The organism is Paenibacillus antri (assembly GCF_005765165.1).
Lineage (GTDB): Bacteria > Bacillota > Bacilli > Paenibacillales > YIM-B00363 > Paenibacillus_AE > Paenibacillus_AE antri.
Map to the genome: position 1 here is coordinate 57672 of NZ_VCIW01000008.1, position 57671 is coordinate 115342.

Annotated in this window: 42 protein-coding genes and 1 pseudogene (2 of these 43 cut by a window edge); 9 read left to right on the forward strand and 34 right to left on the reverse strand. The window is 59.5% G+C overall.

Going from position 1 to position 57671, the window contains the following annotated elements; genetic code table 11:
• On the reverse strand, window positions 1-430 hold the 5' portion of the coding sequence (locus tag FE782_RS13810; protein WP_158299395.1) for a serine hydrolase domain-containing protein. 1073 nt of this gene lie to the left of the window's left edge; the window shows 430 of its 1503 coding nt (coding positions 1-430); the start codon lies at window positions 428-430; its stop codon lies off the left edge, out of view.
• Between the two features lie 196 nt (window positions 431-626).
• On the opposite strand from FE782_RS13810, the gene FE782_RS13815 reads away from it, so the two are divergent.
• Both FE782_RS13815 and FE782_RS13820 read left to right on the forward strand, forming a co-directional pair.
• Window positions 627-1772 (forward strand): sensor histidine kinase, encoded by a 1146-nt coding sequence (locus tag FE782_RS13815; protein WP_138194752.1) that lies wholly within the window; start codon window positions 627-629, stop codon window positions 1770-1772.
• A 23-nt stretch (window positions 1773-1795) separates the two neighbouring features.
• Window positions 1796-2428, forward strand: a complete 633-nt coding sequence (locus FE782_RS13820) for a response regulator (protein WP_228264182.1) — start codon at window positions 1796-1798, stop codon at window positions 2426-2428.
• A 3-nt stretch (window positions 2429-2431) separates the two neighbouring features.
• Here FE782_RS13820 and FE782_RS13825 read toward each other — a convergent pair whose 3' ends face one another.
• Window positions 2432-2752 (reverse strand): GNAT family N-acetyltransferase, encoded by a 321-nt coding sequence (locus FE782_RS13825; RefSeq protein WP_138194756.1) that lies wholly within the window; start codon window positions 2750-2752, stop codon window positions 2432-2434.
• A gap of 102 nt (window positions 2753-2854) precedes the next feature.
• Between FE782_RS13825 and FE782_RS13830 the strand changes: the two genes are divergently transcribed.
• Window positions 2855-3118 (forward strand): hypothetical protein, encoded by a 264-nt coding sequence (locus FE782_RS13830; RefSeq protein ID WP_138194758.1) that lies wholly within the window; start codon window positions 2855-2857, stop codon window positions 3116-3118.
• Window positions 3119-3161: 43 nt separating this feature from the next.
• Here the strand turns inward: FE782_RS13830 and FE782_RS13835 are convergent, their stop codons facing one another.
• From FE782_RS13835 to FE782_RS13860, 6 genes are all read right to left on the reverse strand, one after another.
• On the reverse strand, window positions 3162-3971 hold the full coding sequence (locus tag FE782_RS13835; RefSeq protein ID WP_138194759.1) for a DUF8832 domain-containing protein: 810 nt from the start codon (window positions 3969-3971) through the stop codon (window positions 3162-3164).
• Window positions 3964-6450 (reverse strand): FtsX-like permease family protein, encoded by a 2487-nt coding sequence (locus FE782_RS13840; RefSeq protein WP_138194761.1) that lies wholly within the window; start codon window positions 6448-6450, stop codon window positions 3964-3966. Before FE782_RS13840 ends, FE782_RS13835 begins: the two co-directional genes overlap by 8 nt.
• Window positions 6447-7139: an ABC transporter ATP-binding protein gene (locus FE782_RS13845; RefSeq protein ID WP_138194763.1), complete on the reverse strand. Its 693-nt coding sequence runs from the start codon at window positions 7137-7139 to the stop codon at window positions 6447-6449. The genes FE782_RS13840 and FE782_RS13845 overlap by 4 nt, the downstream gene beginning before the upstream one ends.
• 544 nt (window positions 7140-7683) lie before the next feature.
• On the reverse strand, window positions 7684-8808 hold the full coding sequence (locus FE782_RS13850; protein ID WP_138194765.1) for a glycoside hydrolase family 88 protein: 1125 nt from the start codon (window positions 8806-8808) through the stop codon (window positions 7684-7686).
• Between the two features lie 25 nt (window positions 8809-8833).
• Window positions 8834-13522 carry a discoidin domain-containing protein gene (locus FE782_RS13855; protein WP_138194767.1) on the reverse strand — a complete coding sequence of 1563 codons (4689 nt, stop codon included), beginning with the start codon at window positions 13520-13522 and terminating at the stop codon, window positions 8834-8836.
• 110 nt (window positions 13523-13632) lie between these two features.
• Window positions 13633-15936, reverse strand: a complete 2304-nt coding sequence (locus FE782_RS13860) for an AraC family transcriptional regulator (RefSeq protein WP_138194769.1) — start codon at window positions 15934-15936, stop codon at window positions 13633-13635.
• A gap of 281 nt (window positions 15937-16217) precedes the next feature.
• Here FE782_RS13860 and FE782_RS13865 point away from each other — a divergent pair, with 281 nt between their 5' ends.
• The 3 genes from FE782_RS13865 to FE782_RS13875 are packed head-to-tail and all read left to right on the forward strand — an operon-like array spanning window position 16218 to window position 19783.
• Window positions 16218-17873, forward strand: a complete 1656-nt coding sequence (locus FE782_RS13865; RefSeq protein WP_338016892.1) for a type 2 periplasmic-binding domain-containing protein — start codon at window positions 16218-16220, stop codon at window positions 17871-17873.
• A gap of 51 nt (window positions 17874-17924) precedes the next feature.
• On the forward strand, window positions 17925-18887 hold the full coding sequence (locus FE782_RS13870; RefSeq protein ID WP_138194771.1) for an ABC transporter permease: 963 nt from the start codon (window positions 17925-17927) through the stop codon (window positions 18885-18887).
• 14 nt (window positions 18888-18901) lie between these two features.
• Complete coding sequence (locus FE782_RS13875; RefSeq protein ID WP_138194773.1) at window positions 18902-19783, forward strand: carbohydrate ABC transporter permease; 882 nt, start codon at window positions 18902-18904, stop codon at window positions 19781-19783.
• Here FE782_RS13875 and FE782_RS13880 read toward each other — a convergent pair.
• The 15 genes from FE782_RS13880 to FE782_RS13950 form a co-directional block, all read right to left on the reverse strand.
• Window positions 19773-20315, reverse strand: coding sequence for a histidine phosphatase family protein (locus tag FE782_RS13880; RefSeq protein ID WP_138194775.1), 543 nt, complete (start codon window positions 20313-20315; stop codon window positions 19773-19775). The two genes, FE782_RS13875 and FE782_RS13880, sit on opposite strands and share 11 nt — an antisense overlap.
• Window positions 20312-20962, reverse strand: a complete 651-nt coding sequence (locus FE782_RS13885) for a response regulator transcription factor (protein WP_138194777.1) — start codon at window positions 20960-20962, stop codon at window positions 20312-20314. The genes FE782_RS13880 and FE782_RS13885 overlap by 4 nt, the downstream gene beginning before the upstream one ends.
• Before the next feature lie 21 nt (window positions 20963-20983).
• The gene (locus FE782_RS13890; RefSeq protein ID WP_138194780.1) at window positions 20984-23362 is read right to left on the reverse strand and encodes a sensor histidine kinase; all 2379 of its coding nucleotides are present in this window, start codon (window positions 23360-23362) and stop codon (window positions 20984-20986) included.
• Between the two features lie 297 nt (window positions 23363-23659).
• Window positions 23660-24511 (reverse strand): FAD-dependent oxidoreductase, encoded by an 852-nt coding sequence (locus FE782_RS13895; RefSeq protein ID WP_138194782.1) that lies wholly within the window; start codon window positions 24509-24511, stop codon window positions 23660-23662.
• Window positions 24501-25937 carry an NAD(P)/FAD-dependent oxidoreductase gene (locus FE782_RS13900; protein ID WP_138194784.1) on the reverse strand — a complete coding sequence of 479 codons (1437 nt, stop codon included), beginning with the start codon at window positions 25935-25937 and terminating at the stop codon, window positions 24501-24503. The genes FE782_RS13895 and FE782_RS13900 overlap by 11 nt, the downstream gene beginning before the upstream one ends.
• 25 nt (window positions 25938-25962) lie before the next feature.
• The gene (locus FE782_RS13905) at window positions 25963-27474 is read right to left on the reverse strand and encodes a M81 family metallopeptidase (protein WP_138194786.1); all 1512 of its coding nucleotides are present in this window, start codon (window positions 27472-27474) and stop codon (window positions 25963-25965) included.
• On the reverse strand, window positions 27471-27938 hold the full coding sequence (locus FE782_RS13910) for an SRPBCC family protein (protein WP_138194788.1): 468 nt from the start codon (window positions 27936-27938) through the stop codon (window positions 27471-27473). The genes FE782_RS13905 and FE782_RS13910 overlap by 4 nt, the downstream gene beginning before the upstream one ends.
• Window positions 27935-28990 carry a Gfo/Idh/MocA family protein gene (locus tag FE782_RS13915; RefSeq protein WP_138194790.1) on the reverse strand — a complete coding sequence of 352 codons (1056 nt, stop codon included), beginning with the start codon at window positions 28988-28990 and terminating at the stop codon, window positions 27935-27937. Before FE782_RS13915 ends, FE782_RS13910 begins: the two co-directional genes overlap by 4 nt.
• A gap of 13 nt (window positions 28991-29003) precedes the next feature.
• Complete coding sequence (locus tag FE782_RS13920; protein ID WP_138194792.1) at window positions 29004-29861, reverse strand: sugar phosphate isomerase/epimerase family protein; 858 nt, start codon at window positions 29859-29861, stop codon at window positions 29004-29006.
• 98 nt (window positions 29862-29959) lie between these two features.
• Window positions 29960-33451: a DUF4855 domain-containing protein gene (locus FE782_RS13925; protein WP_138194794.1), complete on the reverse strand. Its 3492-nt coding sequence runs from the start codon at window positions 33449-33451 to the stop codon at window positions 29960-29962.
• Between the two features lie 68 nt (window positions 33452-33519).
• Window positions 33520-35163 carry an extracellular solute-binding protein gene (locus FE782_RS13930; protein ID WP_138194796.1) on the reverse strand — a complete coding sequence of 548 codons (1644 nt, stop codon included), beginning with the start codon at window positions 35161-35163 and terminating at the stop codon, window positions 33520-33522.
• 65 nt (window positions 35164-35228) lie between these two features.
• On the reverse strand, window positions 35229-36098 hold the full coding sequence (locus FE782_RS13935) for a carbohydrate ABC transporter permease (protein WP_138194798.1): 870 nt from the start codon (window positions 36096-36098) through the stop codon (window positions 35229-35231).
• A gap of 18 nt (window positions 36099-36116) precedes the next feature.
• A complete protein-coding gene (locus FE782_RS13940) occupies window positions 36117-37025 on the reverse strand; it encodes an ABC transporter permease (protein ID WP_138194800.1) in 909 nt (302 codons plus the stop codon).
• A gap of 170 nt (window positions 37026-37195) precedes the next feature.
• Window positions 37196-39472: an AraC family transcriptional regulator gene (locus FE782_RS13945; protein WP_138194801.1), complete on the reverse strand. Its 2277-nt coding sequence runs from the start codon at window positions 39470-39472 to the stop codon at window positions 37196-37198.
• Window positions 39465-40286, reverse strand: coding sequence for a DeoR/GlpR family DNA-binding transcription regulator (locus FE782_RS13950; protein ID WP_138194802.1), 822 nt, complete (start codon window positions 40284-40286; stop codon window positions 39465-39467). Before FE782_RS13950 ends, FE782_RS13945 begins: the two co-directional genes overlap by 8 nt.
• Before the next feature lie 137 nt (window positions 40287-40423).
• Here FE782_RS13950 and FE782_RS13955 point away from each other — a divergent pair, with 137 nt between their 5' ends.
• The gene (locus FE782_RS13955) at window positions 40424-41389 is read left to right on the forward strand and encodes a metallophosphoesterase family protein (protein WP_138194803.1); all 966 of its coding nucleotides are present in this window, start codon (window positions 40424-40426) and stop codon (window positions 41387-41389) included.
• 17 nt (window positions 41390-41406) lie between these two features.
• On the forward strand, window positions 41407-42219 hold the full coding sequence (locus tag FE782_RS13960) for a metallophosphoesterase family protein (protein WP_138194804.1): 813 nt from the start codon (window positions 41407-41409) through the stop codon (window positions 42217-42219).
• Window positions 42220-42271: 52 nt separating this feature from the next.
• On the opposite strand, the gene FE782_RS13965 is transcribed toward FE782_RS13960, so the two are convergent.
• From FE782_RS13965 to FE782_RS14005, 9 genes and pseudogenes are all read right to left on the reverse strand, one after another.
• Window positions 42272-43090: a CPBP family intramembrane glutamic endopeptidase gene (locus FE782_RS13965; RefSeq protein WP_138194805.1), complete on the reverse strand. Its 819-nt coding sequence runs from the start codon at window positions 43088-43090 to the stop codon at window positions 42272-42274.
• A 3-nt stretch (window positions 43091-43093) separates the two neighbouring features.
• Window positions 43094-44890, reverse strand: coding sequence for an ABC transporter ATP-binding protein (locus tag FE782_RS13970; RefSeq protein ID WP_138194806.1), 1797 nt, complete (start codon window positions 44888-44890; stop codon window positions 43094-43096).
• Between the two features lie 3 nt (window positions 44891-44893).
• A complete protein-coding gene (locus FE782_RS13975) occupies window positions 44894-45127 on the reverse strand; it encodes a hypothetical protein (protein WP_138194808.1) in 234 nt (77 codons plus the stop codon).
• A gap of 422 nt (window positions 45128-45549) precedes the next feature.
• Complete coding sequence (locus FE782_RS13980) at window positions 45550-46248, reverse strand: DUF2306 domain-containing protein (RefSeq protein ID WP_138194810.1); 699 nt, start codon at window positions 46246-46248, stop codon at window positions 45550-45552.
• Between the two features lie 56 nt (window positions 46249-46304).
• The gene (locus FE782_RS13985) at window positions 46305-46562 is read right to left on the reverse strand and encodes a metal-sensing transcriptional repressor (protein ID WP_138194812.1); all 258 of its coding nucleotides are present in this window, start codon (window positions 46560-46562) and stop codon (window positions 46305-46307) included.
• A complete protein-coding gene (locus FE782_RS33455) occupies window positions 46563-47414 on the reverse strand; it encodes a DUF8832 domain-containing protein (RefSeq protein WP_500690495.1) in 852 nt (283 codons plus the stop codon). It abuts the gene before it with no gap.
• A 36-nt stretch (window positions 47415-47450) separates the two neighbouring features.
• A pseudogene (locus tag FE782_RS13990) lies at window positions 47451-49848 on the reverse strand (heavy metal translocating P-type ATPase); the annotation flags it as partial.
• Between the two features lie 565 nt (window positions 49849-50413).
• Window positions 50414-50779, reverse strand: coding sequence for a VOC family protein (locus FE782_RS14000; RefSeq protein WP_138194815.1), 366 nt, complete (start codon window positions 50777-50779; stop codon window positions 50414-50416).
• Window positions 50780-50955: 176 nt separating this feature from the next.
• Window positions 50956-51450, reverse strand: coding sequence for an effector binding domain-containing protein (locus FE782_RS14005; RefSeq protein WP_138194817.1), 495 nt, complete (start codon window positions 51448-51450; stop codon window positions 50956-50958).
• A 241-nt stretch (window positions 51451-51691) separates the two neighbouring features.
• Here FE782_RS14005 and FE782_RS14010 point away from each other — a divergent pair, with 241 nt between their 5' ends.
• Window positions 51692-52156 (forward strand): GyrI-like domain-containing protein, encoded by a 465-nt coding sequence (locus FE782_RS14010; RefSeq protein WP_138194819.1) that lies wholly within the window; start codon window positions 51692-51694, stop codon window positions 52154-52156.
• Window positions 52157-52495: 339 nt separating this feature from the next.
• Here the strand turns inward: FE782_RS14010 and FE782_RS14015 are convergent, their stop codons facing one another.
• Window positions 52496-52930, reverse strand: coding sequence for a VOC family protein (locus FE782_RS14015; RefSeq protein ID WP_138194821.1), 435 nt, complete (start codon window positions 52928-52930; stop codon window positions 52496-52498).
• Window positions 52931-53530: 600 nt separating this feature from the next.
• Window positions 53531-57671 carry the 3' portion of an S-layer homology domain-containing protein gene (locus FE782_RS14020; RefSeq protein WP_158299396.1) on the reverse strand. 2534 nt of this gene lie beyond the right edge of the window, so 4141 of the gene's 6675 nt are visible here — the last part of the coding sequence; its start codon lies beyond the right edge, outside the window; the stop codon is at window positions 53531-53533.

Genomic DNA, 57671 nt, shown 5'->3' on the forward strand with positions numbered 1-57671 from the left:
CGCCCGCGGAATGCGTCAGCAGCTGCCGCACGGTCACCTTCGACGACGCTTCTTCGTCCGCGTATCGAAACCAGGGCAGGTAGTCCTTAACCGGCGCGTCCAAATCGATGCGCCCCTCCTCCGCCAGCTGCAGGACGACCGCCGCCGTCATCGGCTTCGTTACGGAAGCGACCGCGTACACCGTATCCGGGCCCGCTTCGGTCCGCGATGCCAAATCCGCGAAGCCGATCCCTTGCGCCTGAACGATGCGCCCCCGGTCGACGATCGCATAAGCGCCTCCCGGAATTCCCGCGATGTCGAACTGCGCTCTCGCGTATGCGTCGATGCGGTCGAGCGGGAGCTTCGTTCCCGCTTCGTTCGCCGCCGCGGCCGGTCCGGCCGCGATGCAGAACATTACACAGGCCGCGATGACGCTACAAATCCATTTCATCTTCGTTTCCCTCGCTTTTCTTCGTTCCCTCTCCGCAAACCAATGTACCGAATAAAAGTCATGTCTCCCTAGTGACTTTCGGTTAAAAGAAGTCATGGCGCATGGTATACTATCCTATTGAATGATTTACTAGAGATTGGAAGAGCGCCTCTTGGAACTTATAGGTAAAATCAAAACGCATGGAATTACCTCCCTCATGGTCGCCATTCGCAGCGCATGGTTTCTCTTCGGGGTATACGACATTCAGCAGCACCCCGAGCGATTCCTGACGCACCAACCGCCCGTCCTCTTCGCGGCGGGCGTCGTGTGGCTCGCCGTGTTCTGGTACACCGTCGCCTATGTCGTGCCGCTGATCGCATACCTGCGGAAGGGCGAGCCCCACCTGGTTCCCCTGTGCCTGGAATTGATCTGCAGCGGCGGGTTATTTTTATTTCTGTCGCAGGACTGGGCGGGCGGGATGGCCTTCTACAACTTCCCGGCGTTCATCGTCGGATTTCTGAGCGTCGGCCGAACGCCGTTCTGGTCGGCGCCTCTGACCGTCGCGGTCCTTCCCCTGCTGTCGGGCGCCCTCTGGGGGCATTCCTTCGCCGTCATCGCCGACCGGATGATCGATCTGGCGGTCGTCTTCGCGATCGGGTTCAGCTTCTGCAAGCTTCTCCTGACGCTGCGCCGCATCCGGGACATGATGAGCGTCATCCAACAGCAAAATCAGACATTGGAGCTGAACGCGAAGCAAATCGAGAGGCTGACGATCGCGGAGGAGCGAAACCGGCTGTCCCGCGAGCTGCACGACACCGTCGGGCATGCGTTCACCGCCGTCATCGCGGGGATGGACGCCGTTCGGTATTTGATCGACGTCTCCCCGACGGAAGCGAAGAACCACCTGGCGGAGCTGCGCCGCTTCGCGAGCAAGGGGCTGGAAGACGTCCGATCGCATATTCACCAGATGGCTCCGGCAGAGCTGAAACAGCCTCTCTGCTTGACGTTAAGGGAGATGTCCGGACAGTTCGCCGAGCATACGTCCGTGAAAATCAACTTCGGCGCGAGCGGCCGGGAAGTGCCTCTGTCGGAACAAGTCCGGGTGACGCTCATTCGGCTGCTGCAAGAAGCCATGACGAATGCGGTCCGACACGGCCATGCGTCGGAGGTGGAGGTGGCGCTGCGTTTTCTGGAGGGGGAAGTCGTGCTGAAGGTGGAAGATAACGGGGTCGGGGCGAAGAAGCTCGTGAAGGGGTTCGGGATCAACTCGATGACGGAGCGGCTCGCCAGCGTGAACGGGACGTTATCCATTGAATCCAGCCCGCTCCGGGGCACGGTGGTCGAGGGGAAAATCGCGATATAGAAGGAGGACTTTCGTTGGAAAAGGTGACCGTCATGATCGTCGAGGATCAGGAAATCATTCGAAAAAGCTTAGGCATCGTCCTAAACCTCCAACCCGATCTCGAGGTCGTCGCGATGGCGGCGAACGGCGAGGAGGCGGTCGCGTTCGCGGCCCGATTCGTCCCGTCCGTCATTCTGATGGACATCCAGATGCCGGTCATGGACGGCGTGCGCGCGACGGAGCTGATTAAGAAGGCGCAGCCCGACGCCAAGGTCATCATGCTGACGACGTTCCAAGATGCGGAGGTGGTGTCCGATGCGCTGCAGGCGGGAGCCGAGGGTTACATTCTGAAGGCGATCGACCCGATCGACCTGGCATCGGCGATCCGGCTCGTCAGCCGCGGCGAAACGATGATTTCCCGGGAAGTCGCCAAAGCGCTCTTCGCCCGTTCGCTCGCGGCGCCGGCCGCTCCCAAGGAATCGGAGTACGGATTAACGGAGCGAGAGATGCAGGTGTTGACCTGTATCTCCCACGGACTTCCAAACCGCGGCATCGCGGAGAAGCTCTTCCTCTCGGAAGGCACCGTAAAAAATTATATTTCCAGCATCTATTCGAAGCTGAACGTACCGAACCGTGCATCGGCTCTGAAGAAAGCGTCGGAGGAGAAGCTGTTATGAAGCTCATCCCCCCGCCAGTTCCTTCTCGTAGACGACGATCGTACCGTCGGGGTTAAGTCCGGTTTTCCGAAACCCCTTCCGCGTCCAGAAGGCGTGCGCGGGGTCGTTGTCCGTCAACACCCCGATTTTGTACGAACGCACGCCGCGCTCTTGCAGCCGTTGTTCGAAATCCGCGAGCGCCCTGCTCCCATATCCTTCGCCGTGAAGCTCCCCGCGAATCTGCAGCAGCCCCAGCCAGGTTCGGCCGTCGCGCGGGTTCGTCATCAAGTCGGCGATCGCCTTCTCCTCTTCGATCCGCTCTTCGGACGACGGAAACCACTCCATCTGCTTTTGCTCCTTTAAATTTCCATATGCAGGAAACCCATCTCATGCACGGACGTATACTTACATCATAACTCCGACTCGCTTCGGGAATGGAGGGATCGAATGTATTTTTTATTTTGGACGCTCGTGTTGGTCGTAGGGATTTATTTTCTGTTCCAGAACCGAGACCATCAGGAAGAATGGTTAGTATTGAAACTTCTAGGATATTACATCTTGGGAAGCTTCTACTTGAACCTGAACGGCCTCGTGCTTCCGCTCGGCTTCGCGGTCAGCTTGTTCCTGAAGCCAAGGGAAAACCGGGGCGTGAAACGAGGCGCCGCCGTCTTCGGTCTCGTCATGATGATCATCGGGTTAATCCTCCGTTGAACAAACGGGGGCGAAGCCGTCTCCGGCTCGCCCCCGTTCCGCGTTACGAACGCTTCTCGACGTTCACGACATAGTCGACCGTGAACACCTCGCCGCGATGCTGGAACTGTCCCCAAATCTTATAGATCCCCGCCTTCGGGAACGTCGTCTCGAACTTCGCCTCCGGCCCGGTCCCCTGATCCGCTTCGGCGTGAACGTGCACGTATCGTTCGCCGTCCTCCGACAGCACGACGACATGTCCGATCGCGCCGAGATACGGCTCCAAGTCGGAGATCGGCTCGCCGGATGCCTCGTCCGCGATCGCGAACGTCAGCGTCGCCTCCTCGTCCTCGACCAACCCTTCCGCCGCGAGCGAGACTCGTTTCCCCGCGACGACCGAGTTCAAGCTCTCGCTGGGAACGACGGCTTGCGGCGCGGCCGGCGCGCCGCCGACCTCCGCCCATGTCAGCTTCGTCATCGCATCGCCGTCGGTCGGCTTGAAGTCGGCGATGAGCCGGTACGCTCCTCCCGCCGGGAAGACGTTCGAAATTTCGAAGACGCCTTCTCCCTTATACTCCGGATGAATGTGATTGAAGTACGATAAGTCCTTGCTCACGACGATCAGGTGCAGCAGCTTCTCGTGGTTCAGGTCGAACGCCTCGACGGGCTTCCCTTCCTTCGTCGCAAGCTCGAGCCGAATCGACGCGTCTTCTCCCGCATCCCCTTCTACGGCCCAAGCCGCTTCCACGGAATCCGCCATCAATCGATCGCTCGCCACGGCCACTTCCTCGGTTTCCCAAGACGTCTGGGCGCCGCCGCAGCCGGTCAGCGCAAGCGAGATCGCCGCCGTAATAACCATTCCTAATTTATTCATATCGCAATGCCTCGCTTAACGGAGTTTTCGCGGCGCGGGACGCCGGGGTGAAGCTGGACAGCAGACTGACGAGCAATCCGAACGCGCAAACCGCGGACAGAATCGCCCAGGAGATGCCGAATCGGTACGTCAACGTGTTGATGGACATGAACGTCGACGTCATGTAGATGAGCAGGATGCCGAACGCGCAGCCGATGACGGTCGCGGCGAGACCGATGCCGAACCCTTCCAGCATGACCATGCGGATCAGCTGGCCTCGCGTCACGCCGACGGCGCGCATCATGCCGAGCTCCCGCACGCGCTCCATAATGTTCATCAGCATCGTATTCGTAATGCCGATGCCCGAGATGACGATCGAGAGAACGATCAGGAAGTTGACGACGCTGAACGATCCCGTGTACGTCGCGCCGACGACCGACACCCAGTCCTCCGGGCCGAACATCGATTCGATGCGGGCGCCGAAGCGGTCGAACACATTTTCCCGAAGCTGCAGCGGAGAGATCCGATCGTCCTTCAGCACGAGCGCGTTCCGTTCGTACTTCAATCCGAAATGGCCGCGGAACGCTCCGTCTCCCATGAACGCGCCGAACCCGTTGTTCTTCATCGTCTCGACGGCGCCGACGACCGTGAACGGACGCGGCCCCGCCAGCGTATCGAGCGTAATCGTCTCCCCGATCTCGCCGCCCCATACCTCAAGCGCGACGCGGTCCATGAGCAGCTCGTCGTCGCCCAATCTTCCGATCCACGCGCTCTGCGCTTCCCCGCCCGCCGTAAACAGCGGGAACCGGTCGATCCACTCCGCCCCGACGCCGTACACGGGCAGGTTGCGCTTCTTTCCGTTCAGCTCCCAGACCGCGAGATGCAGCGGGTACGTCTGCGCGTCCGCGACGCCTTCCGTCGCCCGCAGTTCGTCGAGGTCGGTCGGCTCGATATGATGCAGCATCACGTCCAGGTTGCCGCCGTAGGAAGCGTGGATGACTCGTTCATACGTCTGAATTAGAGCGGAATTGAGCGAGCTCATCAACAGCACCATCGCGATGCCGAGGCACAGGACGACCGACGTCATCGAGGTGCGGCCGAGGTTGCGCTCGAGATTGCGGGACGCCACGACGCCGCCGAAGCCGAACAGCGCCCGGTACGCCGGCTTCAACAGCGCGGCGAACGCCTTGAACAGGAACGGGAATACGAGCGCGACGCCGAGCAGCAGCGGCACGACCAGCAGCAGATGCTTGATGAACAATGCGGAGACGATCAAGAGCGCGCCGACCGCGCCCCGCCAACGCGGCAGCTTCGAGCTCGATGCGGCGGTTTCCTTCAACGCCGCGATCACGCTCACCTTGCCGGCCTGCCGAATCGGAGCCAGCGACGCCGCGATCGGCACGACGATCCCCGCCGCGATCGAGACGACCAGCCCCTTCGCAAGCTCCATGCCGCTATCGTCGTATACCCCGAAGATCATGAAGATGACGGACTTCAACAGCAGCGCCAGCCCATACCCGATGATCGCCCCTACGGCCGTCCCCGCCGCCGACAGCAGCAGCACCTCGTACAATACGAACCTGCGGAGCTGCCCGGGCGTATATCCGATCGTCTTCAGCGCGGCGAACTCGTTCTTGCGCTCTTGAATACTAACGTACAAGCTGTTGAAAATGACGAACGCGCTCAGCGCGATCCCGAGACACCCGGCGATATACAGCGCCAGGAAGAACGTATCCGCGTCTTTGAACTGCGCTTCCATATTGAGGAGGACCGGCTGCAGGTAGACGCTGTCGTCCTTCTTGACCAGCTCGTCGAACCGCGCCTCCGCCTGCGCCGCGTCCGTCCCGGGCAGCAGCTTGATCTGCACGCTCTCGATCTCGCCGGTTCGCTCGAACCATTCCTGGACGAGATGGAGCGGCACGGCCACCGTCCAAGGATGATACTTCGCCATCATCCAGCTCGACGGACCCATCAAATCTGCCGTATACCGCACGATCGCGTCGATGCGGACCTGCTGAACGCCCGCATCCGTCTCGATCGCGATCGGGTCGCCCACCTTCGCGTTCCAGACGCCGGCCGTCCGGTCGGTAATGACCGCGCCGTCCCCGGTCAGCGTGCCTTCGACGACCTTGTATCCGGTCAGCGGCGTATCCAGTCGGCTGTAGCCTTTCAGATCGACGCGTTTTTGGATCGCGGCGATGTCTTCGTTTTCCAAGACGAGGTTGGTCGCCTGTTTCATCGTCGCGATCGAGACCGCGCCTTCGATATGCTGGACGTCGTGCAGCACGTCGCCGGAGAAGTACGGTTCGGTTCCGTTGATCGAGAAGTCCGCCTTGCCGAACGCCGCCTTCATATAGAGCGGGAACGCCTTCTTCGCGGTGTCGACCGAGGCGATGACGCCGAACGTCGAAGCGACCCCGATGACGATCGAGACGACCGTAAGCAGCGTGCGGAGCTTCCGGCGCATCAAATTGCGCCATGCGATCTGCCAGAGATTCACTTGCGACCCGCTCCTTCCATGGCGTCTTCCACGACCGCCCCGTCTCGAAGCGTAATGATGCGGTCCGCCGTCTCCGCCGCGTGACGATCGTGGGTCACCATGACGACGGTAATGCCTTCTTCCTTATTCAGCCGCGACAGCAGCTTCAAGATGTCTTCCCCGTTCTGTCGATCGAGGTTACCGGTCGGTTCGTCCGCCAAGATGAGCGCCGGCTTCATCGCGAGCGCTCTGGCGATCGCCACGCGCTGCTGCTGGCCGCCGCTGAGCTGGGACGGGTAGCTTGACGCCTTCCCTTCCAGATTCACCTCGCGGATGAGCCGGGCGACCGTCCGGTCGATCTCCGCCTTCGGCGCCCGATTCGCGGCGAGCGCGAGCGCGATGTTCTCCGCGACCGTCATCATCGGGAGCAGCTGGTAGTTCTGGAACACGAAGCCGACCTTCGTCCGGCGGAACAGCGTCCGCCCTTTCTCGTCCAGCCGCTCCAGCCGAACCCCGTCGATTTCGACGCTGCCGGACGTCGGCAGGTCGAGCCCGCCGAGAATTTGCAGCAGCGTGCTCTTCCCCGAACCGCTCGGCCCCATGACGGCGATGAACTCCCCTTTCCCGATCGTTACGTCCGTCTCTCGCAGCGCCGTGAAGTTGCCGGCTTCGAGCGCGAACTCCTTGGATACTTTTTCTACGCGAATCATTGCTTTGTCTTCCTCCTCTTGATCGGTTCATCCGATACGCTTTCGTCTGAACTCATCATAAACCCGGAGGAGGCCGCCGAACGCGCAAACGATGCGACGGCGCCCGCAACAATTTGCGGCCCGCGCGCAAAAACTATCCGAATCCCGCCGCAACCGCCGCGCAATCGTCCATCATCCGTGCGTGTACGGCGTGAGTCATACGCTTGTAGCGGTAACAACTCACCTGCAAAAAGTCGCTCGCTTCGGTATGCCCCACGCCTGTCCAGCTATAAAGCAACATATCACTAATCCTGCACTCGCAGCCGCCATGCACTCCCTTGTAATTCTCGGGATTGCACGAAAATTGCAGAGGCACCTCCGGATCCCTATCATCCTTGCTATCTAAATGCCGTACGACCGGCATCGGTGTCTCGACTTCCATTTGGTCGTCAGCTGAGCGAAGGTCAATCCAGGAGAAGGAGCGCGGGAACAAGCGCAATTCCACCTCTTACCTTTTGATTTGGTTAAAAAAAAGCTGCCCCGCGCTTCGCGGGACAGCTCCTATTCACCTCTCGTACCAATAGCCGGGGATGCCTTTCGTCAGCCGAAGCAGCGCTTCGAGATAATAATAGTCGCCCCAGATCATATAATCGTCCGGGCCTAAGCCGCCGCGAACATGATAGGAGCCGTGCTTGATCAAGCCCTCTTCCTCCGGCTCGCCGATGGTGGCGTAGTTTTCAACCAACGACTTCATCGACCGCTCGACGGCTTCGTTCAGCCAACCGCGATCCGCATCCGCCTCGCCCAGGTGGGCGAGAATTTCAAGCATGCCGCAAGCCGCGATGGCGGACGCCGAGCTGTCGCGCGGGGTGCCCGGCTCGACCGGCGCGTCGAAATCCCAATACGCGACGAAGTCCTCCGGCAGACGGTCGACGAAATACCGCGCCGCCCGCTTGGCCGTCTCCAAATACGCGGGATCGCCCGTGTACCGGTACGACAGCGCGAAGCCGTAAATCGCCCAAGCTTGCCCGCGGGTCCACGTGGAGCCGTCGTGGAAGCCTTGGTGCGTCCCGCCGCGAATCGGCTTCCCGTCCGCCGGGTCGAAATAGAACGTATGGTACGAGGAATCGTCCCCCCGCATCAAGTAGCGCCGGCTCTTCTCCGCGTGAAGGACGGCACGCTTCCGATACCGATCGTCGTTCGTCTGCGCGTGCGCCCAGTACAGCAGCGGCAGGTTCATCATGCAATCGACGATGATGCGGCCGCCGTTCTGCGGGTCTCCTTCCGGCCCCCACGCCTGAATATATTGCCCGGCTTCCCGCCAACGGGTCATCAGATGCTCGGCCGCGTCGAGCGCTAGCCGGCGGCCCGATTCGTGGCGTTCTACGATCCAGGACGCCAACGCCGAAGGGAGGTACAGAAAGCCGATGTCGTGATGATCCAGATTTCGCTTCGCCGCAAGCCGCTCTCGATAGTCCTCCACGTGGCGCAAGCCGGTTTCCTTAAACGCAGGATCGCCCGTGTATTCGTAACAAAGCCAGATCATCCCGGTATAGAAGCCCTCGATCCAATCGCGGTTGATCCCCCAATCGTACCGTCGCTCCGTCGTAATGTGCGGGAACTGCATCGGGAAGGCCTCGATGTTCCGTCTCGTCTTCTGAATCGCGTCCTCAATGGCGCGCTGCCACATAGTAAATTTCCTCCTTCGCGATGCCTTACGGATTCGGTGTCCTTACTTCGATCGTCATCGTGCGGGTCAGGCCGGATTCATGGTCCGTCACCGTCAATTCGGCGGTTCCCGGCTTCTTCCCTAGCGCCTTGCCTTCCTTAACGGATAACACGGTCTCGTCGCTGCTCGCGAACGTCGCGTTCTCCGCAATCGTCTGCCGCCCGTCGGCGTACCGCAGCAACGCGGATAGCGCGTGCCGCTCGCCCGGCTTCCACACCTCCGGGACGTCGGCGCGAACCGAGATCGGCGTCGGCCGGAAGATGCCCGCCTCCGTGATGTTGTTCCACCGGCTCGTCGAGTTGCCGTATCCGGTAATCCGCACGTAGCGAGCCTCCGTACCGGCGAAATGAAACACTTCGGGCTCCGCCGTTACGCCCGAGCTGACCCCGTCGGCGTACGCGACGTTCCACTGGACGCCGTCAAGCGAGGTCGATATGGAAAAGTACGCCTTGCGGACGTCGCCGCTGAAGAAAGCGATCGAGACGGCTCCGACTTCCCGAACCTCTCCGAGGTCGTATTGAATCCAATGCTCGCCTTCGGACGTCCAACGCGTGGACAGATCGCCGTCCAACGTCTTCTCTGGCGTGTAGCCCAGGTTCGCTTGCGGCGTGGAGCTGGCCGTCGCGCCGACGACCGGCCATCGATTAACGTCCGGCGGGTCGCCGACGATCGGACCGCGCACGAACGCCACCGTATATCGGTTCTTCGACGCAGGATCGGCCGGATCCGTGACGTACACGAACGTCCGTCCCGGCAGCTCGGTCGCTTCGACGACGGTCAGATCGGAAGCGGATGCCGCTTCGACGCGAGGGACGACCGTCTCCTCGAACGGGAACACGACCTCGTAATACGTTCGCCGCGGATCGAAGCCCTCGATCGGAACGCCGTCCACGGCGATCGAGCTCGCCGTCGGCGGCGCCGGCCGTACCGGCAGCTCGCCGTCCGGAATCGACCACGCATCCAGCGGCGTAAACCCGGGCGCCTGCTGCGGCAGCGCGTCTTCTTCGTAGAGCGGCGCCATCCAGACGGACAAATTCGCTTGGCTGGCGTTCGTCAGATGAACGGCCAGCTTCCGAACGTCGCGATTGGCCGTCTGTCCTTCCGGGTTCGGCGTTCCGGGCAGCGGCTCGGCTTTCATCTCCGAGAAGACCGCACCCGCGGGAGCCTCTATCATTTTCACATAGAGCTTCTTATCGTTCTTCGTCAGAATCGCGGCCCGGCCGCCTTCGACAATCGAAATCGAAGCCCCCGTGTGCATGAACCAGTAGATGTCCGAAGGCGCCTTCAGCCGGATCTCGTCCTGCACGATCAGCTGCGAGCGGTCCGCGGTCAGCATCATGCCCCGCTTGAAGGACAAGGCGTCGTTCGGGTACCGTTCCGTCAAATCCAAGATGCCGTATGCGCCGCGCGGCTTGGACTCGCTGCGCACGAGCGGGGCCGGAGCGTCGTAATCCTGCATGTGAACCGGGTTGCTCAGCGGATTGATGACGACGGTGTTATGGCCTTGCGCGCCCTTCCGATAATACGTCCATCGCGTTCCTTCCGCATATTGCCAGAAGCCCGGCAAATTGTAGTTTTCATTGCCGAGATCGAGCGCCCACCGTTCGCCGAGCGCGTCGAACACGAACGTCCCGGCGTCTAGGTCGTTGTGGCTGAGCATCGTCTCGTTCAAGCCCCTCATGGCGGCGTACGCGGCGTTCGGGTCGTTCCAGCCGCTGCGCATGGCGATCGCTTCGATGCCGCTGAACGTCCGATCCGGCGAAGAAGGCCAGACGTCGAACATGCCGGGCTTGTAGAACAACAGGTACAACGGCGAGTACAAGCCTTGATCCCGATACAACTCGCCCGCGAGCGACGCGTATTCGGGTTTCCCGTAGAAGTCGGCTAACCACAGCGACTGCGGATACGTCTCGATAATGTCACCGTCGCCGAAGTTGAACGTCCCTTTCGGCCCTCGTAAATGCACGGGGTACGCGCCGAACGCTTCCATGCCTTCCAGCTCGCTTAGTCCGTAGTCCGTGCCGAGCGACGAATGCATCGCCGACATGAAGAGGAACAGCGGCATCGTCCCGTACTGGAAGTAGCTCGGCCCTTCCGGCCACGAGCCGTCTTCCGTCAAGTGGCGCAGCACGATCTGAAGCTTGCGATAGACACCTTGCAGCGCTTCGTTCGCTTCCGCCCGGATCTGCGCTTCGTCTTCGTTCAACAAGGCCAGCGCCAATACGCCGTAGCTGCCGTTATTGACGAGGTTAATATTGTTGGTTTCCGTTATGTTGAATTGTCCCCGGTACCAACCGAGCGCATGGCTGAAGATGTGCTCGCTGACGGTCTCTTCCACGACCCGGCGCTGCTCCGGCGTCATCTCGTGATAAAGCCAATCGTAGGCCAGACCGGTCGTATAGGCGATGTACGTCAGCGACAGCATGCTGTTCGTCCGACCCGGCCAAGCGCTCTCCGGGATCGTGGCCATATACTGCAGATGCTCGATCGCCCTGTCCGCGTATTTCTTGTCCCCGGTCAGCTGGAACATCAAGGCGGTGTTTAATAATTGGTTCGTATTAAAGCCGTTGTCCTCCGCCTCGAGGAATGGCGTGGTATCCTGCGTAAGCCGCTCGAACCATTCGGTCATATACGGGTCCGTCCCGATCAAGCCGCGCGCATACGCGAAGTCCTCGGCGTCGGCGACGACGCGCGGGTGGACGTTGCCCAAGGCGGCGTCGTTCAAGTCGGCCGCGAAGTCGGCCGCCTCCGGAACGACGAACACCTTCGCCATCGCCTCCGTCGACATCCCGTTCGCGGCGGTCGCCGCGACCCGGAACGTATCGTACCCGGTAAAGCCCGGCGCCGGCGTATAAACGAAGGTTCCGTCCGGTTGAACGGTAAGCTCGCCCCGGGTCTCCGATGACGCTCCGGATTTCGTCCAGACCACGGCGTCCGCCGACGGACGAATCACCTTCCCGAGCTTGCCGGTCAAGGTCGCGCCCTTCGGCGTCGAATACCACTGCAAATCCAACGTCGGCGGCGCAAGGATCGGCTCGACCGCGATCGTCGCTTTCCCGAATTTCGGACCTCCGCCGCCCGCAACCCCGCCGACCATAAATACGAATTCGTCGGGACCGGCGTAATTGCGCGTCGGATAATACCGGAAGCCGCCGTCCGGCTCGACCGTCACCGTGCCGTGCCGGGGATCGATCGCCTTCTCGAACACGATCGGCGCGCCGCTAACGTCCTCCGCCGTCAGTCTCCCCGCCAGCTCCCCGTTCTCGAGCACCGTCCCCGAATAGGGCTGTACGATCAGCGAAGGGGACGGATCGACCGTCACGACCGCGTTCCGGGTTTCGTTCGTCTCGAGCGCCGTCGCGGAGACGATCGAATACCCTGCCGCGCGCGCGGTGACGAGACCGTTCGCATCCACGGAGACGGCCGCCGGATCGGACGAGCTCCAGCGCACGTTCCGATTCGTGGCGTTCTCCGGCGTAACCGTCGCCGAGAGCTGCGCCGCGCCGCCTGCGACGAGCTCGACATAGTCGGGCGTTAGCGTAAAGCTCTCGACCGGGATATGCTCCTGGATGGAGAAATCGTCGAACCACACGGTCCCCGTGGAATTTTCGAGGAACGCCTCCACCTTCGTGACCGGGGCGGAAGGGTTATCCGTGTTTTCCGGCAGACCGACGACCCGGCTGAAATACGTCCAGTCCGTCGAGCCGCGGATGTGGTTCGCCAGCTCGACGTTCACGCTTTGCCCGCCGTCCCGCTTATATTGGAAACGCACGTAGGCCGTATTGGAGACGTTCTCCGTCTTCACCCAGCCGCTGATCAAGTACGGCTGGCCGATCTTCATCGTGCGAATCTCCTGCACGACGGCGCCGCGGCTGGCGGTCGGCGGCGCGCCGTCGATTCGAACCGATCTCGTGCCGCTCCGGTACGTCTCCGTATCGACGGCGAACGCCGGATTGCCGCTCGCCTTCCAGGCGGTTGCATGAGCGGGACCGACCCCGTCCGTCCATCCGGTTGAAGCCTGCACCGTCTCGAAGCCGCCGTTCGGCAGCAGATTTCCGTTCGGCGCTTCATCCGGCAGCACCTCGAACAGCTTCAGATCGTCGAACCAGGCGGAGCCGGCAGTATTCTCCAAGAAGCCTTCGAAACTCAGCTTGACGGCGCCCGCGGGAACCGTAAATTCCTTCCGGATCGACGTCCAATCGTTCGTTCCGCGAAGCGTCGTCGTATAGTTCAGAGCGCCGATCCTAGAGCCGGCGCCGTTCAAAAATTGGAATCGGCCGTAAGCCTGTCCGTTCTCGGTCAACCCTTCGGTCTTCAGCCAAAATTGAAGAACGAACGGTTTTCCTGCCTGCTCGGGAGCCAAATTCACGACTTGCTTCGCCGAGCCGCGGCTGACGACGTCGGCGCCGATCCGGAACGATCTCGTCCCTTCCTTGTAGACCGAGTCGGTCACGCTGAACGCGGGCGCTCCCGAATACCGGATCGCCTCCCAGCCCGGCGCGTTCCCGTTCTCGTCCGCGGTCTCGAAGCCGCCGTTCGTAAATAAATTCCCTCCCTCCGCCGCTTGCGCGTACGTTGGCATGCCTATAGCCGCCGACAGGCTCGGGATCGCCAAGCAAATCGACAGCCACAAAGCTACTCGCTTTCTCAAGGCTCGTAACGATGTTACGTTCATCCGTCCATCCTCCCTCTCGCGTGAATGTGCTTTCGACACCCACACTATAAAGGAAAAGGAAGCGGACGGAACACTATCTATCCTTATCCTCGGCTATCCGTTGCCAAGGTTTACGCGTTTTTGCTTTCGGACCCGCGGATCATCTCCCGATATTTTCCCGGCGTAATGCCTTCCAGCTTCTTAAATACGCGAATGAAGCCGATATCGTTCGCGTACCCGATGTGCTGCGCGATTTGCATCATCGTTAGATTCGTCTCGGCCAGCAGCTTCTTCGCCACCTGCATTCGGCTGTCCACGATGTATTCGTTCAGATTCACCCGGTTTTGCTTCTTGAAGAAGCCTGAGATGTATTGCGGCGCCATGCCGAAGTGATCCGCGATCGAAGTTAAGCTGAGATTGTTGTCCAAGACGCGCTCGCCGATGTACCGCTTGATCCGTTCGTTCAGCAGATCGCCCTGATCGGTCCGCGCGCCGTTGACGTTGCTGCAGATCAATCGGCAGAGCTCCTTCGTCTTCTGCAGCATCTCCTGCACCGAGGTGTTGTCCATGATATAACGGATCGGATCGATGCCCTGCAGCAGCTCCTTGCCGTCCAGCTTCAGGGCGTTCAAAACCTTAATCACGGTGCTGAGCAAGTCGATCGCCAGAAACTTGCCCATCTCCGACGTCAGCTCGCCGGACACGACGTTCAGCTCGTACAGTTCGTCCAACAATCGTTCCGCTTGCTCGGACTCCCCGCCCTTCAAGAAGTTCGCGAGCCGAATTTCGGCCTCCAACGGGTATTGATAGTAGCCGTCCTTGATATCTTTGGTTTGGTCGTAATAGATAATGGAGCCTACGCCGTGAATAATCCGGTAGTCGAGCGCGCTTAACGCTTCGCGATACCCCCGTTCGAAGCCTTGAATCCCCGGATGAATCGAGCTGGAGGCGATCGAGATTTGCATCCGGAACCGTTCGGCCGTAATCTCCTTCAGATCCGAGATCATCGTATCTCGGAGACGCTTCGCCTCTTCCTCCGAATCCGCTAAATTCAACAGCAGCGCCAACTGATTGCGCTCCGTCTCCACGACGTACCCGTTCCCGTCGATCAAGCCGCTGCTAAGATTGACGAGCACGAATCGGACGAGCGCCCACTCTTCTTCGCTGTCCTCCCTCCGGAACTCGCTAGAATCGTCGCAGGTAACGAGGACGACGCAGTTCAGCTGATGGGGAAGATGCAGCCCCATGAAATCTATCGAGCTTTGTTCGATTTGGCTCGGCTCCGTCTGCCCGTTCAGCAGCCGGGTGAGGAAATGCGCGCGAACGACGGGCGCATGATCCGCGAGCCGATGCATCATCTCTTCCCGCTCCGCCAGGTTGCGCGCGATCGACGATTTAATGAATTCGTATTCATTGGATTCCGGCGGGGACCGCTCGGCGTTCCCGTTCAACAACGCGCTGACCATATCCCGAATCGGACCGTAGCTGCGGTAAGCCATCCAGTAAGCCGCCGCGGTGCCGATCAGCAGCACGACGATCAACATCGTAACGACCCAGTTCGTAATCTCGTTAATACGCTGCAGCACGACATCCTTCGGAATGAGCGAAATATATTGCCAACCGTTCACCCCGCGGGTGTACGATAGCATCATGTCTTGGCCGTTATGCTGGAACGAGAGGTAACCGGACGCAGGCGCGCCGGTCGGAAGACCGTCCGGCGGCGCGCTCCGCCCCGCGGTCGATAAGATGACCCGCCCGGATTCGTCCACGATATACATGGACGCGCTGTTGGCCCATTCGATTTGCTTCAACAGCGCGAAGATGTGCTGTTCCTCGATCAGCATCACCAGCGTGGCCCTGACATTGTTGATTTCACCGAGCGGCAGCGTCGTCGCGGTAGCGATTACATTTCTAGAGGACATCGTGCTCGATTCCGCGGACTCGGAAGGCCAGAACGTCTTGAAGTGGTATCCCGTGAGCAGCTTCTCCTTCACTTCTTCCGCCGTGTAGCCGCCATAGGGGGAAATCTTATTGAAGTACGTTTGGGTATCGGTCTTGAGCGTCGGGGAGAGGATCATGTCCCGGTTTCGGTAATGGATGTAAAACTCGCCGATCAAACCGGTGCCGAAACGAAGGGTTTTCAACGCCGCGACCGCTTCGGAATACTCCAAATACCGCTCGCCGTCGTTCAAATTCCACAGCGCTTGCAGCTTCGGGTGCGACGCGATTTGGATCGTCAGCCGGTCGATATCCTGCATCTGGCCGTCGACGACTTGCCTGACCTGCTCCAGCATCGCCAGATTGGAACGGTTCGCGTTCTCCACCATCGTTCCCTTAATGTTCGAGTAAAGAAACACGGAGATGGTCACCGGGATCAATAAAATGAGAAGGTAAGATAACCACAATGTCCAGAAGACGTTCTTCCGTCGTCTCATCCCACTGCCCCCTCATCTTGCTTTTCGTTCATGCTACCATAACTTGAATCCTCGCTCAACGCACTTCCCGCTTAGGAACGCCCGGAAATCGGGGCTTTCGACGAAAAGATAGTTGATGTGAAAATCGGATTGTTCGAAAATGAAGATCGGACAGTGCCGCCGCGGAACAGGCTATGGGCACGCCTCTCCCCCGCTACTATACTCAAGAGGCGGACGCGGAAAGAACGGTTCGCCGCGAATCAAAAAAAACGATCATTTATTATTGGGAGGGTCTGCGGAACATGGGTATGAACAATTGGAAGACGCTGTCGCGCACGTCGGTCGGCATCATGATTACTGCTTTGCTTGTCGTCGGCTGCAACACCTCGAGCACCGCGCCGGAGGAGCCGGCCGACGGGAACGCGGGAACCGGCGCCGCGGAACAGACGAACGAGAAAGCGCCCGAAGCGGCCGAAGAAGTCGGTTACCCGGATGAAATTACTTACTGGGTACAATTGAACGCCAACGTCGCCGCGACGATGAAGGATTACGGCGAGATCGCCGCCTACAAGAAGGTCGCCGAATTAACGGGCACCAAGGTTACGTTCCAACACCCGCCGGTCGGCCAAGAGAAGGATCAGTTTAACTTGATGATCGCCTCCGGCGAGCTGCCGGACGTCATCGAATATCCTTGGGCGGCCGCTCCGAAGGGAGCCGACAGCTTAATTAAGGAAGGACGCATTCTTCGCCTGAACGAGCTGATCGCCGAACATGCGCCGAACCTGACGAAGATATTGGACGAAAATCCGGACTACCGGAAGATGGTGACGACGGACGAGGGCAATATTTACGTCATGCCGTTCATCATGGGCGATCCGTCCTTGTCGGTCGTCCACGGCCCGATCGTTCGGGAGGATTGGCTGAAGAAGCTCGGTCTGGAGCAGCCGACGACGATCGCGGAATGGGAAGCGATGCTGACCGCGTTCCGGGACGGCGACCCGAACGGCAACGGCCAGAAGGACGAAATCCCGTTCTTGTTCAATATCAACGACATCGACTTAGACCATCTGTTCGTAGGCGCTTGGGGAATTACGCAGGATTTCTACCAAGAGAACGGCACGGTGAAATACGGCCCGATTCAGCCGGAATTCAAAGAGTACCTGGCGACCTTGGCGAAGTGGTATAAGGACGGTCTGATCGATCCCGACTTCGCGACGACGGACGGCAAGCTGAAGGACGCGAAGGTGACGGGCAATCAGTTGGGCGCCTTCACCGGTTATCCGGGCAGCAGCATCGGCCGCTACATCGATCTCATGAAGGAGAACCCGGAATTTTCCTTGGTCGGTCCGGTGTATCCGGCGTTGGAAGAGGGCGGTTACGCGATGGGCAACTATTCGTATCCGTTCTCCGGCATCGGCGCGGCGGTATCGGCTACGGCGGATAACCCGGAGCAAATCGTGAAGTGGCTCGATTATAAATACAGCGAGGAAGGCCATTTCCTGTTCAACTTCGGCATCGAAGGCGAAAGCTACACGATGGTCGACGGATACCCGACATATACGGACGTGATTTTGAAAAATCCGGACGGACTCCCGATCACGCAAGCGATGGCGAAATATTTCACGGCGAACTGGAGCGGCCCGTTCATTCAGGACAAACGGTACATGGAGCAATACTACCAGTTGGATCAACAGAAGCAAGCGAACCAGAACTGGTCCCAAGCCGATCATTCGAAGCATCTGCCGCCGCTTACGCTGACGGCCGACGAAAGCTCGAAGACGGCTTCCATCATGAACGACGTCAAGACGTACCGCGACGAGATGATCAACCGGTTCATTATGGGCGCGGAGCCGATCGACAACTTCGACAAATTCGTCTCGACGATCGAAAACATGGGCATTCAGGAAGCGATCGCCGCGCGCCAAGCCGCGCTCGAACGCTATAACGCGCGTAAGTAATTCTCATTTTCCCGTTCCGAATCTCTCACCCCAACACAGGAGGGATCTCCCATGTCCTTGATGCCGAGAAGAAAATCAGGTCCCCCTGTGACGGGGGTCGATAAGAACGCGTTCTCGTACCGCGCGTTCCGCGACCTGAAATTGAACAAGTACATCTACGTCATGTTGGTTCCGGTCATCGCGTATTATGTCGTGTTCCTTTACGGCCCGATGTACGGCTTGCAGATCGCATTCAAAGATTACTCGGCCGGAGCGGGCATGTGGAACAGCCCCTGGGTCGGCTTCAAACATTTCGAAAGCTTCTTCGAAAGCTATTACTTCTGGCGTCTGCTGCGGAATACGGTGCTGCTGAGCCTCTACGAGCTCGTCTTCGCCTTCCCCGCGTCCATAATTCTTGCGCTGCTTCTGAACGAGCTGCGCAGCAACCGGTTTAAGCGAACGGTGCAGACGGTGACGTATATGCCCCATTTCATCTCCATCGTCGTCATCTCCGGCATGCTGGTCGACTTCTTGTCGCGCGACGGCTTGATCAATAACGTCATCGCCATGTTCGGCTTCGAACGAACGGCCTTCCTGGGCGAAGCCGGATGGTTCCGGTCGATCTATATTTCCTCGAACATTTGGCAGAGCGTCGGCTGGGGGTCCATCATTTACTTGTCCGCCATGTCGAGCATCGATCCTTCTCTCTACGAAGCCGCGCGGGTGGACGGAGCGAACCGGTGGAAGCAGACGCTTCACGTGACGATTCCCGGCATCATGCCGACGATCGTCATCCTGCTCATCCTGCAGATCGGAAGCTTCATGACGGTCGGAACGGAGAAAATCCTTCTCCTCTACAATCCGACGACGTACGAAACCGCCGACGTCATCGGGACGTTCCTGTACCGGAAGGGGATCTTGGAGGCGGATTACAGCTACAGCGCGGCGGTCGGCTTGTTTAACTCGGTCATCAACTTCGCGTTACTGGTTCTGGCCAATGCCGCCAGCAAAAAATCCGGAAACAATCTGTGGTAAAGGAGCAGGCGACCATGACGTTAAAAAGAAGCTTCGGCGAACGGCTATTCGACGTCGGCAATGTTTTGGCCCTGTCTCTGCTGACGTTAGCGACGGCATATCCGTTCCTGTACGTGTTGTTCGCGTCCGTAAGCGACGCCCAGGCGGTCGTGCAAACGCGCGGGCTGTTGTTATATCCGAAGGGATTCAGCTTGGAAGCGTACAAGCTCGTATTCATGAATCCATCGATTCTGACGGGCTACGCGAACACCTTGTTCATCGTCGTCGTCGGCACCGCCTTGAACCTCGCCATGACCGCCCTTGGGGCGTACGCGCTGTCCCGGCAGAACGTTATGTGGAGAAATCCGATTATGTTCGGGATCGTCTTTACGATGTTCTTTAACGGAGGGTTGATCCCGACGTTCCTGCTCGTGAACGACATCGGCCTGCTGGATTCCCGATGGGCATTGATTTTGCCGGTGGCGATGAGCGCCTACAACTTGGTCATCATGCGGACGGCGTTCCAAGGCGTTCCCGTCAGCCTCGAGGAATCCGCCAAGCTGGACGGGGCCAATGACTTCACCGTGTTGTTCCGCATCTTCATCCCGTTGTCCATGCCGGTCATCGCCGTCATGATTTTGTTTTACGGCGTCGCTCATTGGAACTCTTGGTTTAACGCGATGATCTACATTCGCACGAGGGAACTGTACCCGCTCCAACTGATCTTAAGGGAAATTCTCATCACCAACAGCACGGATTCGATGATGACCGCCGTCGGCGGCGGCGACCGCATGCCGGTCGGGGAGACGATCAAGTACGCGACGATCATCGTGTCGACGATTCCGGTGTTATGCTTGTACCCGTTCTTGCAGAAGTATTTCGTCAAGGGCGTTATGATCGGCGCGATCAAAGGGTAAACACATAGAGCTCGCCGTTCCGGGGGTAGGCGAAGCGCGGACCTTGAAAGCCGCGCTTCGCCAGCTCCTTTTTCATTCGGAGCATCAACGCGCCGTGACTGACGATCAGCACGCTCCGCTCGGGACGGTTCGCCACCTCGTCCAGAACGGTCTGTACGCGGCGTTCGGCGGACGCCATCTCCTCCCTTGCGGCGCTGTCGAGCTTCCACGTCAGCCGAGCCCAGACCGCCCACCACAAGAAAGGCAGCCGCAGCCGCTGGCCCGATATGGCCGGCAGCGCAATTTCCCGCAGCTCGGCGCGCGTCTCGATGCGCTCCGGCGCCGGGAAGAGCAGCTCCGCCGTGCGGACCGCCCGCGGCTGGTCGCTCGAGACGCACCGCTCCCACGCGATGCCGCCGAGCTCCGTCCGTCCCGGAACGATCGGCGCCTCGTCGTACGCGGCGAACCAAGCCGCCGCTTCGTCGCCGGACACGAGCCGCTTGCTAGGGTATGGCAGATCGACGGGGTAATGCCGCACCAGCCCGACGATCACGAGTAAAGGTCCTCCGTCGGCAGGATGCCGAGCTGCTTCGCCTTCTTAATGACCTCTACGCGGGAAGTCGCGTGCAGCTTCTGGAACAGCTCGGTCAAGCTGTACTCGAGCGACCGCTGGCTGATCATGAGCGTCTTCGATATTTCCTTGTTGCTCTTCCCCTTCGCCAGCTCGCGGAGCAGCTTATCCTCCTCTTGGGTAATCGTCGTCTCCTCGCGCCCCGGCTCGCTCGATACGACGATTTCCTGCCGGCGCAGCTGCTTGAGCAATGCCATCGGCACGATCGCTTCCTTCCGCGCGGCGCACCGTATGGCCTGAATAAGCTGCTCCCGCGTCGACGTCTTCGCAATGAAGCCGGAGACGCCCGATTCCATCAACAGATTGAAGTGCGGCGCGATTTCGAAGCCCGAATATATGAGAATGACGGCGTCCGGCACGTACTCGAGCAGCTTGCGCGTCAGATCGGCTCCATTCATATTCGGCATGTACAAGTCGAGCAGCATCACGTCGAATTTCTTTAACCGGACCAGATCGGGCACGCAGTAGACGTCCGTCTCGATCGTAACGTTCATGTCCGGCTCGGATTCGATCAGCATCTTCGTCCCCTCGACCACCGAACGATGATCGTCCACCAACAAGATTTCCATAGCTCTAACCCCTTCGTGCGTTTATGATTTCGGAAACCGGATATCGACGTGGAACCCTTCCCGCGGGGCGGACCGGAACGCGACCCGGCCCCCGAGGCTCAGCACCCGCTTTTCGATGCCGGCAAGGCCCATATGCTGGAACGAATCCTCGTACGACGTCCATTCCATGCCCACGCCGTCGTCCGCGTACGCGAAGACCAGCCCGTCTTCCCCTTCCGTCAACGAGATGCCGATCTTCGTCGCTCGGGAGTGCTTGTTCGCGTTGTTCAGCAGCTCCTGCACGATGCGATAGACGCCCAGAATGTGCTCTTCCCCGTAGCTTACCGCGGACGCTTCGGCCGCCGTAAATTCGATTTCGTAATTCGCGAACATGCGCGTATATTCGAAGAGGCTCTTCAGCGATTCGACCAACCCCATTTTCAATAGAAAAGGAGGCCGCAATTCGTTGCACGTAATCCGAATCTGGTGAATGGCGTCCAGCAGCCCTTCCTCGATGCGCATCAACTCCCGCATCGCCTCCGGCTCGAACGTTCGGAGCGACCGGAGCGACTCGAGCTTGCGGTACCAGATGATTAAATCCTGCAGTACCGAATCGTGCAGATCGCTGGACAACGTGGCCCGTTCTTTCTCCGACAGCTTGAACAACAGCCGCAGCATCCATCGGGGCGCCTCGCGATCCAGCGCCAGCTCTTCCATCCGCTTCATGAGATCCTCGATCAAGTGCAGGTTGTCATACAGAATCGTAACGTAGCGGACGGCCGTCTCCAACCACTCCCGCTCGATCGGCAGCAGCTCGTGACCGAGACCGATGCGGAGGTAAACCGGATGGCGCTTCTCGCCGATTCGAATCCAGACGTCTTCCGACGTCGTGCGGGAAGCTTCCTCCCCGCTCGGAACTTCCTCGATCGTCGCGCGAGCCGCGTTCAGCACGTCGCGGACCTCATCGATCAGCCGCCGTTCCAAGTCGGACACCTTCATGACGTTCGCGAGATCGTTGGAGAAGCGGTTCAGGCTTTGTTGAAGCGCCTTGTATCGTTTCTCGCTTTCGACGAGCTCGCGCTCCTCCCGCTTCCGCTTGGTGATGTCCTTCGCGATGCCGTGGATGCCGTTCAGGCTTCCGTGGAGGAGGATCGGCACGAACGTGATCTGAACGATCCGCTGCCCGTCCTTCCCCGGAGCCAACCGGCACTCGATGTCTCTCGGCCGCCCTTCTTGCCTGACGCGCTGAAGCGCGTCGTAGACGTCCGCATGGTCCTCGTCGTAGACGACGCCGAGGAAACAGCGGTTCGCGAGACGAGATTTCTCGATTCCGGTAATCGCCTCGAACGCCGGATTGGCGTTCACGAGATAATAGCCGTCGAGCTCGATGGAGAAGACGCCGTCGAGATTGTTTTCGAACAACGACTTGTATCGCTGCCTGCTCTCTTCGAGCGCAAGCTCGGACCGCTTCTGCTCCGTAATGTCCACCACGATGCTGTCCAGCCGCACCGTCTCGCCATGCCGATCCAGCACCGGCGTTACGATCATGCGCGCCCACCGCGTCTCGCCTTCCACATGAATGAACCGAATCGGAATGTCGGCGGGGATCCCCCGATCCAGCTTCGGCTTCAACACGCGAATCATGTGCTCGTTGTCGTCGGGATGAATATGATCGTGCATCCGCATGGGCCGGTTCATGACTTCTTCCCTCGGCAGTCCGCACAGCTTCTCCATGCTCTTGGACATGAACGTATGTCTCGTGAAGTCGCGGTCCGTCGACCAGACGCCGGCGCCGACGTTTTCCAAAATGTTGTCCAGCTGCCGCTCGGCTTCCTTCCGTTCCGACACGTCCCGCACGACCGCGACGACGTACCGGACTTCGCCCTCCCGATCGAGCACCGGCTTAACGCGGGCTTCCGCATAGACGATGCCGCCGTTGGCGCGCATGACGCGATACTCCGTCTCGGCCTCCGTCTTCGACTCCAACACGCTGCGGAAGACGCCGTTCACCTGCTCCCGATCGTCCTTGTGAATGATGTCGAACGCGCCGATCCCTTCGTATTGCTCGATGTTATACCCGCTGAGCGTCTCGAACGACGGGGAGACGTAACGGACGTACGCCTCTCGGTCGACGAGCACGATCGTATCCGACGTATGCTCCGCGACGATGCGGTACACCTCCGCTCGCGGGTCCGCCTCCGGCTTCGCGTACACCGCGTAAGCGATCGTTCGGCCGTCGTCCCGAGCGACGGGCACGCGATTCCTTGCCGCGGCGAGCCGCCCGGACTGCGCCGCGAGCTCTTCGTACGCCGGGTTCCCCCAAAGCACGCGTCCTTCTAAGTCTTCTATGTAAACCGGCTCCGGCACATGCGTCAACCATTGCCGGGCGCCTCGCAAGACATCCTCGTAGATTGCCGTCATTGTTCTTCTCCTCGTCCTCTCTCCGCCATAGCTTCATTATATAAGAAAGCGCCTCCGCTTACCGCGCAAAAAAACGGGGCATCTCCGCAATTTATTAACGCGAAAAATTCCTCCCCGCTTACCGACCGGTCGCCGTTGCCGACACGCTTCCGAATAGGGAATATGAATTTTCTCTATTTCGCTCGAAAGCGCCGCTTCTGACCGTTACTGCCGCGAATAAGGAACTTTCCTGTTCCCTAACGTAAAGAAGACCCTATTCCGCCCGAAGGCAGCCAGGGTCTTCCATAATTCCGCAACTCAATCGTCCCAGCTCAGCAGCGACGCCAAAGCTCGTCGCGCCTGCTCCGCGGAGCTCCGGTGCTCGTCGTCTCCGGCCGAGGAGCAGCTTCCCGCCGCCGAGACGCGGTACGCGTTCGTCCGCCCCGCCTCGTCGACGACGACGGCATGGTTCTCGTCCCGTTCGATGTCCGAGCCCTTCAAATAGAATGTACACGGGATGCGGCCTTCGGCGTAAACGAAAGCGTCGCACGGCCACAGCCGTTCTTCCCCCGATGCGACGTGCCTCGCGAGCACTCCGTCGACTCGCTCGCGGCCTTGAACGCCGGCGATGTCCCATAGGGCTGGATCGAGCCGTTCGACCGACACGCCGCGCTCCTTCAGCCGCCGCTCCGCGCCGTCGACGACGCGGCCTCGGCCGGCAAGGAGCACGCGCCTGCCAGGGACGTACCCCCGGTCCAGCAAGCCCACGCTCATCGTGGGCGTCATTACCCCGGCCGGTCGGCTCCCCGGAATGCGCCGGGCTTCGCGCGGCTTCTCGAACGCTCCCGAGCAGAGCAGCACCCGCTCCGCCTCTACGTCCTCATGACCCGCGGGGCCCTGCAAGCCGATGAGATGCGTCCCCCGGTCTTCGTCGAAGAACAGGCTCGTCGCCGCGGCGCGAAACCGGAACTCGTAGGGCAGCTCCGCCGCCCGCCGCATCAGCTCCGCTTCTTCGGCGAAGCTCGGCCCCGCGAACAAGCCTCGCAGCAAGCCGCCCATGCGATCCTCGTATTCGGTCGCCAACACCCGCTCGAGCCCGCTCGCCTTCGCAAGAAGCGCCGCGGCCGCTCCGGAGATGCCGGCCCCGACAATCGCGAGCTCAACCTTCATGGAGCGTCCCTCCTTCGGAACCGCAATCGAACGCCAGGTAGGAGCCCTGCAGCCCCTTGAGCGGCGGCTGCCCGGCGCGGACGGCCGTATGTTCCGCGACGAGGTCCATAATTTTCGGAATGCAGCCGTTGCCTTGGCATTCGCCGAGCAGCGCCCCCGTGCGGCGCTTCACGGCGTCTATGGTAGCCGCGGCGACCGGACGGCAGAGCGCGTTCGCGATCTCGCCTCGCGTGATCGAGCGGCACAGGCAGACGATCTCTCCCGCCTCCGTCGTATTGTCCTCGCCGAACAGCTCCGGCATGTCCGTCCGAAGCTCCGCCTCCGGCTTCGACTCGAGCGCTAGGCCCGCCCGCTCGAGCTGCGCGGACACCAACTCCGCGATGCCCGGGGAGGCGGATACGCCCGTAGAACGAATGCCCGCCGCATGCACCAGACGGGCGTCGACCGCCGACGGGCGAATGACGAAGTCTCCTTCGCTGCAGACGGCGCGAACGCCGGCGAATTGGCGTACGCTGGCGTAGCTTCGAGCCGACGGAACGAGCTTCTCGCAGCCGGCGAGGACGGCTTCCATGCCTTCCGCCGTCGTGGAGCGATCCCACTTCTCCTCCTGGTCTTCCGCGGTCGGTCCAAGCAGGTAGCCCCCGAATACGACGGGCGACAGCAAGATGCCCTTCGACGTCTTCGTCGGCACCGGCAAAACGATCTGGCTGACCGGCACCGCCTCTTCCGTTAATACGAATTGCCCCTTCCGCGGCGTTAAGGCGAAGCTGTCGTCGCCGATCATCCCTGCGATCTCGTCGGCCCATAAGCCGGCTGCGTTCACCGCGTAGCGGGTCGCGACCTCGCGGCCGTTCTCCAGCGCGATAAGCAGCGCATCGTCGTTCGCTTCGATTCGTGCCACCCCCGAACCGAGCGACACCTCGGCGCCGTTCATCGCGGCGATCTCGGCGAACGACCGAGTCGCCCCAAACGGATCGATCAGCGCTTCCCCCGGGATCGACAACCCCCCGATCGCGCGCGGCGTAACGGCAGGGTTCCGCTCCAGCAGCTCCTCTCGACCGATCCACTCGCAAGCGACGCCGTTCGCCGCCGCCGACGGCAAATACGTCTCCTCGATGATACTCCGCTCCTCGTCGGAGACGGCGACCATGACGGCTCCGCATTCGACGTATGGAATCTTGAGACGTTCGATCAGCTTCGGCCACAGGCCGCGCGACAGTCGCAGACATTCGGCCTCCACCGTACCCGGCTTGGCGTCGAAGCCGGTATGCACGATGCCGCTGTTCGCCTTGCTCGCGCCTTCGCAGACGTCCGGCTGCTTCTCGATCAGCAGCAGCTTCAGCCGGTATTCGGACAGCTTGCGCAGGATGGAGGCTCCCACGATGCCGCCGCCGATCACGACTACGTCGTAAACGTCGTCTCTCATATGCATCTCTCCCCCTCCCGATGATTTACCGTCCCCGCCGCGCATGAACGATCTCGTGCACACGATACCCGTCGAGCTCGGAGAGCGGATACGTCTCCTTCGGCAGCCGCCGGAACGGCAGCGACCGCAGGTCGACGGCGGCCGCTCCCGGCGTGTCGGCGTCATAAATCAGCTCCGTCATCCGCGAATATGCAGCCTTATACGAGCCGCAAGCTTTGACCACGACCAGCTCCTGCAGCGTCGGCTCGATGCCGAACGCCCGAAACAGCCCTGGGTCCCCGTTCCCCGCCGTCTGACGGCAAACCAGGATGCTGATGTTCCCGACCTGCAGCACGGCGGAGGGACCGATGCGCTGCACCGTTCCGCGTCCGGCCGGCCCTTCCTGCACGAAGACGCCGTCGTGCAACGATTTCACATACGCCTCGACCTGCAGGGGCGGATTCATCTCGGGATATCTCGAGCCCCCGACCGTGAAGTCGGCCGTTCGACCGACGCCGAGCGCGAACGCGCGGTCCGCGGCCGGCGAATCGTTCACGGCGATCGCCGTTCGAAGCGTCGAGCCGCGCGCAAGCAGCCGGCGAACGACGGCGACGCTGTCGCCGGTCGCCCCCGCGTTCGACGAATCGGCGGCGTCGACGAGCACGACGGGTTTCCCGCTCCGGTTCCGCTCGGCGCGCTCGATCACGTCGTCGACGGACAGCAGGTCGGGCCGGAAGCTCTTGCGCAGGTCGAACAAGCGCTGCCCCAGTTCCAGCGCATAGGATTCCGCTCGCTTCGGATCCCGATCGATCGCGAGAACGGCCGATGCGCCGTCTCCCACATCTAACCAAGGCTGCATCTGGTAGATGGAGAAATCCGCCAGCTTCCCGGACCGCTCCAACGCTTCCCCGTACCGGATTAACTCGGCGAAAGGGCCGCTCATCGTCGAGTACCCGCTCGCCGGAACGATCATCGGCACCTTCGCTTTCACCATCCGGGGTTTGACGCCGTCCGTCAGACAAGCGAGTCCCAGCTTCGCGGCGCGGTACCCGGTTTCGTAATGGTCCTGATGCGGGTACGTACGGTAGCCGCAGATGATGTCCGCATGCTCCATCATACGGTCCGTGATGTTGGCATGCAGATCGGTCGATACGGCGATGATCGCCGATGGTCCCGCCGCGCCTCGGATCGCCTCCAAGATGTACCCGGAGCAATCTTCCTCCGACGTCGTTTGCGTCGCTCCGTGAAGCGAGACGAACACGCCGTCGACGGGACCGTTAGCCATAACAATGCTTCTAGACTTCTCCAGAAAATGCTCCGCGACCCCATGCTCCACCGGCCCGCCGCTCGAGGCGAACATGGAGCAGCCGGGAATCGCCGTCGCCCCCGACTCGTCGATCGCTCGCAGCATGCCGGCCAAGGCGCACGGCTTATCCCCGTAGAACGCCCGAACGGCTTCCCCCTCGTACATCCCGCTTCGTTCGAAAAACTCGATCCCGCTGGGCAGCGGATTAAAGCTATTGGATTCCTGATGGAATTCGACGAGTACGATCTTCACTCCGCCGTCCCTCCCGGCGCTTCCGCGAACAACCGCTGCACGTTCCTCGCGAATTCCCGGGACGACTCCGTAACCGTGCCCTTCATCATGACGTCGCCGAGCGACGCGAGCCGGCCGGACATCTGCAGATCCATGTCGTACTCGACCTCCGTCTCCGCCTCCGCGCGTTCCTGCAGCCGCACCTTCAGCTTCGTTCGGAACAACCCCGCCAGCTTCGTCGGTTTGCCCGTCATCTCCACGGTCAGCTCTTCGCCCTCGGCAAAGCCCTTGAGCCGGCCGTTCGCCTTGAAGGCGATCGTCATGAATTTCGTCTTCACTTCCATATCCGCTTCGTACTCCGTGTCGCTGAGCGCCGTCATGTCCCTGCAGCCCGGCACGCAGCCCGCCAGCTTCTCGACGTTCATGAACACGTCCCACACCGCCGACTTCGGCGCGGGAATCGTGAAAGAATCGGCGATCTTCATGCGAGTCTCACCAGATCGTCCGTATCGGAGGAGACGCGTATGGCTTCCAGCATCTTCACGACCTCGTAGCCTTGGCTCGCGTCGCAGAGCGGCCGTTCCCGCTCCCGCACGCAGCGAACGAACGCATCGACCTCCGCTTGGTACAGGTCGGCCGCGGGAACCTTCAGCGCGTATTCCACCGGAATGCGGTTCGTCTCTTTGAAAACGGTCAGCGGGTCGAGGCTCGCCCCGCCCTTCGTGCCGAACAGCTCCACCTTCAACGCGTCGTCTTGGCTGCCGTTCACCGCCCAGCTCGCTTCGATCGTAAGCGCGGCGCCGTTGTCGAAGGTGATGAACGCCGTTCCCATATCCTCCACGTCATACACAGGCCCGACCTTGTTCACGTCGGAATGAGCTTCGTAGAAGGAGGCGTATTTCGTATCGTACGGCGCCACCTTCCGGAATTGCTTGCCGAGCACCTGCTTCGGCGCCGGCGCACCCATCATCCACCACGCGAGGTCGAGCGCATGCACGCCGATGTCCATCATCGGACCGCCGCCGGAGTAGAGACGCTGCGTGAACCAGCCGAGCGGCGCGCCGCGTCGGCGCAGGATCTTCGCCTTGGCGTAGTAAATCTCCCCCAGCTCCCCGCCGGCGGCCAACCCTTGCAGCGCCTGCGCGTCCGCGCGATAGCGGTGGCTCATGCCGACCATGACGACATTGCGCGACGCCGCCGCCGCTTCCTTCAGCTGCAGCGCCTCTTCGAGACTGACGGCCATCGGCTTCTCCACCAATACGTCGATGCCGTATTTCAACGCGGACAGCGCGAGCGACACGTGGGTGTCGTTAAACGTGCAGATGCTGACGGCGTCCACCCCCGCTTCCCGATACATGCGCTCCGCCGACTCGTACACCGCCGGGTTCCCGAACTCCGACGCCACTCGTTTCGCGCGTTCTACGTCCGTATCGGCGATCGCGACGATCTCGGCGTGCGGGTTGTTCCGATACCCCGGAAGATGGCACATATGGGCGATCGATCCGACGCCGACGATTCCGACCTTCACCTTACTCATGGATGGAAGCCTCCTAGTTGTTTACTTCGATAGAGTGTAAAATATCGCGAACATAGGCCAACGCTCGCATCGAGCCGAGGCGCTGCTCCTCGACGCCCTCGAACTCGACCGTGTACCAGCCGTCGTACCCGAATCGTTGAAGACGCGTCAGCAACCCCTCCAGATCGACCTCGCCTTGGCCGGCGATCTTGCCTTGATATCGCTTCCCTTCCAAGGAGGGAAGCACGCATTCCGAGACGTCCGGACCGACGAGCGCGAAGTCCTTCACGTGCACGTGCTTCACCTCGGCGATCAACTCCTCCAGCGCTTCGCTTGGCTGCTGGTCCACGAGCAGGAAGTTGCCGGTATCGAACGCGCTCTTCAGCGCCGGCGAGCCGACCTCGCGAATGACGCGGCGCACCTGTCCGCTCTTGCCCGCGAACAAGCCGTGATTTTCCAGACAGAGGACGATCCCTCTAGACTCCGCGTATCGCGACGACCGGCGCAGCCCTTCGACGACGTATTCCAGCCCTTGCTCGAAGGCGATCGAGTCGTCCTTCGGCAGATCGCCGGAGAAGACGCGCACGACGGAAGCGCCCAGGTACGCCGCCGCGTCGACCGCGTCCGTTACCTCCTTCAGCTGCGCTTCGCGCTCGGCCGCGTCGGCGGAGACGAAGTTGTTGCAGGCGGCGTAACAAGCCGTTCGCAGGCCGAGGGCCTTAAGCCGCTCTTTCGCCAAGGGAAGCTCCGTCTCCCGATCTTTCCAGAAGATGCTCAGCAGCTCCACTCCTTCCGCCTTCGTCGTCGCCGCGAATTCGAGGAAGTCGAATACGTTCCATTCGCCGTCGTACCAATACTTGTGCACGCTCCACATGCTCAGCGCCAATTTCATGCCTATAACCTCCTAAAATCGGTCGATTCCCGCTCCGCTCGGGAAGGCGCCCCGCCCGCGCGGACGCGGCGGGGCTGCCTCAAACATCTGCGGCTCGCTTACTCTCCCTTGCGTTCTTCGTTCTTCTTCAGGCCGTTCGCGTTCCCTTCGCCGGGGAAGGCGAACGCTTCGACGACGGCCGCTTCGGACGCGTTGCCGGCCGCGTCCCGCGCGATTAGCTTGTAGCGGTAGGTAGTGAACCGCTCGAGTCCGGCATCCGCGTAGGACGTACCCGTTACGGTAGCGATCAACGCGTCGTCGCGGTACAGGTCGTAGGCGACCGTGCCGACGTTGTCCGAGGCCGCCTCCCACGCGAGCGTTACGCCGGTTTTCGTAACGTCCGCCGCCGCGAAGCTCGCGGGCTTCGACGGCGCTTCAACGTCGTAGACGGGCAATCCCGGCTTCGTGCCGAGGACGAACCGTCCCGGCGTCTTCGCCGTCACCTTCAGGAAATAGACGAATTTCGGATCGTACGGATTCGCGTAGGCGAACGACTCCGCCGCGTCGCCGGGCTTCGCGGAGGACGCCAATACGTTCGTGTACGCGCCGTTCCAATACATCGCGACGTCGACGTCGGCGCCGCCGAGCGGCAGCGCTTCGACCGCGTATTGGCTTAAGCCGGACATCTTATACCAAATGTCCTGCCCCGCCGCCGTCGCTTCGCCCAACGCCGCGTACGCGTTCCCGAGCGGCAGCGCCGACAGCTTCGAGGCGCCGTCTTCGACGGGACGCTCGAGCGACAGCTCGTAGGCGCCGCCCGTCGTCATGCCCGTCACCCGAACGACGATGAACGAATCGTTCGGCTCCCGCTGACTGACGAGCAGGCGATGCTCCGGCAGAACGGACCATTCATTGTTATAGGAAAATCCGCCATGCGGGTGGACCGCGGCCGGCGCCTCATGGAAATATCGCGTCTCGAGGCCGCCGACCGTATTCGCCGCCCCGAGCGGACGGAGGCGAACGATCCAATCTTCCCCGGCGCGAATCGGGAACTTGAACCAATGCTGCCCGTTGCCGGCGATCTGTCCGCTATAGATGACGCCTTCCTTCGCCGTAAGCGTCATCGCCGTCTCCCAGCCGTCCCCCGGAAGCTCCGGCTGCTCGCCCGGCGGCTGCACCCCGTTATAGATCGTATAAGTTCCGTTCGTCTTCGCCGTCACCTTGAGGTAATACACGAAGCTGTCCGCGTAGACGTTCGTGTATTGAATCGTCTCGTACGCGCCCGCTCCGTTCGCCGACACCTTCTCCGGCGCGCCGCTGTTCGCGTCGCGGTACAGCGCCAGATCGAAATCCGCCGCGGTCCCGTCCGGAACGAGCGTCAGCGTATACGAAGGCTTGCCCGTCAGCTTATACCACACGACTTGCCCCGCCGAAGCCGCGCCGGCCGTCGGCTGCTGATTCGGCAGCCGCAACGCGTTCATCTGCGTCGTTCCGTCCTCCACGGGCCTGGAGAGCGTGATCTTGTACTTCGCGCTCGGCGTCTCCGGGAAGACGCGCAGCACGCCTTGCGTCGCGGCTCCCGTCGGGTTGCTGATAACGAGCGATTGGACGCTGTCGGACTTCCCGTACGAGAAGCCGCTGTGCTTCGTCTGCGTCTCGCCCCACAACCTCGTCTCGAAGCCGACCTTCCCTTCGAGCGGCGTAACGGTAACGACCCAGTCTTCGCCCGCGGCCATCGGGAACTTCAGCCATTGCGAAGCCGCGATCGCCACATAGGAGGAGTAGACGTCGCCTTCCTTCGCTTCAAGCTGTACCATGTTGCTCCACGAATCGCCGGCCGGAAGCGGAACGACCGTCTCCTCGATCGTTCGAGGCGTATACGTCCCCGCCGCGAACGCCGCGGTTTCGTCGTAAATGTCGCGCACCTTCGGATCCGTCGAGTTATAAAACCCTTGAAGCACCGTCTTCGCGCCGAGGTAGTACCCCGTTACGGTCTCGTTCAGACCGGCCTTCGCGTATTCGTTCAAGTAGGCGTAATACTTCCGCCGCGCGTACTCGTCGTTGTACAGCTGTCCGTCGTAATCGGTGCCCCAGCCCGGCCAGCTCATGTGGTAGTCGCCTTCCACCTCGACGCCGAGACCGAACCGCTTCGCCGTCGCCGCCGTGTTCTTCAATCGAGACAAGTCGACGGTCGCGGAATATTGGTTCGGCGCGAAATGCGACTTGAACATGTAATTCGGCTGCATCATAACCGCGTCGAAGCCGAGCTCCTCCCAATACGTCGAGCCGTTCGCCTGATAGAACGGGATCCAGAACAACTTCTTGCCGAGCGCGTGAACCCGGTCGGCCGTATGGCGCACGATCGCTTCCTCGTACACCGTCGCGAAGCCGATCTCCTCGTGATACCAATAGAAGCCCGCCAACTCCAGATGCTCGAAGCCTTGCTCGGCGAAGCGCCGCTCGACTTCCCCGGTGTACCAATCGATGATTTTCTTGCGCGCGTCGAACGATTGCTCCGGGGTTACCTCGTCGAGCAGTACGTTGAGCGGCTCGCCGTTCACCTCGCCCCAGCTGCCGGAGGCGGCGGATTGGTCGGGCGCCAAGTACGGAATGGAGACGACGACCTTCGTCCTGCGATCCGGATCGCCGAGCTCCGCCTTCGCTTCGCCGGTCGCCTGATCGAGCGCGTCGAAGTGCAGGTTCGCCGAGAATAGGCTGTCTAGATACGCGTCCCAGGCCGGCTTCTTGTCGAAGTCGAAGTACGAGCCGCCGATCGGAATCGAGAGCACGGAATCGAACATCCAGCCGGTCCGGTCGCCCGCCGCGTCCGTATGCGCGACGACCGACTTGAACTCTTCCTTGCTCCAGTCGCCGAGCTCCGGCCGGCCCGGGTAATAATAAGAGAGATAGAGATGATGGACGCCGCCGCTGTCTTCGAGCGTCGGAGGCGGCCGGTCGACGATCGCCGGCGCCGGCGGCAGCGCGGACGCGGGGCGGTCGCCCTCCGCCGGTTCCCGCCCGTTCACGACGATTTCGTCCATGAACGTAAACATGCCGACCTCGGCCTCGAGCTTGACGTAGCGCGCGGTCGCATCGACGCCGTCGAAGCCCAGCTCGACGCGTTCGACGGTCTGCGAGGTCGAATGATCCTTCGTTCGCTCGCCGGCCGCGTACCAGTCCGTCCCGTTATCCGAGAGGAACAGCTTCGCGTACCGCGGGAGATCGACGGCGGCGTGTCGCTCGCGGAGGAAGCCGCCGACGACGCTGTCGATGTATTTCGCCGATCCGAGGTCGACGACGATGTCCCTCGCCACCTGCCGGGAAAATCCGTTCCACTCCGCGTTGGCGAAATACGCGTCGCCGACCTTCGAGGCGGCGATCCGGCCGTTCGTCAGCTCCCGTCCGGGCGTATCCGTGTCGCCGGCGGTACGTACGTCGTAAGGAGCGAGATCCGAATCGGGGACATGCGCGGTAACGGTATAAGGGCGTTGGAGGGCTACGTTCGTGAATCCGCTTTCGTTCGCGCCGGCGCCCGGAGCCGCGGCCGGGAATAAGGAAACGGCCATCAACGCCGCGAGCGCGGACCGGTTCACCGTGTTCAGACGTTTCATTAATATTCCTCCTTAGGGTAAGAAAGAAGGGGATGGATACGATCCCACCCCCTTGCGTACCTACATGCTTACTCCCAACGTCCGGAAGTGCCCGCCGCTTTGATCTTTTCGTTCACGTCCTTGATCATCTCGGCGCCCCCCTCGTTCATGTACTTCTGCAGCATCGCGTCCCAGCCTTCGTCGATCGGCGTCTGGCCGACGATCATCTTCGTTTGCTCCGCGTACATCTTGAAGTACAGATCGAGCTCGTACTTGTTCTTCGGCTCGGAGTACAGCCCCTTCTCCGGACCGTAGTAGTGCTTGCTCTCCAGATGCATCTTCTCGAACGCCTTCAGCGTGTCGTAATGGAGCGGCTCGCTCTTATACTGTTCCGCGAATTGGTTCGCCGCGTCGTTCGGCGCCCATGCGTTCGTATCCGGGAAGTAGTCGGACGGCTTAAGCCCCTTCTCTTCGAGCTCCAGCACGGCGACGCCGTCTTGCATCTTGTAGCCGGAGCCTTCCTTGCCGCGGAACCAATCGAATTCGGCGTTCGCCGGCGTGCGCTCTTCCGCGGGGTAAAACTTGCGTCCGAAATCGACGATCTCGAGAATCCGCTTCACCTTCTCCGGTTGATCCTTCAGCTTCGCGTTCAGCATGACGGCGCGGTACATGCCGGAGTTCGAGGTGAAGCCGAGCGTGCCGTCCGGCGCCGGGAACGGCGGAATCGGCGCCAGCTTCGCGTTCGGATTGATATCCTTGAGCGCCTGAATGTTGTCCGGACCGACGCCGCCCGGGTAACCGATGAACATGCCGCCCTTGCCGGAATAGAACTCCTTGTATGCCTGCCCCCAGTTAATGAGACCGAAGTCCGGCGTGATGGCGCCTTCCTTGTACAGGTCGGCGAGGAACTTCAGGTGCTCCTTGCGGACGTCGGAGATGATGCCCGGAACGAAGTTGCCGTCCTTGTCCTTGTGGTACCAGGCGAGGAAATCCCAATACGCGCCGAAGTGGTACTGCGGGTTAATGTTCTCCGCCATCACCATGCCGTACGTGTCTTTCTTCCCGTTGCCGTCCGGATCGTTATTCGTGAAGGCGAGCGCCACTTCGCGCAGCTCTTCGTAGCTCGTCGGCATCTTCAGTCCGAGGTTGTCGAGCCAGTCTTGACGGATCATCGGCGTGTTGGAAAATTGCGAAACGTAGTAGCCCGGAAGCTCATAGATGTGTCCGTTCACCGTCGCCGCGTTAATCGCGAAGTCCGGCAGCAGCTTGAACGTCTCGTAGTCGTCGATATACTCCTCGAGCGGCAGGAATGCGCCTTGCGCTGCCCACTTGTAGAAGTTCGGCTCCATCGGGTTTTCCATGATGAGAATGTCCGGCATGTCGCCGCCGGCGACCGTGACGGACAGCTTCTGATCGTAATCGTCGCGGCTGACGTAGGTCGGCTGCCAATCGACGTTGAACCGCTCGTTGATCATCTGAATGCCGGCGCCGCCCGCCGGAGGAAGCTTGCCGTAGCGGAAGTCGAGCATCGTGATCGTGAACTTCTCCTCGCTCTTCGTCTCGGCCGCGGCCGGCTGCTCCTTCGTCTCGCTCGGCGCGGCTTCCGGCGCAGGCGCCGGAGCTGCGTTCTCCTGCTCCGCCGCGCCGCCGTTCCCGCCGCTGCAAGCGGCGAGCCCCGCGCACAGCGCCGTGACGAGGGCCAATTGCAAAGTCGTATTCAACCGTTGTTTCATGCGAACCTCTCCCTTTTTCGGTCATTATGGAAAAATTCAATTCATTACCGGATGCCCCTTGCAACTTACCCCTTCACCGCGCCAAGCATCACTCCCTTCGCGAAGTGCTTTTGCAGGAACGGATACACGATCAGAATCGGCACCGTCGCGACGAGCAGCGCCGCCATCTGTATCGTCTCGGGCGGCGGCATCTGCTCGACCATCTCCGTCGCGACGCGGAGCGTGTTCGTCTCGTTCACGACCACGAGCTGGCGCAGCACCACTTGCACGGGCCACTTCTCCGGCGAATTCATGTACAACAAGCCGCCGAAGTAATTGTTCCAGTGGCCTACCGCGTAAAACAGCCCGAACGCGGCTAGAGCGGGTTTGGACAACGGGAGAACGATCCTGGCGAAAATGCCGAGGTCCGTCGCGCCGTCCATGACGGCCGATTCGACGACTTCCCCTGGGATGCTCAGGAAAAATTGCCGCATGACGATCAGATTGAACGGGCTGATGGCGACCGGAAGAATAAGCGCCCAAATGCTGTTGATCAGTCCCGTCTCCTTCACGACGATGTACGTCGGGATCAGTCCCGCCGGAAACAGCAGAGCGAACAGGACTAGAACGAGAACCGGCTTTCGGCCGACGACGGGCCGGGATAACGCGTATCCCATCGAAGACGTGAACAGCAGGTTTACGATCGTCCCGAGGATCGTCACGTAGATCGTAAAGAAGATCGACCGGATGAACGCGTCCGACTTAAAGATGTAGTCGTACGCGTCGAACACCCACTGCTTCGGCCAAATCAAGAAGTCGGCCTGGATGAACTCTTTATAAGAAGAGAACGACACGGCGAACACATAAAGGAACGGGAACAGCATGAACGCCCCGATCAGCGTAAGAAGCGTCGCGTTGACGACTTGGAACGTTTTCCCGCTTGCGCTTTCTTTCATCTCGAACCTCCTCGCGGTTTAATAGACGCCGTCCTGGCCGAATCGCTTGGCCAGCCGGTTCGCGCCCCAGACGAGACCGAACCCGACGACGCCTTTGAACAATCCGACGGCCGTGGCGAAGCTGTAATCCGACTGTACGATGCCCTTGAAGTAGACGTACGTATCGAGCACGTTCCCCTGCTCCATAACGAATGGGTTGAGCATGAGGAAAATCTGCTCGAAGCCGGTGTCGAGCACCGTGCCGAGGCGCAGGATGAGCAGGATAACGATCGTGCTGCGCAGCGCCGGCAGCGTAATATGCCATATTTTCCGGAAGCGCCCCGCTCCGTCCATGACGGCGGCTTCGTACAGCTGCGGGTCGACGCCCGCCAAGGCGGCGAGGAAGATGACCGTCCCCCAGCCCGCTTCCTTCCAGATGACCTGAAGGACGATCAACGGCTTGAAGAACGCCGGATCCGACAGGAACGGGATCGGATCGATGCCGAAGTACGTGCCCAGGAAGGAGTTGATGACGCCGCTGCCGCGCAGGAAGATGACGCAGATGCCGACGACGATGACCCACGACATGAAGTGCGGCAGGTACACGATCGATTGGAGAATTCCCTTGAACCAACCGTTGCTTCGAAGCTCGTTCAACATAATCGCCAGAATGATCGGCGCGGGGAACGCGAACGCGATCTGCAGGAACGAGATGTTTAAAGTGTTCCATAACACTTGAACGATCTCGTAGTCTTCGAAGATGACGGCGAAATGCTTCATGCCGACCCACGGGCTTTCCAAGAAGCCTAGAAAGGGACTGAAATCTTGAAACGCAATGACCGATCCTACCAGCGGAAGGTACTTGTAGATGAGAAAGTAAGCCAGTCCCGGCAACATCAGCAGGATCAAAAACCGATCCCGATACAACCGCTTCAGCCAGAATTGCATCCCGGCGCCTCCTTGTCGTCGTTGAATGGTTGACCCTCGCTTGACTCTGCCATCACTGTAATACAGCTCCGATTTACATGCATTTATCCGTTCATTCCGCCTCCGCATCAACGGATAAAAGGGCGTATATAAAGAAAAAAGCGGCTCCCCGCAAAGGGAACCGCCGCCGTTCACGCGCCTCGAAGCGTTCTGCGATACTGCGCAGGCGGCACGCCGACCACCTGCTTGAAGATGCGTGTGAAGTTCTGAACCGTCGTATATCGTAGCCGTTCCGCGATCGTCTTGATCGGCAGATCGGAATGCTCGAGCCAATACTTCGCTTTCTCCATCCGGTAGGCGATCAAGTAGTCCGCATAGGGGACGCCGGTAACCTCCTTGAACATGCGGCTGAGCTGCGTGGGACTCAGCCGCGCGATGTCCGCGAGCTGCTGCAGCGACAGGTCGGTTTCGAAGTGCGCATGGATATACTGCAGCACCTGATCGATGCGGCTCTTCTCGTCCCGCTCCTCGCGAAGCCGCGACGCGATCGCCGGAAACACCTCTTCCCGCAGCCAAGCGGCCGCTTCGTACACGGTGTGAAAGCGAGAGATGCGTTGATACAAATTTTCTTCGAAAATGTCGTTCGCGTCCGCCCCGATCTCGTGCAGCTGATGCGCGAGCTCCCCGATGAAATACGACAGCAGCCCCCTCGCGGTCTGCACGTCCGTAATCCGGGCCGGCAGCGCTTCGACGAAGGCGTCCAGCTCTTCTCGGGCGCGCTCCGTCTGCGCGAGCGCCGCGGCGGTGGCGATGTTCTTCAGCTCGCGAATCCATTGCCGTTCGAGCAGCGGCGCCGACCGCTCGATATCGCGATGCGAAATCGTCAGATTCGGTCCGAGCAGCATGCGGAACTCGAGCAGCGACCGCGCTTCCTGGTATAAGCCGGGGATGGCGCCGATGCCGATCCGCGTCGCGCTGAACGTGACCGTGATCGTATTCTTCAAATATTTCTGCACGATCTCCCGCATCTGCTTCGCGAGCGGCTCGAACGAAGCCGCCACCCTTTCCGGCTCGCCGTCCGTCCCGACGATCAGCGCGATCTGCTCGGGGTTCGGCGACGCGATCGTAATCGCGATGTCCGGCGTCGAATATTCGACGCATAGCTCCTCCACGATTTTCCGGAACGCGAACATGAACAGCGCTCGATCGCGCTCGCCGAACCTGCGGCGGAACGACGACGAGTCGTCCCACTCCACGACGCCGACGCAATACTTGCGGCGCTGAAGCAATCCGCCGGCGCCCGGATGCTTGAGGAACTCCTCCTCGGACGTCACGCCCCATAGAAGACCTAAGAGCAAGTTTTCCTGAATATGCGGCAGATTGCTGTTCCATTGCTGCTGCAAATCTTTGTTTTGCTTCTCCATGCGCTGGATATAGGCTTCCACCGCAACCAGATCCTTCGACGACGGCTCATGCGCCTGTGTCTGGGTTTGCTGCGAGACGCGCTGGAACAGCCGCTTGATCGGCGAGTACAGCCGCCGCGAGCCGAGGAAGGCGATCAGCCCCCACACGAGCGCAAGAGCGAGCGCCATCCAAGCCGTCACGATTTGGATGCGCTTCGATTTATCGGTCAGCTGGCTCTCCGGCGTCAAGGCGACGAACGACCAATCCGACAATTCGGAATCGAGCGAGCTCAGCCGATAGGCCGTGCCGTCCGCCGATGCATACGCGCTCCGCTCGAACGCGTCCGGCGGGAAGAACGCCGCGCGCTTCGACTCGTCGACGACGTTGTCCGCGATGACCCTTCCGTGCCGGTCGACGATGTACAGCTCTCGCCCCGAGCCGGTTTGGAACTGCTCCAGCTGCCGAATCAAAGCGTCGATCGGCACATGCAGCACGATCGACCCGTATGACGGCGTCGTGAATACCGGCACCGGCCGCACCAAGACGATCTCGTTCCGCTCCGCGGCGCGTTCGGGGTACAGCAGCGTCGAACCGATCGGATCCGGGTCGACCACGCCGCTCTCGCCGGATAACGGGAAGTCCGACAACGGCACCAAGCCGTACAAGTTCGAATACACCATGTCGAAGCTCGTGAATACGAGCGATACGTCATACGGGAACGGAGCGGACGCCCGCATTCGCGCCACTTCGTCGATCGCCGCCCGCGTCTCCTCGTAATGCGCCATCGACGGACCGAGCCGCATCGCCTGTACGACCGACTCCTGCGTAGCCAGCTGGACGGAGACGCGATCGGCCTCTCTGTAAAAGTCGTCGATCTGCCGCTGCAGATGCTGCAATAAAATCTGGTGATGGCGGTCGACTTCCTTCTGCATGCTCATAGAGGCGATATACGAGGATACCGCCCCTAATATTAATATGGGCACGATGCTCAAGAGCAAAGAATAGTAGAGAAGCTTATGTCGAAACGAAATATTGTTCAAAAAATAGGAGCGCTTCCTATTCACTCGAACCCTCCCGCTTTCTCGGTGAATTGAGCTTCGCGCGGCCTCCGTCCGTCTCTCCGTCGGCCACGATGACCTGTACGCCGGATTCGGCGAGGAATTGCAGCATGGCGGGGTCGGCTTCGCGATCCGTCACGAGAACGGACAACTCCTCCGCCGCCGCGACGCGATGGAACGCCGTGACGCCCAGCTTCGTGGAATCGGCCATCGCGATCGTCTCCTTCGCCCGCTGCATCATCAGGCGGCGAAGATCGGCCTCTTCCACATGATAATCGGTAAGCCCGTTCGCGGAAAGCCCCCCCACCCCGATGAACGCCTTATCGGCGAAGAACGTCTCCAGCGCGTGGCGGGCCGGCGCGCCGGATACGGACAAATCCCCCGGACGGATGAAGCCGCCGCACAAGATGACCTTGGCGGAGGGATGATGCGCCAATTCCATCGCGACGGGCACCGAATTCGTAATGATCCGAAGCTCGCGGTGCGCGTGCAATTGTCTTGCGAACAGAAGGGCCGTCGTACCGACGTCGATAAACAGCGAATCGCCCGCCTCGACCAAGTCGGCGCATCGCTTCGCGATGGCCTGCTTCTCCGCGACCAGGGAGTCCGCCCGTTCGGAGTACGCCGGTTCGACGCCCGTCTTGTGCAGCGTCGCGCCGCCGTGCACCTTCCGGACATGGCCGAGCCGCTCCAATTCGTAGAGATCTCTCCGGACCGTCTCCCGGGTGACGCCGAAGCGTTCGGTCAACTCCTGAATTTTCACCGTCCCCTTCTCGCGAAGCAGACGCAGCACCTCGGCCAGCCGTTCCTCCTGGAGCATACTCGGACCCTCCCCTTTCTTACCCAAAGTATACACCATTATTTTGCATTTTGTTGCTTTTTCTGTTGCCTTGGTTTTCTTTTTTGCTATGATGAGAGGAGCAAGGCATATCGTCTTCTATAGGAGGCAGCGCTACGATGAGCGACGGACTTACGTTACGCCCGGACGGCAGCTTTACGATCGTGCAATTTACGGATGTACATTGGAAGAACGGAGATGAGAAGGACTTCCGCAGCGAAGCGCTGATGCGGAACGTGCTCGCGGCGGAGGCGCCCGATCTGGTCGTGTATACGGGCGACTTGATTCAAGCCGCTCATTGCCTCGACCCGCTTGCGGCCATTCGATCCGCGGTCCGCGCCGCCGAGGAGAGCCGCATTCCTTGGGCCGCCGTCTTCGGCAACCATGACCCCGAAGGGACGGCCACGCGGCTCGAGCTGCTCGGCGCTCTGCAAGAGGGCAGCTATTGCCGCATGGAACGAGGGCCCGAAGACATTCACGGCGTCGGGAATTATGTGCTCGACGTCGTCGACCCGTCCGACGGGGCGGAAGCCGCCAGTCTGTACTTCTTCGACTCGGGCATGAACGCGCCGCATTCGGTCGGCGGCTACGACTGGGTCCGATCGGATCAGGTCGAGTGGTTCCGGGCGCAAGCGCTTGCCCGACGCGCGCGGCGGGCAGACGCGTCGCCGTCTCTAGCCTTCCTCCATATCCCGTTCCCGGAATATAACGACGTCTGGAATCACCGCGTCTGCTACGGCTCTAAATACGAAGCGGTCTGCTGCCCGAGGGTCAACAGCGGACTGTTCTCCGCCTTCGTGGAGGACGGCACCGTTCGCGGCGTCTTCGCCGGGCACGATCACGTGAACGACTATTGGGGGGAGCTGCATGGCGTAGGGCTCTATTACGGTCGCGCGACGGGGTATAACACGTACGGCCGCGAGGGATTCCCGAGAGGCGCTCGCGTCATCCAGCTCCGCCGCATCGAGGGCGAGCTCCGGCTGGGAAGCTGGCTGCGCCTGGACGACGGCACGCGGGTCGACGTGCAGGAGCCCCATCCGCCCGCCGCGGAGAGTTGGGATCCGTATATCGAAGCGGGCGTATAAGGAGGGTATCGGCAGGCATGAACGCGGACCGGCCTTTGTTTTCCTTTTCCGTCTTATCGGATCTTCACTTCATGGCTTATCCGGACCCAGAGGAGACGCCCGTCGACTGGGTTCCCTTCCTAACGGGGGAGATCGCTTATCTCGCCGGTCTCGCTCCTCGTTTCGTGGTTTGCAACGGCGACCTGACGAACGGAAAGCTCCGGGATTACCGGCTCGCGATGAACGCCTTCCGCTCCTGCGGGATGCCCGTCTATTATACGATGGGCAATCATGAATATTACGGTCGGTACGAGGAATCGGAGCTTACGTCCGAACGGGCGCAAGCCCGGTTCCTTGCGATGACGGGCATGCCGGGGCTTTATTATGAACGGGTCCATGAGGGATTCCCCTTCCTGTTCTTGTCCACGGAGCACTATACGCCGGACGGCAACGAAGCCGGGTGGCTGCACGAAGCGCAGCTGACGTGGCTCGAGGAACGGCTGCACGCCCATGCGGACGCGCCGACGTTCGTGTTTTTGCATCATCCGCTGAACGACACCGTGGCCGGCTCGGAGGGGACGTGTCTCGCGTCCGAGCGAGTGCAGGCGCTGCTGGACCGCCGCAAGAACGTGCTGCTGTTCAGCGGCCATACCCATTGCCGCATGGACCGCGACGATCAGCTCGTTCGAAAGGACGGCAACGTCTTCGTCGGCGGCGGCTGCATGTACGAGGAGCATCCGCAGTCGCGGTGGGTAGACGTGTACGAAGACCGGGCGGTGCTGCGCCTGCTGTGTCACCGCGAACGCCGCTGGCTCGACGCGTTCGAGGCGACGGCGCGTTACGAATGCTAACTTGCGGCAGGCCGACTCCCGGAAATGTACCGAGGTCGGCCTTTTCATTAGATTACTTAGCAAAGGGACGCCCTCGGTACACGAGAAACACGGCGATCAGAAGCAGTCCTTTCACGACGGCTTCATACGCGAATTTCTCGGCGCCTAAGATCGGAGCGCTTAGCGTTACGATCGAGAAATCCTCCGCCTGCCCTAGGAACAGCTCGTTGATGAAATTATGAATCGCATGCATGCCCGTCGAGACGAGCAGCGAACCGCTCTTCAGGTACGCGTACGCGTACAGAACGCCTCCGGCGAACCAGCTCGCAGCCTTCCATACATCCGCCTCGCCGGCAGGGACGTGGAGCAGCATAAAGAAGACCGACGAGACCGCGACCATCGCGCCGGCGCCGAGATGCCGGAGCTGGTACAGGTAAAACCCTCTCGCCAACACCTCCTCTTTGAATGCCGCCATAAACCAACCGGCGACGGACGCAACCAATAAAGCTTGGTACGACAGCTCTCGGAACCGCTCCGCCTCCGACCGGACGGCGCGCAACGACCACCCTTGCAGCACCCACACGAATCCGACGGCGACGACCAGCGCGATGAAGAGGCAGAGGATAAGGAATCCGACATCCCTTCGATGCAACGTCATCCCTAGATCGGTCAGGCTCTTTCGCTCCCAACGCCGAAGCAGCGCCGCTACGGCGACGACCCAGGCGGCCCCCATCGCGACGTTGTTCAGGTGGAGGAGCCATGAATCGCGCAACACCTCGTCCATTACGCCGAAGGCCATATACGTCCCGGCGAAGGCGAATAGGATGCCTAGGGCGACTAAAGAAGCGGCGGCGATCTTTCCGTACGGCCTTACGCTCGCCAATGCGTTCATTCCCTACCCCCTCGCCTGGGCGACGTCGAACGGGAAGAGCGACGGCGGCGGCGCCAGATCTGTTGGGTTTTGCTCCGCATACAGCTCTCGGTAATACCCGCCTTTTCCCATTAATTCGTCGTGGCTCCCGCTTTCGACGATGCGGCCGCCCTTCACGACGAAGATCGTATCCGCATGGAGCACGGTCGACAGCCGATGCGCGATCATGATGACGGTCGATTGCCGGCCGATCTCTTGCACCGACCGCTGCACGAGCTTCTCGCTCTCGTTGTCCAGCGCGCTCGTCGCTTCGTCCAGGAGCAAGATGGGAGCGTTCTTCAAAAACACCCGCGCCAGCGCGATCCGCTGCTTCTGCCCGCCGGACAGCTTCACGCCCCGCTCGCCGACCTCGGTGTCGTATCCGTTCGGCAAGGCGGCGATAAACTCATGCGCATACGCCAGCTTCGCCGCAGCGACCACTTCTTCGTCGGTCGCCTCGAGCTTCCCGATCCGAATGTTGTCCTTGATCGACGTGCTGTATAGAAAGCTCTCCTGCGTGACGATCCCCATCTGCCGCCTCACGCTCGCAAGCGACAGACGTTTGATGTTTACTCCGTCGATGAGCACTTCCCCGCGCTCCGCGTCGTACATCCGGGTAAGCAGCTGCAGAATCGTGCTCTTGCCGCCCCCGCTCTCTCCGACGAACGCGTACGTCTTCCCTTTGCGGAGCGTGAACGACACGTTATCGAGATTGCGGCGGTTCGGGAGATAGCCGAAGGATACGTTCCGGAACTCGATGCCGCCTTCGAACTCGCGAAGCTCGTGCGGGGCATTCGGTTCTTGGATCGTCGCGTGCGTGTCTAGAAACTCGAAGATGCGCGTCATGGCGACGCGGCCTTCCGTTATGGCGGGGAACGCTCCGACGAGCGCGGACACCGGTCCCCGCATCCGGTCGACGTAAGCGAAGAACGCGATCAGGGCGCCGAGCGTTAAGGTGCCGTCAAGGACGAGCATGCTCCCGGCCAGCACGACGAGGAACGGCGTCGCGTCGCTTAAGACGTTCACCGCGGCGAGCGACACGGCGTTCACCCGCGCTTGGGCGTCCGTCATCGTTTCGTACCGGGTCAGATGCCGGTTCAATTCTTCTTTATCCTTCTGTTCGGCTTGGAACAGCTTCGCGAGGAAGGCCCCCTGTATTTTCTCGAAAATGAACCCGCTGAGCACCGACCGGTAGCTCATCATCTGCTGCGTCGTGCGCTTCAGCCGCTTCGCGAACAGATGCGCCAGCGCGAACTGGACGCCGACGAGCAGCGCGGCCAGCAGCGTCAGCCTTGCGTTCAGCGCGAACATGATGCCGACGACGAAGGCGAGCACGGTCAGCTCGATCCACACGTTCGAAAACATCGCGGTCATGTAGCCTCTGATTTTTTCGATGTCGTCGAAAAACCGGGTGCCGATCTCTCCGCTCTTCCGATCCGCGAAGTATTTCGCGTCCAGCGTATGCACCTTGCGGAACGCGTCCGTCCGCAGCTCTTTAATGATATTGTTGTTCGCCTTGTGCAGGAAAAACTGCCTGACGTATTCCATCGGTCCCCGCACGAAGAAGAAAGCCGTCAGCACGACCGCCGTGATGAGGAACAGCTGCTGCAGCTTGTCGGCGTACGGAATCGCGTCGTTCTGGAGCAGCTCGTCGAACAAATGCTTGATGACGATCGGCACGGACAGCGGAATGAGGAAGCGGAAGAGGCTTCCGATAAACCCTAAGACATAGAGGCTGCGCTGCCTCCGCACATACGGCTTGAATCGTTGGTAGACGCTCATCGGTTACGCTCCTTCCCGCTGCCGCGTCCGGGCGGCTCTCTTATTCTTCGCGATTTGCCGCACGTAGACGATCGCCGCGAACGCCGCCGCCGTTATGGAAACCGCCGCGCATACGCCCACCCAGCGCCTCCACTCGTCGGCGCCCGTCATCTCGATGCAGAGCGCTCCGCCGAAACTGATCAACAACCCGACTTGGCTCGCGATGCCGAACCGATCCATCCATTTGTCGCTTCGCATGTTCCTTCTCCTTACGTTGCTATGTCGTTATGAAAATCATAACGGCGGGCGACGGACCGCAACGCGCAAACAATGAACCGCCGCCCGCAAAAGCTTGCGTCCCCCGCGCAAAAAGCTACCGGCGACGCAAAAGAAAGAGCCGGGTCGGATGCCCAATCGCACCGTCCCGGCCCTACGCTTTTGTATTTTTACCTGTCCTCCCGTTGCGAAGCTCGCAAGAAGCTCCGCGTCGGGCAGCCGACCACATCTTCTGGGCGTAATCGCTAGTCCCGCTTGCCCCCCGCCGACGACGGCGACTTCTTTCCGAATCATGGCTTTCTCTCCCTCTCCCGCCTACGCCCACCCGAACATGCCCGCGATGCAATCGAAATAAGCTCTGTCCTCTTTTCGGTACCCGATGAGCTCCAATATACTCTCTCGAATCATATCTTCAACCTCCTATCGTCGAATTTCCTCTTATAGACATTGGCGAACCCGATGATGAGCGGCACAAACACGATCGTCGGCAAAAACCAGACGAGCAGGTTGACCGAATCCACGCCGAGCAGCCTCGGGGCTCCGAACACCAGGAACGCCGTGATGGTAGAGATGCAGCACGAAAGCATGCCGACGATGTGCTCTACCGCCCAATGCGATTTCTTCGCAGGCACGGTCAGCCAGTACAACAGCTGCGTACCGCCCAAGAACAACCCGAGGATCGGAAAATACTGCAGCAATGGGAAATGGATGGCCCAACCGTAAGCCGATATGCCGACCCCGGAAGCGAACAATAAAGCCGGGAAGAGCAAATCGAGCGGCTTCCGATGCGGGGCCGTCCGCCGCTTGTGACGAAGCACGCGGATCCCGTACCATGCCGTCGCGGCGCTTAGGATGGAAACGAACATAAGAAACCAAGCGAACGGAATCGCATCCGCGTCAGGACCCGCATCCCATGTCAACCGGTACGCGCCCATTAGAAACGCGGTCGCCGACACGCCCCCCATCGCGACCACGTACATCCGCCCCGCTCGGTTGTGCGCGCGCCCGCCTTTCTTCGTTACGATCGGAATCCAAAATACGGCGAGCGCAAGAAAACCGCCAAAGATATGCACCCCGCGAAGGATGTCGAAGGTAAGCTGCACGAGTAAAGCACCCTTTCGTCATTATTTTCCGGTCGTCCCCTTCCCGGTCCGAGGCGTTACCTTAGCACTTTGGCGACGCTGTGCATGAATCGTTCGACGGCGTCCGCATCGCCGGCTCGGATATGCGAGACGACGCAGCGGCGCCAGTGGTCTTCGAACAGCCCTCCGCTTACCTCGCGCAACGCCGCCTGGATCGCCGCGATGCGAATCAGCGCCTCGTCGCAGGAGAGATCGTTCTTGACGCCGTTCTTCAAGTCGCGGATGCGGTCCTCGATCTCGCGTAACCGGAGAAGGAGCTCCGTCCGTTCGTTCATCTATTCCGCCTCGACGACGAACGGTACGGTAATCACTTGGCCGTCCCTCTGGAATTGCGCCCATAGCTTATAGACGCCGGGGTAGGGGAAGTTCGTGGCGAATCTTGCCTCCGGCCCCGACGCCGACTCGTCGATCGGATGGACGTGGAGATACTCCTCCGTATCCTCGCTTAGTATGACGACGTGGCCGACGGCTCCGAGATAAGGCTCAAGGTCGGTAACGGGTTCCTTCGACTTGCTGTCCGCGATCCGGAACGTCAACTCGAAGTCCTGTCCGGATACGGGGTGATCGTCTTCCAACGTGACTTGGATGCTCTCCGCCGTCTTCGCGTGTCCGCCGCCCGGCGTTAGAGGGATGGCCTCCTTGCTCGGTCCGTCTACGCGAATCCACTCCGTCGCCGTCGTCGTCTCGCCGCCGCTCGGCACGTAATCCGCGATGAGCTTGTATTCGCCCCCTGCCGGGAGGGTCGTCGCGATGTCGAACGTTCCGCCGCCGCGATACTCCGGATGGATATGATCGAAGTAGGACAAGTCCTTGCTGACGACGATCAAGTGCATCAGCTTCTCATGGCTGATGTCGAACTGCTCGATCGGTTCGCCCGCTTCTCCGCTGATGTCGATCCGAAGCTTCGTTTCTTCGCCGGCGACGGCGTTCTCGACGGTCCAGACGGCCGTCGTCTTGATCGCGGCAGCGGATGAGCTCTCATTTCCGTGTCCATGCGAAGCTTGCGGTGCTTGCGCGGCTTGCGCGGCCGGCGCCACCGGGGCGTCCTGCCGCCCGAAGCCGTACCCCGCGAAGAACGACATGCCGGCGAGCAGGATCACGACCGCGAATTGCATCTTTCCGTTCATTCCTTCCACTCCCTCGTCTTTCGCCTTGTTCGCTTCTTGCAGCCGGAGCGCGTTGAGTACGACGGATACCGAGCTGAGCGCCATGGCGGCGCCGGCGACCCAAGGCTCCAAGTATCCCAAGGCGGCGACCGGTATGCCCAGCGCGTTATACCCTAGCGCCCAGACCAAATTTTGCTTAATGTTGGCCATCGTCTTCCGACTCATCTCGATCGCGACGGGGATGCCGTTCAGGTCGCCGCGAAGCAGCGTCACGTCGGCGGCTTCGATGGCCGCGTCCGCGCCCGTGCCGATCGCGATGCCGATATCGGCCGTAGCAAGAGCCGGCGCGTCGTTGATGCCGTCGCCCACCATGGCGACGACGGCGCCGGCCTCCTGCAGCTTCTTCACCTCCTGCGCTTTCCCTTCCGGCAGTACCTCCGCCAGGACGCGGTCGATGCCGGCTTGAGCCGCGATCGCTTGCGCGGTGCGCGGGTTGTCGCCGGTCAGCATCAGCACGTCGAGCCCGAGCCGCCTCATCCGGGCGACCGCCTCCTTCGACGTGTCCTTCAACGTATCGGCGACAGCGAGGAAGCCGGCATACGCCCCGTCGACGGCGATCGGCATCGCCGTTCTCCCCATCGCCTCCAACCGTCGCATCTCTTCCTCGGCATGCGGCTCGATTCGTACGCCCTTCTCGCTCAGCAGCTTCCGCGTTCCGACGACGATGCTTCTCCCTTCGACCGACGCTTCGACCCCGTGTCCGGGCACGGCTTGGAACGACTCGGCTTCCGCAGCCGGTATCCCCCTGCTCTTGATCCCTTCCGTAACCGCTTCGGCGAGCGGGTGCTCGGAACGCTTCTCGGCCGCGCCGACCCAAGCGAGCAGCTGCGCCTCCGCGAAGCCGGGCTCTATCCGTACGTCCGTCAATACTGGATTGCCGTTCGTCAACGTGCCGGTCTTGTCGAGGACGACCGCCGTCACGCGATGCGTGTTTTCGAGATGCTCGCCGCCCTTAAACAGGATCCCGAGCTCGGCCGCTCGTCCCGAGCCCGCCATGATGGAGGTCGGCGTCGCGAGACCGAGCGCGCAGGGGCAGGCGATGACGAGGACGGCGATGGCCTTTTCCAATGCGCCTGCGATGTTCCCGGGTTCCGCGAGGAAGTACCACGCGAGGAACGTGGCGGCGGCGATCGCGAGCACGATCGGCACGAACAACCCCGAGATCGAATCCGCGATCCGTTGAATCGGCGCCTTGGAGCTTTGCGCCTCCGCCACGACGCGGATAATTTGCGCAAGCGCCGTGTCCTTCCCGACCTTCGTCGCGCGCACCTGGAGAGCTCCGTTCTTGTTCAGGGTCGCTCCGAAGACAGGGTCGCCAACGGTTTTCCCGACCGGCAAGCTCTCCCCCGTCAGCATCGACTCGTCGACCGCCGAGCCGCCCTCTTCCACGATGCCGTCGACCGGTACCTTCTCGCCGGGACGGACGAGCACGAGGTCTCCGATCTCCACGCGTTCGACGGGGATGCGAACTTCCTCGCCGTCGCGAACAACGGTCGCCTCCTTCGCCTGCAGCCCCATCAGCTTCTTGATGGCGTCGGAGGAGCGGCCTTTCGCCGCCGTCTCGAACAGCTTCCCGAGCAGGATGAACGTGATGAGCACGGAGCCGGTTTCGTAATACAGCTCGGACGGCCGCTCGGCCAAGGTGACGTATAAGCTATAGAAATACGCCGCCGACGTGCCGAGCGCGACAAGCACGTCCATGTTCGCGCCGCCGCCGCGGAGCGCCTTGAACGCCCCGACGTAGAAGCGTCCGCCGATTAAGAACTGCACCGGCGTCGCGAGCCAAAACTGCACCCAGGGATCCATTAATCTCTCGGGCACCCAGATCCACGACGTGAACTCGAAGTGGCCGACCATGGCCCATAGCAACGGCAGCGTAAGCAGGGTCGAGAGCAGCAGCATCGCTTGCTGGATGCGGATGTCCCGCTTCCGGCGCACGCCGTCGTCCGAGGCTTCGGCGCGCAGCGCCGCTTTATAGCCGATCTTCTCGACGGCTCTTATGATGTCGCCGACCGTCGTCTTCGCAGGTACGAATTCGATTCGCGCGGTTTCCATCGTCAGGTTGACCGTCGCCTGCACCCCGTCCAAGCGATTGAGCCCCTTCTCGATGCGAGTCGCGCAGGCGGCGCAGGTCATGCCGGTAATGTCTAACGTCACTTGCCGTTCCAGCGTTTGGCTCAATGGGGTCACCCTACTTCTCGACGAAGTAGCCTGACTCTTCGATCGACGCGATGATGGCTTGCAGCGGCTGTCGCTCCTCGTCGTGGCGTACCGTCACCGTTCCCGCCTCCAGGTCGACGATCGCCGACGCGCCGAGCTTGCCGAGCCCGTTCAGGATCGAGTGGACGCAGTGGTTGCAGCTCATGCCGCGGACGCTCAGTATGACTTCTTTCATCTTCGTTTCCTCCAGTTGATCTTAGGATGAACCTATCTTAAACCGGAGGGCGGTCAGCCAACGCGCAAACGATGCGCGCCCGGGCGCAAACTTTTGCGGTGCGCGCGCAAAGCTGCGCTGTAGGCACGGAGTATGTGCACTCTCCGCCGCCTACACCCCCGGTAAGCGGTCAGCGCATTTTCCCGCTGTGCAGTGTAACCCACTCCCCCAAAACAAAAACTCCGACCACACCGCGTTGGATTCCATCCAGCGAGTAGTCAGAGTTTTTCGGTCACATGTCCATGCGGAGCTTTTGCCAAATTTGCTCATGCGGGCGACTGTTCAAGGAAAATAAAGTACTATACTGGATGTATTGATCCAAGCAGCTTTTCTTAATCCTACTCTGGTTGTTCGCATGCTCTCCGCAGACTTGAAGGACTAGGTTATACCGCTACAATTACAGAACCAGAAGCCTCTTGAACCAGTCCACTCTCCGATAATCCTAATCGGGCGCTCTCCCCTTTTTAAAAAAAAAGCGAATGAGCTGCGTCTTCTTTAGTGCTGCCTTTTATAGGCCTCTCCTGATTTATTTTTCATAGTAGTTTAATGGTCCACCAATGCAAAAGCGATAACCATCTAAATCATAAACAAGAAAATCCCTCATCCCGTAATCTCGTGTGACCGGCTCTTCAACTTTTGCTCCTCTCGCCTTAAATTCTTCATAAAATTCATCAACGTTGCCATCGACCCAAATGAAACTTTCCATAAATCCGTTAACCGTGTGATTGGGTCTAATTAATTCTTTATTCTCAGCTTTTTTGATTAAAAAACTTACCCCATCCCGTTCTACAAACTGACCTTCAATTTTGAAGCCAAGTTGATCACGGTAATACTCTTGGGATATACTCACATCCGATACAAGCAAGGTTTGGGAAGCTTTATTTAGTCTCATAAGGCACCTCCATTATTGGTGTAACACTCTCCTTTTCTGTTTCCCCACATACCGCAAAACACCTTCTTGATTATTCCGTTCTGCATGAGCGAACCACGCAACAATTCGAATAGAACGGTGGGTCGGATCCATCGTCACGCTCAATATCTTTCAGTCAATCAAACATTTCGTAAAGCTTATTCGGAAACTATCGGTAAAGAATATCGCGCGAACCCTTCGGCATCATAACGGTATCGTTCGCATATTGTATAGTCACGTTCTAGAGCATCTACTGTTATACCATGCTCCGAAATATATGCTTCAATTACTCGTCCAGCACCTTCAAAATCCCCGCTTTTACTCGCGACAACAACGCAGCGTTGCGCTGGAATGGTCATGCGAGCAAACCATTCCGGTACACCTTCAAAAGTGGTGACTTCTACGCACAAAATGTATGCATGTGTATTTGGTAAATCCTGTCCAGGTACCTGCGGCCACATGCCATACTGAACGGAAGCGTCGACGATTTGGGGCATATTAGCGGAAAGCCCAAGCAAGCTGTCTTTCGCATGATGGTACTTACCACTCATATCATGAAGTCCAATGCACGGAATACCAATTAACCTCAACTCACCGTGCTCAATAATCGCAGCCTCCATCTCTGGCAAAGAAAAATTCATTGTCAAGTTCATTCATTTCCCTTCTAATATTTTGACCCCATATAACTTTGACATATAAGGAAAAATTACCTGCAATATCCTCCCATTTATGGAACGAATAGAAGTAACGTGAAATAAGCGGTGGATTGGCTCCACCGCCGCGCTCTCGTTCTTCGTTAGCTGAATATGAATTGGGTTTTCACTGGAAGGATTCTCAATTTCTATGGTGAATATTAGGATTGTACAATACATATGAAAGAGAGATGATGGTAACATGTCTTGTGAAATTGTGTTGAGGGGGTTTTTGGCAATTGGAACAAAACACTCCTGTCCAAGTGATCAGAATCCCACCGAAATACCTAAAGCCATTGAAGACTTTAAAAAACGGATAAATGAAATCCCTCATCGTACGGGTAAAGGACTAATAATGCATGAACCTCAAGAATCCGATAAAGTTCCAACTTGGTATGTAGTGGCTGAAGTATCTGAATTAGCTAACACAATTCCAGAAAGTATGTTTGTTCTAAATATTCCCGAACAAAGATATGTAACTTATACCCACAATGGCTCTGCTGTTAATTTTGGTAATACATATTCTTTGTTACATACTTGGATTCTTAATAATGGTCATTATGACCACGGATACGTAGTCGAACGACAATCCGACAGTTTTAATATTTTATCGAATGATTACTCAGCAGATGTTTATGTTCCATTTAAACCTCAAGAAAATTCATAACCATTCAGTACCACCAGTAATCACTGGTTGGTGGGTGTTTTTTGCATTAAACCGCTTGATAGCTCAACAGGCCGAGGTTGATATTGGCAGCCTGTCGCTACGGCGCTCCCGTCTCCGTCAGTGGAAACCTAATCGCCATTAACTCGGATTTCGAACACATTTTTATCTGAAATGGAATTCAATTAAACGAACATCGAACCTACCTTACTCCTTACTATTTTTTATTTGGTATTCAACGAAACTCCCGTTAACGCAGCGAGGCCGCCGATCGATCCGCCAGCAGCCTCGTCATAGTTGTTGCCAGACAGGTGAAATTGAGATGGTCAATTTATGTCATTATCAAACTCCGGTGCCTATAATTGATGATGGAGCTGAGGTATCAGACGGCCAGCCACTCCACATGTCGATTTTATTACCATCTGGATCATAAAGATAAAAGTTTTTTCCACAATCACCGTTATCCTCGATTGGGTCAAGCTTTAATCCTTTTGACTGAAGAGTCCGAAATACGTGATCGAATTCCTCCACCTCGATTGTTATCGGACATTGCTCTGTACCTCCTACCTCCAGGTAGTTTGCATTTTGTTGGTGTTTAGTCCGAATGAGAAAGATCGTTTGCCCATTTGAGAACCCCAGTTGTGCTTGCGTGGAATCCGCATTTACTGGCATTAACAGGCTTAAACCTAAGTAATTGACGTACCATTCCGATGACCTTAATGGACTAGTCACTGGTAAATAGACTGCATTGATTCCCTTGGCTACTGTTTTGGACATAAGAATTTCCTCCTTTGAAAATGGATCTGTATAATTAACGATAGAACTCGTCGAAATTATACACATTCCAAAAAATTAGCAAATTAGAATTTAAGGGATCCTGTATCTGTATTTAAATTTTTTCGCACATGGAAAGAAACCTCCCACCTCGTCCTCGTTGAATTCCTCCGATTGTGAATCAATAAAATAGGCTGACACCATTGATCTCCTAAATCACAAAAATAATTATGCCCTTTCTCATTAGTAGCAACAATTGGAACCTAAGTTCAAGTTAATTTGTTATACCAGCATCAGGTATTGCAGGATACGTATGTAGTGGCCTGTTAGCTCAATACCGCATCGATAATCTAATACTTTATTTTCTCAGTCTATAACTTTATTTTGCTAGTCTACAACTATATTTTCCTTGAACAGCGACGTCGGTGTACGCAATGCGGCACACCTCGCCGGGAAGTGCTTTCCGTCGCCGCTACGCGCAGGCGGCCACCGTCCTGACGATGCGGCCTCCTTCCACCACTAAACTACGGTTTCAATAACGCCAAGTCACGCAAGAAGAGCCGCTCCCGGCGAACTGTCCGCCAAGAACGGCTCTTGCATTGTTTATTCTACTTTCTGTTCTCCGCCCTCGGGGCGAAGCGTGAAGCTATGGTTTCCGCTTGCCTCCTCGATGTCTCGGAACGCCCAATGACTAGTCGGGACATCCGCCCAAGTCGGCGTTACAACGCCGAACAACGGACCGCGCTCGAACAATCGGTTGATTGCCGTTACGGCTTCCGCTCTGGTTAAAGAACGGTTCGGTCGGAAGTCGCCGTCCTCGTAGCCCTTCATAACACCAGCGGTTTGAACCGCATCGATTGCCCCGGCCGCCCAATGCTCGCCAACGTCTGCGAAGTTGTCCGATGTCCGTTTCGAGGACTCATACTTCATGCTCTTTAATCGTGCGCTCATCTGCGCCATCTCCGCGCGCGTTACCATCTCATCCGGACGGAAATTGCCATCGGGGCCCCCGATCATGAGACCGGCAGCCTTCACGACTTCGATCGCTTGCGCGGCCCAGTGATCCGCCGACACGTCGTAGAAGGATGCGCCCGGCATAAATGTATAGCCTTTGCCGCCTAAGTTGCGCGCAAATAGTGCTGCCATTTCCGCTCGCGTTACTTCGCGGCCCGGTTTAAACTCCCCATCCGGGTACCCTTGAATGTACGCAGAGTGCGAGCTTGTCTTGCCTGAAGCGGCGAACTGGATCAGCGTGAAAGATGCACTGCCTGTAACTTCAACCTCAATCCCGAAGCGATCGTTGCCCAAATCCACGAATCGCCCGGTTGCCAATGCTGCGGAGCCATTGCTCTCAATAAACACCGCCAGTTGCTTAATGACGCTCTCCGTCATATCATCCGCAAGCGGCACCACAACCGTCATCGGTTGATTCAGGTTGGTTTCCAGTCGAATCGTCCGCCCGATCCGTTGGACGACTAGTCCGTTCGCTCGCTCAGATACTTCCTCGTTTGCGACCGTTCGTTCCCATACCTCATCTTGTTTGCTTTGATCTTTCACCGGTAAGAATCGCAGCAGAATATCTTGTTTTGCGTGACGCAACGTTGCCTCTGGAAGCTTAGCGCGAACGCCCGCCGCGTCCACGATCAGCTGAACGTTCGCTTCGCCCAATCGTTGTGCCGCATCAAGCGGTACCGTTACGTTCGTCTCCGACACATGATCGTTCTTATCCGGAATCGAGATCAACACTTCCTTCATGCCTGCGTCGACCGCCCGTTGCATGGCCTCTTCCGCATGCGTTCTCGTAAGTGTCAACTCGTCCTTCTTGCTGCCGTCCGGCTTCTCCGTCCGAATGACAGAGATCTTCGCCGAATTGCTGCCGGACTCGACGGCTGCTTCCACCGTCTCCGTCTTTGGCCCCGGCGCTGGCGTCGGTTCCGTTGTCTGGTCTTGTACGATCGTGAAAGTACTGAACTTATGAATCGTAACCTCGATGCCGACCGGAGTGCCGTTCGCGTTGTACACGACCGTACCTTGTTGAATGACCTTTTCGCCGTCGCTATGTTCGATGTATACCTTCACTCGGTTTAATACAATTCGGCTCGGATCGATGCCGTTCTTAAGGAACGGAATCATGAGCTTGGTTTCGTAACCGCTATAGTTCGTTTCCACTTCCAACGTACGACCCAACATCTGGTATTGCTGAGGTACTGCATTTCGAATCTGTTCCTGCTCCGTCTCCTGTTTAATCGGAACGAGTCGGAAGAACAGATCCGTACCGCTCGCGTTCAGCTTGCTCAGTTCCGCCGCATCTAAGCTAATAGTCCCGTACACCGTCTCCACGTTTAACGCAAACGCGTTATCCGCGAGCATTTCCACCGACGTGGTCGGCAATTCCACCGCCACTTCGTCAGCCTCGTCTCCAGGCAATTCATCAATGACGATCGTCGATACGTTACCCGTAGCGCCTGCGTTGGCGACGACGGCTGCTGCGCGATCCGGCGTCAGAACCACCTTGTCGATCTTTGATGTCGAGTTGTCGGCGTACACGACGTTGATCCGCGTGACCGGAACGCTCGTAGCTGCATCCGTTTGGTCCTTGACTTCAACGTTTCGCGTATACCCCGTGTCCTCTTGCTTCGTCCCGCCGACAGGTTTTATGACGAGCAGGAACGTGCGGATCTTCTGCTTCCCGTTCTTCGTGAGAACGGCCGTCAAGATGACGCTCTCGTTCTTCGCTTGTCGATGGACGCTCGTCGTAATCGTACTGTCGCCAGTCTGAGGAATCGTAACGACGTCCGGTTTGCTGCTTGTCCAAGCTACATTCGTATTGTAGGCGCCAACCGTTGCAAGGAATACGGATGAGGTCACGCTCTCCCACGTATCTCCCTCGGTGTATTCGATCCGCAGCTGTCTAGCTGCTTCGTTAAGCGCCTGATCGTCTGTAACCGATGCCTTCACCTCGATCGGATCGCTTTCCAGTCCGTTGACTGCTCGCGTCGTCACATGCAGGATATCTCCATCGTTTAAGTTCCCTTGGAGTTTTACCACAACTGGACCGGAATTGGTGCCGTTATTTTCCGCTTCGCCGATCTTCCGACCTTCAGCATAGTATACCGTAACCGTCGTTCCTGCCGGAACGTCCCGAACCGTTACCGTGCCGTTTAATGCGTCCGCCGTTATGGTACCAAGTTGTAACGGAACGGTCAACGACAGTGTGGTGCTAGGGCTGTAGTCTTTGTGAATCGCAGCGATGCCGACCCGCTTGCCCGGCGTAATCGCCGGGGTGAATCCTCCGACGGTGAGGTCCGTCGCTTCCATACCATTGTTCGTCTCGCGGTAGATTTCGTTACCATTCTCATCGTAAACTACAATGGTGGCGCCTGCAGGAACCTGTTTCACGACGATTTCGTTACGTTCCGGGTGAATCGTTACCTGCTCGCGGCGAACGTCTGGACTTGGATCCATATCCGCGAATACCGTCAGCGGATTGCTCTCGTCTTTCTCCGTTTCCGTCATTGTAACGTGCAGCTTCGCGCCGGAAGGAACTTCGTATACCGCCATCGTTACCGTCACCATGGATTCCGATGATTCCGCGTTCGCGTTAGAGCCGAGCAATTGCATGGTCTCCGCATCGTAAACGCTCGCGATCGTACCGCCGGGCACTCGGTTAACGAAAACTTGCTTCAGCGAGGAGCTCGCCCGCACCTGATCCGCTGTCGGTGCCGCGCTCTGATCCTGCGTCGCAATCGCCTCTACCGGATCGCTTTCGTCTTTCTCGTTCTGAGTCACCGTCACTCGAATGACATCGTATTTCCTCAAACCATAGACGGACACCGTTACAGTATCCTGCGCTCCGCCGGTCTGAACCGCCGTACCTAATGCAGGCAACCCGTTCAGTCCGTATACCGAGACGATCCAACCCACAGGGATGTTATGTACAGATACTTGATCCGTTGTTGCATTCGCTTTGACAAACGCTCCCGCCGGCCATACGCTCTTCTCTTGAAAAGCAATAATGTCAACCGGTACGCTTTCGTTCTTGTCTGGGAACGCGAGAGTTACCTTGAGAAGGTCATTATTAGCCAGGTCCGTGCTCAACGTTACGATTACTGGACCAGCCGTGCCGCCCGTGTTCGTCGCCGTGCCGAGGGCCGTCACGCCGTCCTCGGCGTACACCTTCACCGTCGCTCCCGCCGGCACGTTCGCGACCGTCACTTCGTTGGTTGTTGCGTTCGCTTGCACGTCGTTCGCGGAAGGTGCAGTGGACGGTTCTTGAACTGCCGTAACCGTCGCCGGTGTACTCTCATTCTTGTTCGCTTCCTTGACCGTGACCTTCACTTCATCGCCGTTCGCAAGGTCCACGTTCAATGTCACCGTCACCGGGCCGGTCGTGCCGCCATTGTTCGTCGCCGTGCCGATGACCGTCTCGCCGTCCGCGGCGTACACCTTCACCGTCGCGCCCGCAGGCACGTTCGCGACCGTTACTTCGTTCGTTGTTGCATTCGCTTGAATGTCGTTCGCGGATGGTGCGGTCGACGATTCTTGAACCGCCGTTACCGTTACCGATGCACTTTCGTTCTTGTTTGCTTCCGTGATCGTGACCTTCGCTTCATCGCCGTTCGCGAGGTCCGTGTTCAATGTCACCGTTACCGGGCCGGGCGTACCGCCTGTGTTCGCAGCTGTGCCGATGACCGTCAAGCCGTCCACGGCGTACACCTTCACCGTCGCGCCTGCTGGTACGTTC

Coding starts and splice junctions, on each gene's coding strand:
- FE782_RS13815 (WP_138194752.1), top strand. CDS start 627: ATGGTCGCCATTCGCAGCGCATGGTTTCTCTTCGGGGTATACGACATT.
- FE782_RS13825 (WP_138194756.1), bottom strand. CDS start 2,752: ATGGAGTGGTTTCCGTCGTCCGAAGAGCGGATCGAAGAGGAGAAGGCG.
- FE782_RS13830 (WP_138194758.1), top strand. CDS start 2,855: ATGTATTTTTTATTTTGGACGCTCGTGTTGGTCGTAGGGATTTATTTT.
- FE782_RS13835 (WP_138194759.1), bottom strand. CDS start 3,971: ATGAATAAATTAGGAATGGTTATTACGGCGGCGATCTCGCTTGCGCTG.
- FE782_RS13845 (WP_138194763.1), bottom strand. CDS start 7,139: ATGATTCGCGTAGAAAAAGTATCCAAGGAGTTCGCGCTCGAAGCCGGC.
- FE782_RS13850 (WP_138194765.1), bottom strand. CDS start 8,808: ATGTGGCAGCGCGCCATTGAGGACGCGATTCAGAAGACGAGACGGAAC.
- FE782_RS13855 (WP_138194767.1), bottom strand. CDS start 13,522: ATGAACGTAACATCGTTACGAGCCTTGAGAAAGCGAGTAGCTTTGTGG.
- FE782_RS13860 (WP_138194769.1), bottom strand. CDS start 15,936: ATGAGACGACGGAAGAACGTCTTCTGGACATTGTGGTTATCTTACCTT.
- FE782_RS13865 (WP_338016892.1), top strand. CDS start 16,218: ATGGGTATGAACAATTGGAAGACGCTGTCGCGCACGTCGGTCGGCATC.
- FE782_RS13870 (WP_138194771.1), top strand. CDS start 17,925: ATGTCCTTGATGCCGAGAAGAAAATCAGGTCCCCCTGTGACGGGGGTC.
- FE782_RS13875 (WP_138194773.1), top strand. CDS start 18,902: ATGACGTTAAAAAGAAGCTTCGGCGAACGGCTATTCGACGTCGGCAAT.
- FE782_RS13885 (WP_138194777.1), bottom strand. CDS start 20,962: ATGGAAATCTTGTTGGTGGACGATCATCGTTCGGTGGTCGAGGGGACG.
- FE782_RS13890 (WP_138194780.1), bottom strand. CDS start 23,362: ATGACGGCAATCTACGAGGATGTCTTGCGAGGCGCCCGGCAATGGTTG.
- FE782_RS13895 (WP_138194782.1), bottom strand. CDS start 24,511: ATGAAGGTTGAGCTCGCGATTGTCGGGGCCGGCATCTCCGGAGCGGCC.
- FE782_RS13900 (WP_138194784.1), bottom strand. CDS start 25,937: ATGAGAGACGACGTTTACGACGTAGTCGTGATCGGCGGCGGCATCGTG.
- FE782_RS13910 (WP_138194788.1), bottom strand. CDS start 27,938: ATGAAGATCGCCGATTCTTTCACGATTCCCGCGCCGAAGTCGGCGGTG.
- FE782_RS13915 (WP_138194790.1), bottom strand. CDS start 28,990: ATGAGTAAGGTGAAGGTCGGAATCGTCGGCGTCGGATCGATCGCCCAT.
- FE782_RS13920 (WP_138194792.1), bottom strand. CDS start 29,861: ATGAAATTGGCGCTGAGCATGTGGAGCGTGCACAAGTATTGGTACGAC.
- FE782_RS13925 (WP_138194794.1), bottom strand. CDS start 33,451: ATGAAACGTCTGAACACGGTGAACCGGTCCGCGCTCGCGGCGTTGATG.
- FE782_RS13930 (WP_138194796.1), bottom strand. CDS start 35,163: ATGAAACAACGGTTGAATACGACTTTGCAATTGGCCCTCGTCACGGCG.
- FE782_RS13935 (WP_138194798.1), bottom strand. CDS start 36,098: ATGAAAGAAAGCGCAAGCGGGAAAACGTTCCAAGTCGTCAACGCGACG.
- FE782_RS13940 (WP_138194800.1), bottom strand. CDS start 37,025: ATGCAATTCTGGCTGAAGCGGTTGTATCGGGATCGGTTTTTGATCCTG.
- FE782_RS13950 (WP_138194802.1), bottom strand. CDS start 40,286: ATGCTCCAGGAGGAACGGCTGGCCGAGGTGCTGCGTCTGCTTCGCGAG.
- FE782_RS13955 (WP_138194803.1), top strand. CDS start 40,424: ATGAGCGACGGACTTACGTTACGCCCGGACGGCAGCTTTACGATCGTG.
- FE782_RS13960 (WP_138194804.1), top strand. CDS start 41,407: ATGAACGCGGACCGGCCTTTGTTTTCCTTTTCCGTCTTATCGGATCTT.
- FE782_RS13965 (WP_138194805.1), bottom strand. CDS start 43,090: ATGAACGCATTGGCGAGCGTAAGGCCGTACGGAAAGATCGCCGCCGCT.
- FE782_RS13970 (WP_138194806.1), bottom strand. CDS start 44,890: ATGAGCGTCTACCAACGATTCAAGCCGTATGTGCGGAGGCAGCGCAGC.
- FE782_RS13975 (WP_138194808.1), bottom strand. CDS start 45,127: ATGCGAAGCGACAAATGGATGGATCGGTTCGGCATCGCGAGCCAAGTC.
- FE782_RS13985 (WP_138194812.1), bottom strand. CDS start 46,562: ATGAACGAACGGACGGAGCTCCTTCTCCGGTTACGCGAGATCGAGGAC.
- FE782_RS33455 (WP_500690495.1), bottom strand. CDS start 47,414: ATGAACGGAAAGATGCAATTCGCGGTCGTGATCCTGCTCGCCGGCATG.
- FE782_RS14000 (WP_138194815.1), bottom strand. CDS start 50,779: ATGAGACTAAATAAAGCTTCCCAAACCTTGCTTGTATCGGATGTGAGT.
- FE782_RS14005 (WP_138194817.1), bottom strand. CDS start 51,450: ATGAACTTGACAATGAATTTTTCTTTGCCAGAGATGGAGGCTGCGATT.
- FE782_RS14010 (WP_138194819.1), top strand. CDS start 51,692: ATGTCTTGTGAAATTGTGTTGAGGGGGTTTTTGGCAATTGGAACAAAA.
- FE782_RS14015 (WP_138194821.1), bottom strand. CDS start 52,930: ATGTCCAAAACAGTAGCCAAGGGAATCAATGCAGTCTATTTACCAGTG.